The organism is Vicinamibacterales bacterium, assembly GCA_036504215.1.
Lineage (GTDB): Bacteria > Acidobacteriota > Vicinamibacteria > Vicinamibacterales > Fen-181 > FEN-299.
Window position 1 is genome coordinate 1 of sequence record DASXVO010000076.1, and the last position, 57,671, is coordinate 57,671.

At 67.8% G+C, this 57,671-nt stretch carries 44 protein-coding genes and 1 riboswitch (1 of these 45 running past the window's edge); of the genes, 22 read left to right on the top strand and 22 right to left on the bottom strand.

Going from position 1 to position 57,671, the window contains the following annotated elements:
* A partial coding sequence (locus VGK32_20360; GenBank protein HEY3384119.1) for a hypothetical protein occupies positions 1-663 on the bottom strand: 663 nt, incomplete at its 3' end.
* Positions 664-887: 224 nt separating this feature from the next.
* Between VGK32_20360 and VGK32_20365 the strand changes: the two genes are divergently transcribed.
* Positions 888-4,199 carry a PDZ domain-containing protein gene (locus VGK32_20365; protein ID HEY3384120.1) on the top strand — a complete coding sequence of 1,104 codons (3,312 nt, stop codon included), beginning with the start codon at positions 888-890 and terminating at the stop codon, positions 4,197-4,199.
* Positions 4,200-4,325: 126 nt separating this feature from the next.
* On the opposite strand, the gene VGK32_20370 is transcribed toward VGK32_20365, so the two are convergent.
* Positions 4,326-4,472 carry a hypothetical protein gene (locus VGK32_20370; protein HEY3384121.1) on the bottom strand — a complete coding sequence of 49 codons (147 nt, stop codon included), beginning with the start codon at positions 4,470-4,472 and terminating at the stop codon, positions 4,326-4,328.
* A 225-nt stretch (positions 4,473-4,697) separates the two neighbouring features.
* On the opposite strand from VGK32_20370, the gene VGK32_20375 reads away from it, so the two are divergent.
* The 3 genes from VGK32_20375 (at position 4,698) to VGK32_20385 (ending at position 10,488) form a co-directional block, all read left to right on the top strand.
* Positions 4,698-5,846 (top strand): histidinol-phosphate transaminase, encoded by a 1,149-nt coding sequence (locus VGK32_20375; protein HEY3384122.1) that lies wholly within the window; start codon positions 4,698-4,700, stop codon positions 5,844-5,846.
* A 71-nt stretch (positions 5,847-5,917) separates the two neighbouring features.
* Complete coding sequence (locus tag VGK32_20380; protein ID HEY3384123.1) at positions 5,918-7,612, top strand: serine hydrolase domain-containing protein; 1,695 nt, start codon at positions 5,918-5,920, stop codon at positions 7,610-7,612.
* Positions 7,613-7,719: 107 nt separating this feature from the next.
* Complete coding sequence (locus VGK32_20385) at positions 7,720-10,488, top strand: M14 family metallopeptidase (GenBank protein ID HEY3384124.1); 2,769 nt, start codon at positions 7,720-7,722, stop codon at positions 10,486-10,488.
* A 198-nt stretch (positions 10,489-10,686) separates the two neighbouring features.
* On the opposite strand, the gene VGK32_20390 is transcribed toward VGK32_20385, so the two are convergent.
* On the bottom strand, positions 10,687-12,639 hold the full coding sequence (locus VGK32_20390) for a radical SAM protein (GenBank protein HEY3384125.1): 1,953 nt from the start codon (positions 12,637-12,639) through the stop codon (positions 10,687-10,689).
* A 166-nt stretch (positions 12,640-12,805) separates the two neighbouring features.
* Between VGK32_20390 and VGK32_20395 the strand changes: the two genes are divergently transcribed.
* From VGK32_20395 to VGK32_20405, 3 genes are read left to right on the top strand one after another with little or no spacing between them, the layout of a single operon-like run.
* Positions 12,806-14,437 carry a radical SAM protein gene (locus VGK32_20395; protein ID HEY3384126.1) on the top strand — a complete coding sequence of 544 codons (1,632 nt, stop codon included), beginning with the start codon at positions 12,806-12,808 and terminating at the stop codon, positions 14,435-14,437.
* A 38-nt stretch (positions 14,438-14,475) separates the two neighbouring features.
* The gene (locus tag VGK32_20400) at positions 14,476-15,966 is read left to right on the top strand and encodes an aromatic amino acid ammonia-lyase (GenBank protein ID HEY3384127.1); all 1,491 of its coding nucleotides are present in this window, start codon (positions 14,476-14,478) and stop codon (positions 15,964-15,966) included.
* The gene (locus VGK32_20405) at positions 15,966-17,315 is read left to right on the top strand and encodes a class I adenylate-forming enzyme family protein (GenBank protein ID HEY3384128.1); all 1,350 of its coding nucleotides are present in this window, start codon (positions 15,966-15,968) and stop codon (positions 17,313-17,315) included. The genes VGK32_20400 and VGK32_20405 overlap by 1 nt, the downstream gene beginning before the upstream one ends.
* A 15-nt stretch (positions 17,316-17,330) precedes the next feature.
* Here VGK32_20405 and VGK32_20410 read toward each other — a convergent pair whose 3' ends face one another.
* From VGK32_20410 to VGK32_20420, 3 genes are all read right to left on the bottom strand, one after another.
* Positions 17,331-18,575, bottom strand: coding sequence for an aminotransferase class I/II-fold pyridoxal phosphate-dependent enzyme (locus VGK32_20410; GenBank protein ID HEY3384129.1), 1,245 nt, complete (start codon positions 18,573-18,575; stop codon positions 17,331-17,333).
* Between the two features lie 203 nt (positions 18,576-18,778).
* The gene (locus VGK32_20415) at positions 18,779-20,077 is read right to left on the bottom strand and encodes a hypothetical protein (protein HEY3384130.1); all 1,299 of its coding nucleotides are present in this window, start codon (positions 20,075-20,077) and stop codon (positions 18,779-18,781) included.
* Positions 20,017-23,121 (bottom strand): acyl-CoA dehydratase activase, encoded by a 3,105-nt coding sequence (locus tag VGK32_20420; GenBank protein HEY3384131.1) that lies wholly within the window; start codon positions 23,119-23,121, stop codon positions 20,017-20,019. Before VGK32_20420 ends, VGK32_20415 begins: the two co-directional genes overlap by 61 nt.
* Positions 23,122-23,335: 214 nt before the next feature.
* Here VGK32_20420 and VGK32_20425 point away from each other — a divergent pair, with 214 nt between their 5' ends.
* A complete protein-coding gene (locus VGK32_20425; protein HEY3384132.1) occupies positions 23,336-24,394 on the top strand; it encodes a class I SAM-dependent methyltransferase in 1,059 nt (352 codons plus the stop codon).
* Entirely contained in the window at positions 24,391-25,575 is a 1,185-nt protein-coding gene (locus VGK32_20430) for a DUF2062 domain-containing protein (protein HEY3384133.1), read from the top strand. Before VGK32_20425 ends, VGK32_20430 begins: the two co-directional genes overlap by 4 nt.
* Here the strand turns inward: VGK32_20430 and VGK32_20435 are convergent.
* Genes VGK32_20435 through VGK32_20455 form a run of 5 tightly spaced genes read right to left on the bottom strand, consistent with a single transcriptional unit; the run spans position 25,512 to position 31,699 of the window.
* Complete coding sequence (locus tag VGK32_20435) at positions 25,512-26,471, bottom strand: hypothetical protein (GenBank protein HEY3384134.1); 960 nt, start codon at positions 26,469-26,471, stop codon at positions 25,512-25,514. The genes VGK32_20430 and VGK32_20435 overlap by 64 nt on opposite strands.
* A 46-nt stretch (positions 26,472-26,517) precedes the next feature.
* Positions 26,518-27,189 (bottom strand): glycosyltransferase family 2 protein, encoded by a 672-nt coding sequence (locus VGK32_20440; GenBank protein HEY3384135.1) that lies wholly within the window; start codon positions 27,187-27,189, stop codon positions 26,518-26,520.
* Positions 27,186-29,612 carry an MMPL family transporter gene (locus tag VGK32_20445; protein ID HEY3384136.1) on the bottom strand — a complete coding sequence of 809 codons (2,427 nt, stop codon included), beginning with the start codon at positions 29,610-29,612 and terminating at the stop codon, positions 27,186-27,188. The genes VGK32_20440 and VGK32_20445 overlap by 4 nt, the downstream gene beginning before the upstream one ends.
* Positions 29,609-31,015: a radical SAM protein gene (locus VGK32_20450; protein ID HEY3384137.1), complete on the bottom strand. Its 1,407-nt coding sequence runs from the start codon at positions 31,013-31,015 to the stop codon at positions 29,609-29,611. The genes VGK32_20445 and VGK32_20450 overlap by 4 nt, the downstream gene beginning before the upstream one ends.
* A 57-nt stretch (positions 31,016-31,072) precedes the next feature.
* The gene (locus VGK32_20455) at positions 31,073-31,699 is read right to left on the bottom strand and encodes an outer membrane lipoprotein carrier protein LolA (GenBank protein ID HEY3384138.1); all 627 of its coding nucleotides are present in this window, start codon (positions 31,697-31,699) and stop codon (positions 31,073-31,075) included.
* 77 nt (positions 31,700-31,776) lie between these two features.
* Between VGK32_20455 and VGK32_20460 the strand changes: the two genes are divergently transcribed.
* The 8 genes from VGK32_20460 (at position 31,777) to VGK32_20495 (ending at position 40,413) form a co-directional block, all read left to right on the top strand.
* On the top strand, positions 31,777-33,000 hold the full coding sequence (locus VGK32_20460; GenBank protein ID HEY3384139.1) for a beta-ketoacyl synthase N-terminal-like domain-containing protein: 1,224 nt from the start codon (positions 31,777-31,779) through the stop codon (positions 32,998-33,000).
* A gap of 11 nt (positions 33,001-33,011) precedes the next feature.
* On the top strand, positions 33,012-33,773 hold the full coding sequence (gene fabG, locus VGK32_20465; GenBank protein HEY3384140.1) for a 3-oxoacyl-ACP reductase FabG: 762 nt from the start codon (positions 33,012-33,014) through the stop codon (positions 33,771-33,773).
* 12 nt (positions 33,774-33,785) lie between these two features.
* A complete protein-coding gene (locus VGK32_20470; protein HEY3384141.1) occupies positions 33,786-34,061 on the top strand; it encodes a phosphopantetheine-binding protein in 276 nt (91 codons plus the stop codon).
* Between the two features lie 16 nt (positions 34,062-34,077).
* Positions 34,078-34,893, top strand: a complete 816-nt coding sequence (locus VGK32_20475) for a DUF3473 domain-containing protein (protein ID HEY3384142.1) — start codon at positions 34,078-34,080, stop codon at positions 34,891-34,893.
* A gap of 56 nt (positions 34,894-34,949) precedes the next feature.
* On the top strand, positions 34,950-37,955 hold the full coding sequence (locus tag VGK32_20480) for a sigma-E factor regulatory protein RseB domain-containing protein (protein HEY3384143.1): 3,006 nt from the start codon (positions 34,950-34,952) through the stop codon (positions 37,953-37,955).
* Positions 37,952-38,920, top strand: a complete 969-nt coding sequence (locus tag VGK32_20485) for a PHP-associated domain-containing protein (protein ID HEY3384144.1) — start codon at positions 37,952-37,954, stop codon at positions 38,918-38,920. The genes VGK32_20480 and VGK32_20485 overlap by 4 nt, the downstream gene beginning before the upstream one ends.
* Positions 38,917-40,137 (top strand): beta-ketoacyl-[acyl-carrier-protein] synthase family protein, encoded by a 1,221-nt coding sequence (locus tag VGK32_20490; GenBank protein HEY3384145.1) that lies wholly within the window; start codon positions 38,917-38,919, stop codon positions 40,135-40,137. The genes VGK32_20485 and VGK32_20490 overlap by 4 nt, the downstream gene beginning before the upstream one ends.
* Positions 40,138-40,200: 63 nt before the next feature.
* Positions 40,201-40,413: a hypothetical protein gene (locus VGK32_20495; protein ID HEY3384146.1), complete on the top strand. Its 213-nt coding sequence runs from the start codon at positions 40,201-40,203 to the stop codon at positions 40,411-40,413.
* A 7-nt stretch (positions 40,414-40,420) separates the two neighbouring features.
* Here the strand turns inward: VGK32_20495 and VGK32_20500 are convergent, their stop codons facing one another.
* Genes VGK32_20500 through VGK32_20510 form a run of 3 tightly spaced genes read right to left on the bottom strand, consistent with a single transcriptional unit; the run spans position 40,421 to position 43,074 of the window.
* A complete protein-coding gene (locus VGK32_20500) occupies positions 40,421-41,473 on the bottom strand; it encodes an alpha/beta hydrolase family protein (protein HEY3384147.1) in 1,053 nt (350 codons plus the stop codon).
* Positions 41,474-41,515: 42 nt separating this feature from the next.
* Entirely contained in the window at positions 41,516-42,877 is a 1,362-nt protein-coding gene (locus VGK32_20505; protein ID HEY3384148.1) for an amidase, read from the bottom strand.
* Complete coding sequence (locus VGK32_20510; GenBank protein HEY3384149.1) at positions 42,874-43,074, bottom strand: hypothetical protein; 201 nt, start codon at positions 43,072-43,074, stop codon at positions 42,874-42,876. The genes VGK32_20505 and VGK32_20510 overlap by 4 nt, the downstream gene beginning before the upstream one ends.
* A gap of 178 nt (positions 43,075-43,252) precedes the next feature.
* On the opposite strand from VGK32_20510, the gene pyk reads away from it, so the two are divergent.
* The 3 genes from pyk to VGK32_20525 are packed head-to-tail and all read left to right on the top strand — an operon-like array spanning position 43,253 to position 46,967.
* Entirely contained in the window at positions 43,253-44,716 is a 1,464-nt protein-coding gene (gene pyk / locus VGK32_20515) for a pyruvate kinase (protein ID HEY3384150.1), read from the top strand.
* Positions 44,717-44,768: 52 nt separating this feature from the next.
* Positions 44,769-46,079, top strand: coding sequence for an MFS transporter (locus VGK32_20520; protein ID HEY3384151.1), 1,311 nt, complete (start codon positions 44,769-44,771; stop codon positions 46,077-46,079).
* A gap of 24 nt (positions 46,080-46,103) precedes the next feature.
* Complete coding sequence (locus tag VGK32_20525) at positions 46,104-46,967, top strand: TIGR00730 family Rossman fold protein (protein HEY3384152.1); 864 nt, start codon at positions 46,104-46,106, stop codon at positions 46,965-46,967.
* On the opposite strand, the gene VGK32_20530 is transcribed toward VGK32_20525, so the two are convergent.
* The 3 genes from VGK32_20530 to VGK32_20540 form a co-directional block, all read right to left on the bottom strand.
* Positions 46,968-47,495, bottom strand: coding sequence for an SRPBCC domain-containing protein (locus VGK32_20530; protein ID HEY3384153.1), 528 nt, complete (start codon positions 47,493-47,495; stop codon positions 46,968-46,970).
* A 4-nt stretch (positions 47,496-47,499) separates the two neighbouring features.
* Entirely contained in the window at positions 47,500-48,663 is a 1,164-nt protein-coding gene (locus tag VGK32_20535; protein HEY3384154.1) for a DUF1343 domain-containing protein, read from the bottom strand.
* A gap of 171 nt (positions 48,664-48,834) precedes the next feature.
* On the bottom strand, positions 48,835-51,198 hold the full coding sequence (locus tag VGK32_20540) for an APC family permease (protein HEY3384155.1): 2,364 nt from the start codon (positions 51,196-51,198) through the stop codon (positions 48,835-48,837).
* Between the two features lies 1 nt (position 51,199).
* Positions 51,200-51,389, bottom strand: a riboswitch (cyclic di-AMP (ydaO/yuaA leader).
* A 208-nt stretch (positions 51,390-51,597) separates the two neighbouring features.
* Between VGK32_20540 and VGK32_20545 the strand changes: the two genes are divergently transcribed.
* Positions 51,598-51,840 (top strand): GlsB/YeaQ/YmgE family stress response membrane protein, encoded by a 243-nt coding sequence (locus VGK32_20545; GenBank protein ID HEY3384156.1) that lies wholly within the window; start codon positions 51,598-51,600, stop codon positions 51,838-51,840.
* Between the two features lie 13 nt (positions 51,841-51,853).
* On the opposite strand, the gene VGK32_20550 is transcribed toward VGK32_20545, so the two are convergent.
* From VGK32_20550 to VGK32_20565, 4 genes are all read right to left on the bottom strand, one after another.
* Positions 51,854-52,918: a hypothetical protein gene (locus VGK32_20550; protein ID HEY3384157.1), complete on the bottom strand. Its 1,065-nt coding sequence runs from the start codon at positions 52,916-52,918 to the stop codon at positions 51,854-51,856.
* 44 nt (positions 52,919-52,962) lie between these two features.
* On the bottom strand, positions 52,963-53,295 hold the full coding sequence (locus VGK32_20555) for a DNA adenine methylase (protein ID HEY3384158.1): 333 nt from the start codon (positions 53,293-53,295) through the stop codon (positions 52,963-52,965).
* The gene (locus VGK32_20560) at positions 53,265-54,761 is read right to left on the bottom strand and encodes a hypothetical protein (GenBank protein ID HEY3384159.1); all 1,497 of its coding nucleotides are present in this window, start codon (positions 54,759-54,761) and stop codon (positions 53,265-53,267) included. Before VGK32_20560 ends, VGK32_20555 begins: the two co-directional genes overlap by 31 nt.
* A 151-nt stretch (positions 54,762-54,912) precedes the next feature.
* Complete coding sequence (locus VGK32_20565) at positions 54,913-55,632, bottom strand: GntR family transcriptional regulator (GenBank protein ID HEY3384160.1); 720 nt, start codon at positions 55,630-55,632, stop codon at positions 54,913-54,915.
* A gap of 220 nt (positions 55,633-55,852) precedes the next feature.
* Here VGK32_20565 and VGK32_20570 point away from each other — a divergent pair, with 220 nt between their 5' ends.
* Entirely contained in the window at positions 55,853-57,472 is a 1,620-nt protein-coding gene (locus VGK32_20570; protein ID HEY3384161.1) for a M28 family peptidase, read from the top strand.
* A gap of 15 nt (positions 57,473-57,487) precedes the next feature.
* Here the strand turns inward: VGK32_20570 and VGK32_20575 are convergent, their stop codons facing one another.
* On the bottom strand, positions 57,488-57,671 hold the final stretch of the coding sequence (locus VGK32_20575) for a hypothetical protein (protein HEY3384162.1). Its footprint extends 536 nt past the window's final position; only the last 184 of its 720 coding nucleotides appear in the window; its start codon lies beyond the right edge, outside the window — the gene reads right to left on this strand; its stop codon occupies positions 57,488-57,490.

Genomic DNA, 57,671 nt, shown 5'->3' on the forward strand with positions numbered 1-57,671 from the left:
CACGAAGAACACGTTGCGCCGCCAGCCCCGGTCGTAGATGACCTGCAGTTCTTCCAAGATGCGCGACGGAGGCTTGGTCCGGACGACGTGCCCCAGCATCGTCGTCACGTCGCAGAACTCGCACTGGAAGGGACACCCGCGGGAGAACTGGATGTCGATTCCGAGGTACAGGTCGAAATCCAGCAGGTCGAATCGCGGCACGGGCGACGTGGCGAGGTCGGGCTTCTCGCGGGCCTCGATGACCACGCCTGACGCGTGGCGCTCGATGGCGCTCACCAGTTCGCCGGCCACAGCCTCGAGTTCGCCCTTGACCACGATGTTCGCGCCGGCGCGCAGGAACTCCTCGGGGACGTGGAAGGCCAGCGAGCCGCCCACGACGACGAGTTTGCCGTGCGCGCGCCCTTCCGCCACCGCCGCCATCATGCTGCTCGTGTGCGCCGCCATCCCCGAGACCATCACCACGTCGAACGTGTTCCACTCGTCCGGGGAGACGTCTCGGACGGCCAGTTCGACCAGGCGGTATTCCCATGTCTGCGGCAGGATGGCGGCCACCGTGGTCAAGGCGAGGGGCGAGTCCGCCAACCGCCGGCCGACCATCCGCAGCACGCGTTCCTTGGTCCAGTAGGTCTGGGTGCAGCGCGGGTTCAGGAGGAGGATTCTCATCGGGCTACGCTGAGGTCCGGTGCGAGGACATGCCTCATCATACTAGAGGCCGAGGGCGATCTGGCCGCTCGCGCACGCTGGTCCCCCAGTTCCCCAGTTGAGGTGGACGGCACCCCCGGCGTCCGTTGATTCCCGAAATCTCGCCGAACCAACATGCCGCCACCGACGTCTGATACGCTGATAGACTCTCCGTGTCTTCGGTTCCTCCAACGCCCATGCTGCCCATGAATACCAGACGATTTGCCGCCATCACCACGCTCGTGCTCACCCTGGGCCTCAGCGCCCCCCGCGGGCAGGCGCCCGAGTCGCGCCTGTTGCGGTTCCCGGCCATCCACGGAAATCAGATTGTCTTCACGTACGCCGGCGATCTCTACACGGTGCCGGCCGCCGGTGGCGTCGCGCGTCGCCTCACCAGTGACGTCGGGTTCGAGATGTTCGCCCGTTTCTCGCCGGACGGGAAGTCGCTGGCGTTCACGGCCCAGTACGACGGCAACACCGAGGTCTACCTGATGCCCGCGCAGGGAGGCGTGCCGAAGCGGCTCACCTGGACCGCCACGCTCTCGCGCGACGACGTCTCCGATCGCATGGGCCCGAACAACCTGGTCATCGGCTGGAAGGACAACCAGCACATCCTCTTCCGCTCGCGGCGGGCCGACTGGAACGACTTCCTCGGCAAGCTGTATCTCGCGAACGTGGCCGGCGGCCCGATCGAGGAACTGCCGCTGCCCCGTGGCGGCTTCGCCTCCTTCTCGCCTGACGGGTCGCAGTTGGCCTACAACCGGATCTTCCGCGAGTTCCGCACCTGGAAACGCTATCGCGGCGGCATGGCCGACGACGTGTGGCTCTACGACTTCAAGACGAAGACGACCACGAACCTGACCAACAATCCGGCGCTCGACATCGTTCCGATGTGGAAGGGAAACAAGATCTTCTTCGCGTCCGATCGCGATCAGAACTCGCGGCTCAATCTCTACAGCTACGACCTCACGTCGAAGCAGACCAAGAAGCTCACCGACTTCGCCGAGTTCGACGTGAAATTCCCGTCCCTCGGCGACGATGCCATCGTGTTCGAGAATGGCGGGTTCATCTACCGCTTCGACCTTGCGACCGAGAAGACCGCGAAGGTGCCGATTACGATTGCCGAGGACTTCGACGGCGGCCGGCCGAAGGTGGTCGATGTCAGCCGCAGCGTCACCAATTTCGAGCTTGCGCCAGACGGAAGCCGCGCGCTCTTCGGCGCGCGGGGTGATGTATTCACCGTGCCGGCGAAGAACGGGCCGACGCGCAATATCACGCGGACGTCCGGCATCCACGAGCGCAACTCGAAATGGTCGCCGGACGGAAAGTGGATCAGCTACATCTCGGACGCCTCCGGCGAGGACGAGATCTGGATGACACCGCAGGACGGACAGGGGGCGGCCATCCAGGTCACGAAGAACGGCGACGGGTACAAGTTCGACGCCATCTGGTCGCCCGACAGCAAGAAGCTGCTCTGGTCCGATCGCCAGCAGCGGCTGCTGTTCGTCGATCTCGACACCAAGGCCGTCACCACGGTGGCCCAGGCCCAGCCGGACATCGTTCGGAGCTATGCCTGGTCGCCCGACAGCCGGTGGATTGCCTACGTGAAGCCGGAGGACCAGACCGCCGGCCCGCTGCTCCTCTACTCGCTCGACACCAAGCAGGCGATCGCGGCCACCGACGGCTGGTACCCCGCGAGCCAGCCGGCCTTCAGCCCCGACGGGAAGCTGCTCTTCTTCGTGTCGGCGCGCACGTTCAACCCGACTTACGGCCAGACCGAGTTCGAGCACATCTACGCCGACATGACGCGGATCTACTTCGTGACGCTGACCAAGGACACGAAGAGCCCGCTCGCGCCGCGCAGCGACGAGGTGAAGATCAAGGACGAGGCGAAACCGGGGGCAATGGAGGCGAAGCCCACCGACGCGAAGAAGGACGAGCCGAAGAAGGACGTTCCTCCAGTCGTCAAGGTGGACGCCGACGGCCTCCTTGCGCGCATCGCGGTCGTGCCGGCGCCGGCGGCGAATTACCGCGGCCTGACGGCGGTCGGGAATCGCCTCTACTACGGGCGCGGTGGCCTTCGCGAACAGGCGGCGCTCTACGTCTACGATCTCGACAAACAGGCGGAAACGCAAATCGTCTCCGGCCCAGGCGGCTTCGAGATCTCGGCCGACGGGAAGAAGATGCTGTTCGGCACGGCGGGGCGCTTCGCGATCGTCGACGCGCCGACCGGCAAGGTGGAGGCGCGCGACTACCTCGACCTGTCCGACATGAAGGTCACGGTCGACCTCCACGCGGAGTGGCGGCAGATGTTCAACGAGTCGTGGCGGCAGATGCGCGACTTCTTCTTCGCGCCGAACATGCACGGCGTGGACTGGCCGTCCGTACGAACGAAGTATGCGCCGCTCGTCGAACACGTCAATCATCGGGCCGACCTGACCTACGTCATCGGTGAGATGATCGGCGAGCTGAACGCCGGCCACACCTACGTCGGCGGCGGCGACCTTCCGCTGGCGCCGCGGGTCTCGATGGGGCTGCTCGGCGCGCGTCTCGAGCGCGACCCGCAGTCGAAGTTCTTCCGGATCACGAAGATCCTCAAGGGCCAGAACTGGGCCCCGGCGCTTCGCTCGCCGCTCACCGACATCGGCGTGGACGTGAAGGAAGGCGACTTCGTCGTCGCCGTGGACGGCCGCTCCACCGCGGAACTGGCGGACATCTGGGAGGCGCTCGTCGGCAAGGCCGGCAAGCAGGTCGCGCTCAAGGTGAACGCGGCGCCATCCGCGCAGGGCGCACGGACGACAATGGTGGTGCCGACCGAAGACGAGCGGCCGCTGTACTACTTCAACTGGGTCGAAGACAATCTCGCGAAGGTGACGAAAGCCACCAGCGGGCGGGTCGGGTACGTGCACATTCCCGACATGGGCCCCGCCGGACTGAACGAGTTCTCCAAGTACTACTACGCCCAGACCGCCAAGGAAGCGCTCATCGTCGACGTGCGGAGCAACGGCGGCGGGAACGTGTCGCCGATGATCATCGAGCGGTTGCGCCGGGAGATGGTCCTGGTGGACATCGCGCGCAACGGCACGCCGCAGACGAACCCCGGCGCGATGATCGTCGGGCCGAAGGTGCTGCTGGCCGACGAGTTCTCGGCGTCGGACGGCGACCTCGTGACCTGGCGCTTCAAGACGCACAAGATCGGGCCGGTCATCGGCAAGCGCACGTGGGGCGGCGTCGTGGGGATCAGCGGGTCGTTGCCGTTCCTCGACGGCGGTGTCCTCAACAAGCCCGAGTTCTCGCGATACGACGTCGCTGGCAAGGCGTGGGTGATAGAGGGCGTCGGCGTGGAGCCCGACATCTACGTGGACAACGATCCGGCCAAGGAGTACGCGGGTGAGGACCAGCAGCTGGACAAGGCGATCACGGTGATCCTCGACCTGCTGAAGAAGCAGCCGGGTACGCTGGCGCCGCCGCCTCCGTTCCCGGTGAAGCGTCACGGGAGTTCGGAGCCGGGAAAGTAACCGGTGAGCAGGGGTCAGGGGCCAGGGACACTCTCCTGGCTCCTGACACGGCGGCTGTAGACCTGTCGCTGTGACGCCGGAGACGGGCACGGGGCTCCGGGCCAGACCGAGAAGCCGGCGATCGGCTCACGGCCGACCGAGGACGTCGATATTGTCCGTGACCGCGATGGAGGTCATCTTCAGCCGATTCGCCTGCCTGGCCACGCCCAGGACCGTTTCGTCCTTCGTCAACGACGCCTCGAGGGTCACGTCGCTCTCGGTCTTCTGGGGCATTTCGTGGGTCCTTTTCCCCCGCGTTCGACCCTCGCAGCACTCGGGCCACGGCGGCTGAGTGCCACCGGGAACGGGACACGACGAGCGCAGACTTCGGCTCCTGGTCACATAGACACTCGCAGCACCTCGCCGGCGCGGCCGATCCTACAATCCGGAATCAACAAGCCCAGGCGGTCGAACCCGTCGGTCTCCGCGATATACTCGGCAGGCTCAAAGGAGGTGGTGATGGCTTTGTCGAGGCGTGCTTTTGTCAGGACCCTTGGTGCCGGTAGCGCGTTCACGGCGGCGATGATGGCAGGTCGCGGCCACGAAGCGCTGGGTGCATTCTTCCCTGCCGGCTTCGTGCCCACCCTGCACGCTGACGCCGGCCCCATTCGTCTCGACAGCAACGAGAACCCGAACGGGCCGTGCCAGGCGTCGATCGACGCTATCCGCGGCGCATTCGGCGAAGCCTGCCGCTACCCGGACATCGGGCCGGCCGAGTTGCTGCAGGCGATCGCGAAGCACCACCAGGTCGCACCCGAGAACGTGCTGCTCGGCTCGGGCTCGGGCGAGATCCTGCGGATGGCGGCGTTCGCCTTCACCACGGCCGGTCGCCCGCTCGTCCAGGCCACGCCCACCTTCGAATCGCCGGCACGCGACGCCGAGCTGATCGGCACGCCGATCGTGTCGATCCCGGTCGACGCGTCGCTCAGGCTCGACCTGACCGCGATGGCGGCCAGGTCGGGTGGCGCAGGGCTCGTGTTCCTGTGCAACCCCAACAACCCCACGAGCACGGTCCACGGCGCGGCCGCCGTGAGCCAGTTCATCTTCCAGGTGTTGAAGGTGTCGCCCGCCACCTGCATCCTGGTGGACGAGGCGTACCACGAGTTCGTGGATGACCCCGGGTACAGGACGGCGCTGCCGCTGGCGCTCGAGAACCCGCAGATCATCGTGTCCCGCACCTTCTCGAAGGTGTATGGCATGGCCGGACTCCGCGTCGGCTACGCGATCGCCCACGCCGACACCATCAAGTCCATGTCTCGGTTCCGCATCGCCAACAACGTCAACGTGCTCGGCGCCGCGGCAGCCATCGCGGCACTGCCGCAAAAGGAACACGTCGCGCGCCAGGTGACGCTCAACCGCGAGGCGAGGGAGTTCACGCGCCGCGCCTTCACCGACGCCGGCTACAAGGTTGCCGCGTCGGAGGCGAACTTCGTGATGGTGGAGATCAGGCGCGACGCCAAGGCCTTCCAGGAGGCGTGCAAGCTGAGAGGGGTGCTGGTGGGCCGTCCGTTCGCGCCGCTGACCACGCATGCCCGCATTTCGATCGGGACGATGGACGAGATGCGGCAGGCGCTCGACATTGTCCGCACCGTGCTGGCGCGGGCCTAGCACGGACAGGCTGCAGCATGATCGGGGCGCGCGACATGGCGCCCCCGCCATTCACGTGAAGGGGTAACGCGATGCGCGGACGCACGGTACTTGTCGTCACCTTCATCGTCGCAGCCGCGGTGGGGGTCGTCACCGCGGCCCGCCCACCAGCCCCCGAGTCTGAACGGAATTTGTCGCGCCTCGATCTCCTGCCGCGCAGCCGCGGCTGCACTCAGGCGGCCACGCCAACTGGCCTGCCAGGCGGTTCGCAGGGATTCAGGGCCGAACCGCCGCGGTTCGCCGATCCCGCCAGGCGGCAGACGCTCGCCGGCGCCTTCGTCGAGATCGACCGCGTCGTGCGCGACTACGCCGTTCGCGCGCACATCCCCGGCGCCGCCTGGGGACTCGTGATTGACGGAGAGCTTGCGCACCTCGGCGTCGCGGGCACCCGGGAGGTTGGCAAGGAGGCCCCGGTGGACGGCGACACGGTGTTCCGCATCGCGTCGATGACCAAGAGCTTCACCGCGATGGCGATCCTCAGCCTGAGGGACGAGGGCCGGCTCTCGCTCGACGATCCTGCCGAACGATACGTCCCGGAACTGCGCGGGCTGGCGTACCCGACCGAAGACGCGCCTCGACTCACCGTGCGTCACCTCCTGTCGCACGCGGCCGGGCTCCCCGAGGACAACCCGTGGGGCGACCAGCAACTATCGGCCACTGAGGAGCAGTTGTCAGCGCTGCTGCGCGGCGGCATTCCGTTCTCCAATTCCCCGGGCGTGGCCTACGAGTACTCGAACCTCGGCTTCGCAATCCTCGGCCGCATCGTCGTGCGCGTGTCCGGCGTGTCGTACCGCGAGTTCGTGACGGCCCGGATCCTCCGTCCACTCGGCATGGCGTCTTCGACGCTGGAGCCGTCCGAGGTGCCGAAAGGCCGGCTGGCCCACGGCTACCGATGGGAAGACGAGACGTGGAAGGAGGAGCCGCCGCTACCCGATGGGGCCTTCGGCTCGATGGGTGGCATGCTCACGTCGGTGCGCGATCTTTCTCGCTACGTGGGCGCGTTCCTCGACGCGTGGCCTCCAAGAAATGGTGCCGAGAAGTCGCCGGTTCGGCGGTCGTCCCTTCGCGAGATGCAGCAGGCGTGGAGGTGGCGCCCGGCCACCGTCGGTCTGGAGGGTGCGAGTGGCGCGCCGCGCCTGAACGCAGGCGGGTACGGCTTCGGGCTTGGGATGTCCCAAACCTGCCAGTTCGATCACGTCGTCGCGCACAGCGGCGGTCTGCCTGGATTCGGTTCGTTGATGCGGTGGCTGCCCGAGTACGGCGTCGGGTTCATCGCCTTCGGCAACCGCACCTACACGGGATGGGGTGGAGTGGCCGACCAGGTCTTCGCGATGCTGGCGAAGACCGGGGGACTGCAGCCCCGTGAGGTTCAGCCCTCGCCGGCGCTGGCGGCGGCACACGACGCGGTCTCGCGCCTGGTCGTCGCGTGGGACGCCGGACTCATCCGACAGATCGCCGCCGTGAACCTGTTTCTCGACCGTTCGGAGGAGCGACGCCGAGCCGATTTCGAACACCTGCGCGCCGAGGTTGGAACCTGCCGTGCCGACGGCCGCTTCGAGGTCGTCGAGAATCCGTTGCGCGGGAGCTGGCTGTTGCAGTGCGAGCGCGGTCGCGTCCGGGCGTCGGTCACGTTGGCGCCCACGATGCCGCCGACGGTCCAGTACCTCGAGGTGCACGCTGTGCCGGCGTCCGGCGAACCACCGCGACGACCGACGTGCGGGCAATGAGGACCGAAGGCGCAGGGCTGAAAGGCAATGGCGCGCCGCCCCCACCACGATGACCAATGTCGCCCCGTCGAGCCGTATCACGAGTTGGGAGATCCAGGGAGCATCGGATGCGCATGATGACAACCGCGTTTCTTGGTGGCGCGCTCGTCGTCGCCAGCCTGGCGCCGGCGGCTGGCGTGTCGGCCGCCTCCGTCGATCAGGTGGCCGTGACCAGCCCGAAGGCCGCGCTCGGATTCAGCCTCGGCGACGACTACCAGCTCGCCAACTACACGCAGCTGTCGGGCTATTGGCGGACCCTCGATCGGGAATCCGATCGGGTCTCGGTTGTCGAGTACGGGACGACGTCCGAGGGACGCCCGATGCTCATGGCGATCGTCACGTCCCCGGACAACCACCGCAATCTCGCCCGGTACAAGGAGATCGCGCGCCGGCTGGCGCTGGCCGAGTCGTTGACCGTCGATGAGGCCAGGGATCTCGCCGCCGAAGGAAAGGCGGTGGTGTGGATCGACGCCGGGCTGCACGCGACCGAGGTGGCCAACGCGCAGGCGCTGACCGAGATGGTGTACGAGATGGCGAGCCGCAACGACGCCGAGACGCTGCGGATCCTGAACGACGTCATCTTCCTCGCGGCGTTCTCGAACCCGGACGGGCTCGAGTTGGTGGCGAACTGGTACATGCGCGAGCGGGAGCCGGCGAAGCGGTCGATGGCCGGCCTTCCGGTGCTCTACCAGAAGTACATCGGGCACGACAACAACCGCGAGTCGCTCCTGATGAACATGCCGGAATCCGAATCAATCGGCCGCGCGCTCTACCGCGAGTGGTTCCCGCAGATCATGTTCAACCAGCACCAGAGCGGTCCGGCCGGAACGGTCCTGTTCGTCGGACAGATGCGCGATCCGTCGAACCCGTTCCTCGATCCGCTGATGGCGCCCAGCATGGAACTGGTGAGCGCCGCGATTCACGGCCGCTTCGTGGCGGAGGGCAAACCCGGCGCCACCAACCGTTCGTTCGCCAGCTACCAGAACTGGTGGAACGGCGGCGTCCGGAGCACGGCGTGCTTCCACAACCAGATCGGCATTCTGTCCGAGATCTCCGGGAGCCCGACGCCGATCGACATCGCCTTCGTTCCGAAGAACCTCGTGGCCACCAACGACAACCCGTTCCCGGTCCAGCCGCAGACGTGGCACTTCCGTCAGACGATCGAGTATCTGTTGACCGCCGACCGTGCGATTCTCGACATCGCGTCCGAGCACCGCGAGCACTTCCTGCTCAATGTCTACCGCATGGGCCGGAACGCGATCGACAAGGGGAATCGCGACACGTGGACCTTCACGTCCAGGCGGCTGGCCGAGGTGCAGGCGGCGATGGCGCGGGACAACGTGCAGCCGGGCCGCTCCGGCGCGCCGGCGAAGTACGCCGCGGGCCTGCGGGACCCGGTGCTGCGCGATGCCAGGGGCTACGTCCTTCCGTCGGATCAGCCCGATTTCCTCACCGCGACCAAGTTCGTCAACGCGCTCATCAAGAATGGCGTGACGGTGCACCTGGCCACGACGGCCTTCCGAATCGGCGACAAGAGCTATCCCGCCGGGTCGTACGTCGTGAAGACCGCCCAGGCATTCCGGCCGCACGTGCTCGACAACTTCGAGCCTCAGGACTATCCGGACGACTTCGCCTATCCGGGCGGCCCCCCCGTGCGCCCGTACGACGTGACCGGATACACGCTCGCTTTTCAGATGGGGGTGCAGTTCGATCGCATCGTCGAGGGGTTCGACGGCCCGTTCGAGAAGATCGAGGGGATGGCGCGCTCGCCCCGCGGCAGGCTCGTCGGTGCCGCCCGGCCTGCCGGGTACCTCTTGAGTCACCGCCCCAACGATGCCGCCACTGCCGTCAACCGTCTCCTCGCCCAGGGGGAGAGCGTGTACTGGCTCGATGCACCGCTGCAGGTCGGTTCGACCTCGTACCCGGCTGGAACAATCTACGTTCCGGCCAGGGCTTCGACCTCAGCCGCTGTAGCCGGGCTCGCCTCCGATGTGGGCCTCAATTTCGTGGGGCTGGCATCCGCGCCCGCGGGCGCCGCCCTTCGGCTGAAACCTCCACGCATCGGCGTGGTGGACGTCTACGGCGGGTCGATGCCCTCCGGATGGACGCAGTGGCTGCTCACGCAGTACCGCTTCCCTTTCCAGGTGATCTACCCCGCGACGCTCGACGCCGGCGATCTCGCCGCCAGGTTCGACGTGATCGTGCTCGAGGACGGTATCATGCGCGAGCCGGCGCGCGGCGAGGGCGGGCAGCCGAGGCTCGACGCCGCGGGCGTCCCCGCCGAGTTCCGTGATCGCCTCGGTGTTGTCACCGACACTCGGACGATTCCTCAACTGCGCCGCTTCCTCGAAGGCGGCGGCACCGTCATCGCAATCGGCACATCCACGTCGATCGCGGGCAAGCTGGGCCTGCAGGTCGCGAGCGCGCTCGTCGAACCGGGCACCGCCAGGAGCCTTCCGCCCGAGAAGTTCTACGCGCCCGGCAGCATCCTCCAGGTCCGTGTAGACACGGCCCAGCCGCTCGCCTACGGCCTGCCCGAGACACTCGACATCTTCTACGACAACAACCCGTTGTTCCGGATCCCGCCGGATTCCCCCGTCCGCCCGGTCGCGTGGTTCGACGCCGAACGCCCCGTGCGCAGCGGGTGGGCGTGGGGTGTGACGTACCTGAAACAGGCGGTGGCCGTGGCGGACGCCCCGGTGGGGAAGGGCCGGCTCCTTCTCTTCGGGCCGGAGGTGGCGTTCCGGGCCCATCCGCACGGGAGCTTCAAGTTCCTGTTCAACGGCTTGTTCGTCGGCGGCGCGGAGCGCGTGACGCTTCCGGCCCGGCGGAAGTGAGGCCGTGTCGCGCTCTCGACTGGCATGCGACAGGTTGGATGCGGCCTGCCTGGGCCTGGGCGTGGCGGCTCTTCCGAACGGCGCCGACGGTGTCCGACAATGCTCATGACGTCAAGCGCCGCCGGAGACCGTTGATGCGTCCTGTCGTCACCGACCGACGCTCGTGGCGATCCTGGTGCGCTTAGTGGTCTCGACGGTTCAGCGGTGCGGGGCCGGGGGCTGGCACGGGGCAGGAGGCCAGACGCCGTGGCCGAGTTCCGTGCCCGGTGCGGCTTGGGGCCGATCGGCCGGGCAGGCGCCGGGGCCGAGCGTCGAGTCCTCCGGCACGCTCAGCGCGGCCGGCCGGCTGGCGACGGGCAGCGGGACCTTCTTGTTGGGACTTGCGTAGACCTCGTGCCGCCCGTGCTGGCGGTGCCAGTCCGCCACGCTCGGGTTGCAGCGCATGCCTTCGACGATCTGGCGCCAGCCGATGCCCGTGTTGTAGGCGCAGAAGGCGATCTCGCCGATCGGCGTCGCATACGGAATCAGGCACATCTCCGTTCGCTGGAAGTCGTACGTCCACAGGTCCTGGAACCACATTCCGGCGACGAAGAGGATCAGCCAGTCATCGCCCTTGCGATTCTGGTTGTCGGTGGCCCCCATCTTGCCCCCCAGGGCCCCCCCGCTCTGCTTGTCGAACTTCTTGATCAGGTCGCGCAGTTGGAAACCGGCCGGCGCGTGGGCGGGGCGGTAGTTGCGGAGCAGCGCCAGCGCGCTCTGGATCTTCGTCAGCGCCGGTCCGCGTTTCGAGCGCGCGATCACCGCGGCGTCGGCGAAGAACCGCTCGACGTCCAGCATGCGGGGCAGCGGCGCCCACGCCTTCGTCCGCTTGTTCACCATGAGCGCGGTGGCGACGCCGCAATCCGGGTGGCAGGCGCACTTCAGGGTGCCGAACTCCGCGGCCGGACCCTTGATCAGATCCGTCAGGTCCGCCGCCACCGCCACGGCCGACAGCGGGAACCAGTCGCGCATCGGCTCGAGCACCCCGGTCTGGTTGTGCACGTCCTCGACCAACTGCGACAGCGTGTAGCGCTGGCGCGCCTTCCGTGCCTCGTCGATGTTCTCGTCGCGCCCGGTGAACGACACGGGCTGGAACGCCACGAAGCTGACCTTGTCGGCATTCTCGACGGCGAACTTGATGATGTGGCCGACCTGCCGGTCGTTGACGGTCCTGACCACCGTGACGACCAGAACGACGTCGATGCCGGCGTTGTAGAGATGCTCGATCGCGCGGAGCTTCACCTCGAACAGGTTCGGCACCTTGCGGTGCGCATTCGCGTCCTCGCCGACGCCGTCGAACTGCAGATACGCGATGCGCAGGCCTGCCTCGGCGGCCCGCTTCGCGAACTCCGGATCCTGCGCGAAGCGGATGCCGTTGGTGGCGGCCTGGACGCTGAAGTAGCCGACCTTTCTCGCGTAGGCAATCGCGTCGAGGAACACCGGCGACAGCGTCGGCTCGCCGCCCGAGAACTGAATCGAGATCTGCCGCTTCGGCCGGATGGTCAGCGCGTTGTCGATGAGCTGCTTGACCTCGTCGAACGAGGGTTCGTGCACGTACCCCACCTGGTTGGCGTCCATGAAGCACGGGTCGCACATCATGTCGCAGCGGTTGGTGAGGTCGATGGTCAGGACGCCTCCGCGGCCGTAGCGGATCGAGGACGCCCCGTGATTGTGGAGCCGGTCGCACGACGAGTCGAAGTCCCGGCCCAGGAACAGGCCTTCGATGCGCCGGGTGAAGGCGGCGTCGGTCGACAGCGTCTCTTCGAACGTGCCGTGGATCGCGCAGTGCTTCTCCAGCACGATGTGGCCGTCGCGGTCGACAATGCGCGCGGGCACCTGGCCGGCATCCGAGGTCCGCAGGTCTTCCAGGCCGACCTCGCCCGCCGCGATGCGCGTCCGGAGATCCCGGACGCAATCGGGACACAGCGACCGGGTGTCCCGGGGCAGGGAGAACGGCGCCGACGCCGAGCGGGCGGCGTTGGACGCGCCAGGTGGCGCCCATGGGGGGGGCTGCCTCATCGCCGGAATCAGGCGGTTTCCCGCCTGAAACAGGCGCCACATGCCGCTTGCCGCGCGCGTCAGCAGGTTTTCCCAGAACTTGGAACCGGACATCGTGATCGCCTCGCCGCCGTCGAGATCGGACCGCGTATTATATCGTCAGCAAGGCCCAGACCCAAACCGTTCGCGATCCTGCCCGCCAGATTTCCGATCGCGGCCGGCCTTTCGGCATCCGCCGAACTGGTCTAGAATCAAACGCCCGCTTCCTTCTGGGGACCCGATGAAGGTGTTGCTCATCTCGATGCCGGACCGGCATCCGTACATCGCCAAGCGCGAGTACGAGGCGCCGTCGCTCGGCATCTCATCGATTTCCGCCAACCTGGACCGCCGCCACCAGGTGTGGATTGCCGACCTGTCGGTATGCAAGTGGAGCGTCCGTTCCTCCGTGCGGCGCTCGGTGCGCAAGTTCCGGCCGGACATCGTCGGCCTGTCGGCGATGATCTTCCAATATTTCACGGCCCGGCGCATCGCGAGACTCATCAAGGAAGAGTTCCCGGGCACGCTGGTCGCCCTGGGCGGGTACCACGCCACCACGATGGGCCGAGAACTGGCGGAGAGCCCTGAGGCAGAGGCGCTCGATTTCATCTGGCGGGGCGAGGCGGACCACGGATTCGGCGAGCTGCTCGACGCGCTCGAGGGGCGTCGCGACATCGAGTCGGTCGCCGGGCTGTCGTACAAGCGCGGGGGTGTGTTCCACCACAATCCGCCGCGGCCGCTCGAAGACCTGTCGACGATCGCGCTGCCCGACCGCGACCGCCGAGTCTACGGGCACTACCACTACTACTTCAACAAGACCGACGTCATGGAGACCTCGCGGGGTTGCCTGCAGCAGTGCAACTTCTGCTCGATGACCCAGATGTACGGGCCGACGTTCCGCAAGTACACGGTCGATCGCGTGCTCCAGGACGTGCTCGACATCGCGAAGCCGCGCGGTGTGCGGCGCGTGGGCCACGCGCTGATCCTCGACGACAACATCACGCTCGACGTGCCGCGGTTCATGGACATCTGCGACGGCATCGCATCGCTCAAGACCGGCATGCAGTTCCTCGTCCAGGCCAGCTGCGCGGGCATTGCCAAGGACCCGGCGCTCCCGCGGAAGATGGCCGACGCGGGCGTGACCATGGTCTTCCTCGGCATCGAGAACGCCTCCGAGGAGAACCTGCGGCAGATGAACAAGGGCCGGATCATCGACGTCACCAGGATTGCGGTGACCCGGCTGGCCGATGCGGGCATCATCGTCACCGGAGGGCTCATCACCGGGTTCCCGGACGACGATGTGACTGCGATCCGTCGCAACTACGAGTACTTCGCCGGCCTCGGGATCCGGACGGTGCTCGACCAGATCATCACGCCGTACCCCGGCACCGAGATGCGGCGTCAGTTGCTCGACGCCGGCCTCATCACCAATTTGTACGACTACAAGTGGTACACGGGGTACTGGCCGCAGGTACGGACGCGGCACCTGACGTCGAAGCAACTGCTCTTCGAGAAATGGAAGGCACACCGGGAGATCATCGACGACTGGCTCGCCGACGATCAGTTCAAGAAGAACTACCCGTACTGGTCGCTCATCTGGAACCGCCTCCTGCGCCCGGTCATCCGGATGAACGAACGCCGCATGTGCTGGATGTACGGCGAGAAGGGGCGCTTCAAGCGACAGATGGTGCAGTGGGCGCAACTCAACGACTACTTCGGCGACATGGTCATCGACGAGGGGTTCTTCGACCCCGACGTCGAGGCGCCCGCAGGCATCGGCGACCCGGATGCCGTGCTCGACTTCGGCCGGGCGCCGTACAAGGACGCGAACGACGAGCCGGCGATCGTTCGCACGGCGACGACAGGACACGCGTGACGACTATGGGAACTCAAGCAGCGACTGACAAGGCTATCGTGCTCGACGACCGCCAGGTCTCGTTCGATTCGGTCGTGCAGGCGGCGGTGGACGGACGGAGCGTCGAGTTGGCGCGCAACCGAGCGTGGCGCCGGCGGCTCGCCGCGAGCCGCGAGGTTCTGGAACACGCCCTCGACGCCGGTCAGACGGTCTACGGCGTCTCCACGGGCGTCGGCAACAACTCGTCGCGGGCCGTCGACCGGCAGAACCAGATCGACTTCGCCATCTCGGTGATGGAGCAGCACGGCTGTGGGGTCGGCGACCCGTTGTCCGAGGCCGAGGGGCGCGCGGTCACGTTCGCACGTCTGGTGAGCCTGACGAAGGGGCTGTCCGCGGTTCGGCCGCCGTTGCTCGACGCGCTCTGCGCCCTCCTCAACCACCGCATCACCCCGGTGATCCCGCGGTGGGGCTCGGTCGGCGCGTCCGGAGACCTGACGCCGCTGTCGTACGTGGCCGCGGTCCTTGCCGGGCAGCGCAAGGCGTACTACCGGGGCCGTATCGTGGACGCCTCGCGCGCCCTGGCCGCCGAAGGCCTCGAACCCTGGGCCTTCGGTCCCAAGGAGACGCTGGCGATCATGAACGGCACGTCGGTCATGACCGCGGTGGGGATTCTGGCGGTGGCGCGGTTCGAACGGCTGATCGAGCAACTCGAAGGCGCGTCGGCGCTCGCCACCGAAGTGCTGCTCGGACGGTCGCAGGCGTTCGACCCGCTCGTGCACGCCGCCAAGCCGCATCCGGGGCAGATCGAGACGGCCAGACGCGTCCGCCAGGCGCTGCGCGGCAGCCGGCTGCTGGATCCGCCGCACAAGAACGGCCGTCCCGTGCAGGACCGCTACTCGATTCGCTGCGTGCCGCAGGCCGCCGGGGTCGCCCGCGATGTCATCTCGTGGGCGCGCCAGGTCCTCCAGATTGAACTCAACAGCGTCAACGACAACCCGTTGGTAGACCCGGAATCGAAGCAGATCCTGTTCGGCGGCAACTTCTTCGGCGGCCATCCGGCGGTCGTGATGGATACGGTCAAGATCGCGGCGGCCTCGATGGCCGACCTGATCGACCGGCAGTTCGCGTTGCTGGTGGACGAAGGCCACAACATGGGCATGCCCGAAACGCTCGTGCCGTACGGCGGCTGCGGCGTCAAGGGGCTGCAGATGACCTGCAGTGCGCTCACTGAGTTGGCCGTGCAGCGGTCGTTCCCGGACGCGGTTCTCTCGCGGTCCACCGAGTGCGCCAACCAGGACAAGGTCAGCATGGGCCTGCAGGCGGCGCTGCACGCGAGCGAGATCATCGGCCTGGTGGGCCGCTCCCTCGCCACGGAGATGATTGCGCTGTCGAACGCCGCGGCGCTGCGCGAGGAATCGAGGCTGTCGCCGGCCGGCCGCGCCCTGCTGGTGGGTGTCCGGAGGCGGTCGGCGGTGCTCGTCCGCGACCGTCCGCTCGACGTCGATATCGAGCGGGTCGCGCGCTGGCTGGAGGCGGGCGGGGCGAGGTGATGACGACCGAGCCACGGGCGCTACGGCTTGGGGCAGAGCGTCTGGCAACGACCTTCGCAGGTGACCCCGACCGCCCCTTCCTGCGCGAGGGCGGCGAGGTGTGGACGGTTGGCCGTCTGCTGGCGTACGCCGCGGACGTCGACCACCGGCTCCCTCGAGATGCCGGACCCGCGGTGGGCGTGCGGAGCCATTCAGCCGCGTTCGTCGTGGCATCGCTGCTCGGTCTCTGGAAGTCGAACCGCCTGCCGCTGCTGATCGATCCGTCGCTGGCGGCCGAGCCGTCCGGCCTTCGAAGCTCATCCCCCCGGATGCCCGTGCTCGCGCCGGCGGGTGTGACCGACCCCTGGGCCGACGTCCTCGTGGCGGAAACAGGGGGCGGGCTCCTCGATCCACACCTGCCGTTGGCCGACGAGGCCGAAGTCGGGTTCTTCACATCCGGCTCCACCGGCGAGCCGAAGATCGTTCGCAAGAGGGCGTATCAGCTCGGGGAACAACACGCGATGGAAGCGCCCTGGCTCGGCCTGAGCGGACCGATCTCGGTGCTGTGCCTCGTGCCGGCGTTCCACATCCTTGGCTACATCTACGGTTTCTCGACGCCGGCAGCCGGCGGTGGCGTCACGACGTTCTCGCGCGGCGCGTCGCCTCAGGCGTGGGTCGAGCACATCGCGGCCGAGCAGCCAACGCTCATCATCGGCGTGCCTTCACACTATCGGCTCATGGCGCAGGTGTCGGGCCCGTCGCTTCCGCGGGCGATCTATCTCTGTTCCGGCGGACCCCTCGACCCTGCCGTCGCCGCGGAGTTCGAACGTCGGGCGGGGACGCCGGTCCTGCAGGTCTATGGATCCACCGAGACGGGCGGCATCGCCACGCGCCTTGGCGCCGGGCCCTGGCGCACGATGCCCGGCCTGGCCTGGGAGCGCCGCAAGCTGGATGGACGGCTGCTGATCACGTCCGCGTGGCAGGATCGGCCGCAGGAGTGGTACTGCACCGACGACGTCATCGCGTCAGATGGAGAGACGTTCCGCCTGTTGGGGCGCGCGGACTCGATCGTGAAGATCGGCGGCCGGCGCTTCTCGACCGGCGAACTGGTGCAGGCGGCGCTCACCGCGCCCCACGTCGAGCAGGCGCACGCCGTCGTCTACGACCGTTTCGGCGAGTTGGCCGTGGCGCTCTTCGTCGTGTCGCCACGGGACGCCGTCGTGACGCCGGCCGACGTCCGGACGTTCCTCGCCGGCCGGCTCGCGCCGTTCAAACTGCCGCGGACGATCCAGGTCGTGAACGAGTTGCCGACGCGCAGCATCGGCAAGATCGACGACGAAGCCCTGCGCGAGAGCCTTTCCCGGGGATGAGGGCCTCCGAACCGTTTACGCCTTTTTCAGCAACTCCGTTCTGACCCTCCGGCCGATCCGCTCGATTTCATGGTCCGCCAGCGACTCGTACACGGGGACTTGAACAGCGGTCGCCGCCTTCTCGGCGCCCACGGCCTGCAGACCCTGCCAGCCGAACAGATCCATGTGCGTGCACACGTCCACGTGCATCGGCGCCACGTCGACGCCCCGCCGGATGCAGCGCCGAACGAGCTGTTGATAGTTCGGGACGTAGGGGCAGTACTGGTAGTAGACGTGCGTCTGCCCCTCGGGTATGCGCGGGACGCTCACCCCGGGGAGATCCCCGAGCATCTCGTCGAACACCTTCGCGTGCCGCCTGGTGCGCTCGATGAATTCGGGCAGCCGCTCCAGTCCGGCGAGTCCGAGCGCCGCCTGCACGTTCGAGAACTTGCCGCCGTAGTGGGCCGGCAACGGGTCGAGGCGCTCCACTTTCTCCCAGAGGAAACGGTCAGGCTTCGCGTCGAGCCAGGACGTGACCCACCAGATCGGGAACCCGGAATACGTGAACACGGTCGGCCGGATAAAGGTCCGCTGCCACCAGCCGACACGCAAGACGCTCTCCACGCGCTCTGCCGTGGGCCAGGGTTCCGCCTCGGCGTACTCGCCAACGCGCCGCGCCAGCTCGGCGTCCCGCATCCAGGCCAGACCGCCACCGAAGGTGTTCAGCGGCTTGAAGGCCTGGAAGCTGAAGAAGCTGGCATCGCCGAACGTGCCCACCATCTGGCCGCGATAGGTGGCCCCCAGCGAATGCGCACAATCTTCGATCACCTTCAGATCGTGACGGCGGGCGAGCGCGAGGATCGGATCGAGATCGCAGGAGAGCCCGTAGAGGTGCGTGGGCAGCACCGCGCGCGTGTTGGGAGTGATCGCGCGCTCCATCGCCGCCGGGCTCAGGGTGAACGTCGTCGGGTCGATGTCGGCGAACACGGGTTTCAGGCCCGCCACCCTGGTGATCTCCGGGACCACCCAGAACGTGAGCGCGGGCACGATGATCTCCGAGCCCGGCGGGAACTGCATCGACTTCAGGATGTCGAGAAGCGCCATGCGTCCATATTCCAGGGAGACCGCACGCACGTGCCCCTGGCCCAGGAAGCGGGCAAACGCCTCTTCGAAGGCCGCGATGTGCGGTCCCTGAACGAGTTGCCCGCGTTGGCGGCAGTCCCGGATGATTTGCGCCGAGTCCGGTACCATCCGCATGCCATATCGCGCGATCGCCGCCATGCTGTCGCCTTCCTTCCCGTTGTGAACTGCCAGTACTCCCGTGTCCAACCAGCCCGCCACGGTCCCGAGGGCGGACCGGTCGAGACCCGTTTGGGGACACTGACGGCTTGGGCGCCAGCCGGAACTGGCCGGATCCCCCGATCGACACTCGCGGCCCTGTCCGGGCCCGCGCTCGGTTCAGTATCCACGCGCTGAGAAGCGTGTCAAGCCAGCGGCCGACGGATGCTCTTTCGCTGCTGGTAGCTGCGGGCGAGGTCCATGTAGACGCCGAGGTCCGCTTCGAGGTCCTGCGGCGTGCCGTCGAAGTAGAGCGTGCGGATCGGCAGGCCGTTCAGGTCTCGTGAGACGCGAGGATACACGGCCTCGCAGACGATTCCGTTCATGCAGGTGAAGGGGCTGATGTCGATGATGCCGTCAACGCCCTTTTCGGCCAACTTGATGGCGCGACCGACGCTCAACACCATCTCGCCGAGCGCGCCGTCCACGGGGAGGTATGGCTGGGCGGCCTGGACGACCTCCTGCACGTCAGGTTCTTCGTAGCCTCGAAACTCCTCCTCGAACGGCTCGAGCAGCACCTGCTCGTCGTGATGCTGGACCCGTTCGCGGACCCAGGTCGTGGCACCTTCGGTCGAGATGAGCCGCCCGTGCAGGCGAAGCTTCCGGTAGGTCTCCGCGACCGTGTACCAGATCCACTCCGTGATACCCGACAGCCAGACCTCCGCGCCGGCTTGCTCGAGGCGACGCACGGCATCTTCGTTCGAGAACGTGTTCAGCCTGCAGAAGATCTCGCCGACGACGCCGATGAGCGGGCGCGGCGTGGTCCTGCGGGTGTCGAGTCCGGCGAAGCGAAGGCGACAGCGCACGAGAGACGCCCGGAGCGACAGCAACTGGCCGCGCGGCGATGAAGGACCGTGCTCGACGGCGTTGCAGATGTCGTCGAGGCATTCCTCGAACGTCGCATCGGCCGTGCCGAGTCGTCGTTCGTACGGACGGTGCCGCAGCAGCAGCTTCTGCAGGATGTCGGCGGCGACGAGCATCCGCCACGCGGTGCGGACGAACGGTCTGGCGAGTGTGCCGAGCCCGTTGTACGCGTTCTTGCTCGTGGGCGACAGCACCTCGACCTGCGGAAAGCCGTTGGCGTCGAGTAGCTGCCGCATGTACGACGAGTACTGACCGAAGCGGCACGGGCCGTCGGCGGTCGGCAGGAAGAAGACCGTGCGCGCGGGGTCGGCGTCCTCGCGCTCGAGGACCCGCATGAAGTCGCCAACCGTCACCTTGGCGGGGAAGCACTCGTCGCCCGAGGTGTAGCGTGCGCCCAGTTCGCGCGTCCGCGCGTCCGAGGGCGGCGTCAACGCCGCCTCGACGCCGAGCGAGCGGAAGCCCGCCGCGAACGCCCGCGCGCTGCCGTACGCCATCGGGGGGATGTAGACCTTCTTGCCCGTCAGCGGGTGGGCGCCGTTTCGGCTGCTGACGCGCCGCCCTGGGTCGGCTCCGGATAACATCGCAGGATGCCCTTGCTGTCGAGGTAGGCCTCGCAGCGTGTCAGGTAACCGGCGTCGTTGCCGTGGCCGTCGAACTGCAACACGAGCAGCGGCGTGCCGGCGGCCTGCCGGGTGAAGTACTTGATGTAGGAATCCGGCCCGCACTTGAAGTTCGAGATGTAGATGATGTGCAGGTTCGGGCGAGACGCGACGAGGCGAGCCGACTCGAGTATCCGCTGGCCCGACGTCCAGTACATGTTCGCGTGCAAATCGTCGATCGACTCGCGGCCCGTCACGAGGAAGTCGAGCGGAATGACGTTGGCCCCGTAGTGCCGACGCAGCTTTCGCGGGATGTCGCAGTTGATGTTCCGGTCGTAGATGTTGTACGGGCGTCCGACGAGCACGAGGCCCGGCGCGTGCGCCCGGTCGAGCGCGTCGAGCGCCCGCCGGCCGGCGTCGAGCAGGCGTTCCTGGAACTGCCGCTGCGCGGCGTAGGCGGCATCCACGGCGCGATCGCTCACGCGGCGGTCGATGCCAAGGTGCTGCGCCATCTCCGCCACCGACCGCTTGATCGATTCGCGCCCAAGCTGGAAGTGCAGGCTCGGCGCCAGGATGCGGCTTCCGACGGCCTCGAGGCGGGGGGCCGACCGCAGCACGTAGGGCAGCGTCTGCGTCCACGGACAGAAGTGCGCCACGCACGTGGACTCCTCGTGCGCCTCGTTGTCGAGCATGTTGGGGACGAGCACGTAGTCCACGCCCAGCTCGAAGAGCGACAGGACGTGCCCGTGGGCCACCTGCACCGGAAAACACGGCTGGGCGAGCGCCAGTTCGATTCCCTGGCCGGCAATCGCCCGGTCGGTCGGGCGCGAGAGGACCGGTCTCAGGCCGACGGCTGAAAAGTAGGCGTGCCAGAACGGGTACCGCTCGAGCGTGGCCATCGTCCGCGGGATGCCGATCGTCAGCGGGCCGGGCGAGATCGAGTCGGGCGTCTTGAGCGACTGGCCCGTAATCTCCTCGAGCACCTGGTCGCGATACTCGAGCAGATCGTCGATGACCGGCAGGCGCGCCGCCGCGGCGGGCCGCCGGTAGCGATCGGAGCACTTGTCGCCCCAGTAGCTCTTCTGGCCGTCGATCGTGAATTCCTTGATGTCGCACTCGTTGGAGCACGCGCGGCAGACGAAGTCGCGCGTCGTCCGGTCGAGCAGCGTCAGGTCGTAGCCGCGGAAGCGGGTGGATCCCTGTCCGGCGCGGTGCCAGCCGCGCGCGATGAGCGCCATGCCGATGGCCCCCATCACGCCGTTGTAGGGGGGCACGGTGATCGGCTTGCCGAGGATCGCCGCGAACGCAGCCGCGACCGCGTCGTTGTAGGCCGTGCCTCCCTGGAAGTAGATGACGTCGCCAATCCGGCGCCCGCGCACGACGCGGTTGAGGTAGTTGAGCGCGATCGAGTAGGCGAGCCCCGCCACGAGATCCGGAATCGGCTCCGCCTTGTGGAGCCACCCGGTCACGTCGCGCTCCATGAACACCGTGCACCGCTCGCCGAGCTTGGTGGGGGACGGCGAGGACAGCGCCAGCCGTGCGAATTCGTCCTTGATGTCGATACCCAGCTTCTCGGCCTGCTCCTCGAGGAACGAACCGGTGCCCGCGGCGCACGCCTCGTTCATCGTGAAGTCGACGACGACGCCGCCCTCGATGGCGATGAACTTCGAGTCCTGCCCCCCGATCTCGAAGATCGTGTCCACCGGCGGGCCGCCTTGCGTCGTACTGACGTGCACCGCGCCGGTCTTGTGGGCGGTGATCTCGTCGTTGACGACGTCCGCGCCGACGAACTCGGCCACCAGTTCCCGCCCGGACCCGGTCGTGCCAACGCCGGCGATGGCCAGGCGGGGTCCCCAGGCCCGTTCGAGTTCGGTCAGGCCCTGCTGTACGGCTTCGACCGGCCGTCCTGACGTGCGCAGGTAGCTGTCGAACACGACCTCGCCCGTCTCGTCCACGACCACGAGGTTGGTGGAGACCGAGCCGACATCGATACCCAGGTAGCCCCGAATCGGTTGGCCGCCTGGCGCCGGCGCATACCGTCGGACGCGGTCGCGCAGCAGCACCACGTTGTCGAGCGTGAGCGGCGTGCCGTCGAAGGGCCGCTGCTGGCCGGCGTGCTGGTGCAAGCGGTGAATCTCGCCGAACGAGCGCTTGTCGGTTTCCTCCGCCTCGAGCATCGCCGCGCCGATGGCGCCACACCACGCGTAGAGCGGCGGCACGACGAGTTGCGAGGCGTCGAGGTCGAATGCCTCGCGCAGGGCCTCGACCACCCCGTCGTTGCAGGCCACGGCGCCGATGAACAGGACCGGTGTCTGGACCGACCGCCCCTTCACCACGCTGCTCTTGAAGTTCTGCGCGACCGCGCGGCACAGACCGCGGAGAATCTCCGCCGGCGAGCAGCCTTGCTGCTGCGCGTGAACCATGTCCGACTTGGCGAAGACCGAGCAGCGCCCCGCGATGCGGGCCGCCGTGGTTGCGGTCCTCACGACCGCGCTCATCTCCTCGACGGAATAGCCGAGCCGGGAGGTCTGCTGATCCAGGAACGAACCCGTGCCCGCCGCGCACTCGCCGCCCCGGTCGTAGTCCGCGATCAGGGCCGGCCCTCCGGAAGCCCCGCGTTCGAGGCGGAGATAGCGCGAACTCTCGCCGCCAATCTCGAAGACCGTGCGGGTATCCGGGTAGAAGCGGGCGACCATGTGCGCGGCCGCCTTGAACTCGTTCTCGAAGTAGATGCCGAGAAGACGCGCAATCGTGCGGCTGCCGGAGCCGGTCACGCGAATGCCCTCGATGCGCGTCTCTGGCACCGTCTCGTAGAACGCCTGGAGCAGGTCGTAGGTCGCCTGGATGGGGCTGCCCGCAATGCGAACGTAGTGCGACACGACGAGCGGCCTGGCGCCGGCGCCCACCCACCGGAATTCGGCGTGCGCCGCGCACAACGATTCGAGCAGAGGGCGATCGCCCGGTGCGCCGAGCGCAGCGAGTTTCAGGCCGATCGCGCCGATGTCGAGCCCGATGTTGATGGCCAAACCGTCGCCCTTCCGCTCGAGGGTGCTGGATAGACAGACGCCCGCCAGACATCCGGCCGGGAAGAAGGGGGGGTGGCCGGTAGCCGTCGAGTGCTCGGTGGTGCCCGAGCATTCTATCGCACCCGCCCTCCCCGTGCTATTATGCGGCGTTTCAGCCGGTTGACCGCCGTGCGCGGGGCCGGAAGCCCCGCCGGAACTGACATCAGCAACAGCGATGCTCACGACGTCCGGCCTGCCTGGCTTTGCCGTGCAGCGCCTTTTGACCGATCGACTCCTGGCGTTCGTCGAGTGCAGCGGCATTGCGCGCCTGCTGGCGGGGCGTCGTCGCTTCACGCAGGATGACGCGATGGCGATGCTCGCCGACGAACTGGGCTTTGCGGTCCGCGATTCGATCCGCGCGCGGATGGTGCATGTCCTCCTCGATTTCCTGGACGACTGCGAATACGTCCGCACGGAACCGGACGGCACTCGGCGCTGGAACCTGTCGGCGGTGCCTCCCTGGCACCCCAGTGAACACGAGGAACACGAGATCTGCCGCACGTTCGACGGTCAGATGGAGTTCTTCGGCCAGTGCCTCGCCTACGTGGGGCGCTTCCTGGAAGGTGCGCCCCCCCTGTTCGACTTCGCCGGCACCTCCACGAACGCATGGGAGCGGCTCCTCGGCAACGGCGAAATCGCCTACGCCCGCTCGGTGCTGTCCCGCCTGCTGCTGCCGCGCGCGGTCGAGGGGGCCCGGATCCTGGTGCTCTGTTACGGCCCGGGGTTCGACCTGGTCGAGATCGAGCGGCGCCGGCCCGACGCCCGAATCACGGCGCTCGACTTCACGAACGCGTTCTTCGACGTGGCCTCGCGGCGCCTGACCAGGCCCGAAGCCGTTCGATGGGTGGACGGATCGTCGTGGAAGGGCTTCGGCTCGCCGCTTCCGTTCGACGACGGCTGGTTCGACGTGGTGTTGTTCGCGTGCGCCGATCCCTACATTCCGCCGGCCGTGCGCGTCTTGGCGTACGAGGACATCCACCGTGTCATGCGGGCGGGGGCCGTGCTCGGCGTGCTGACGCACAGCTATCCCGACAAGGCGAGGCTCGCGGTCGCGGAGTCGTGGATTCGCCGCGGGACGTACTGCCACGACTTCCTCGAGAGCGTCTGCCAGGGATGGCAGGGCTTCTACGACGCGGCGGCAACGCGTGCGCTGTTCACCCAGGTCGGATTCGGCCTCGACGTCGTCACACTCAACGCGTCGGTGTGGCGGCTCCAGAAGCCAGGGACCCGGTGACCCGCGACGAGCGCCTTCCTGGCCGCGCTCCGTTCGGGGCGGGCCTGTTCACGCGCTATCTCTACAGACTGCGAACGGAGGGCCGCGGCCGCGGCCGCCAGGCTGCCGCGATCGGCCTCGGCGTGTTCATCGGCTGCCTTCCCGTGTTCGGTCTGCATTTCTGGATGTGCCTCGCGGTCGGATCCGTGCTTCGGCTCAACAGGTTGAAGCTGTACTTCGCGGCGAACGTCTCGAATCCGTTGATGGCGCCTCTCATCGTCTTTTCCGAGATCCAGGCGGGATGCCTGGCCCGGCACGGCACGGTGTACCCCATTACGCTGGCGGCGCTGCGTGCGGTCGACCCATGGTGCTTCGTCGCGGATCTCGCCGTCGGCAGCCTCATCGTCGGCGGGGTGCTCGGTGGGCTGGCCGCAGGGGCCACGTGGATGCTGACCGGTCGAGCGTTGGCCGGTCACGAAGACGAGCTCATCACGGAGGCCGCCGCGGCGTATCTCGGATCCGGCATCCTGGCATGGGAGTTCGCGAACGGCAAGCTGCGAATGGACCCCGTCTATCTCGACGTGATCCGCAACGTGCCGCTGCCGGATCGAGGGCGGATTCTCGATCTCGGCTGCGGACGGGGCCTGATGCTCGCGCTGCTGGCCGCGCATTACCGCCAACGGGCGGAGGGCGCCGGATCCGTGCCTCTCCACGGCATGGAGTACCGTCCGCGCATGGTGCGTCAGGCCCGCGGCGCGCTCGCCGATCGGGCGACGATCGACCAGGCCGACCTCACGACGTGCGATGTGCCCGCGTGCCGCACGGTGCTGCTTCTCGACGTCCTCCACTGTCTGCCGGAGGCCGAACAGGAGGCGCTGCTGTGCCGCGCGCGCGACGCCGTGGAGGCGGGCGGCCTCCTGATCGTCCGGGAGGCGGACGCCGGGGCCGGCTGGCGCTTCACGCTGGGGCAGGTGACGAACCGTGCCGTCGCGATCCTGCAGGGGCGATGGGGCCGGCGGTTCTACTTTCGGAACGCGGACGATTGGGCGCGGCTGTTCGAACGATGCGGGTTCGTTCCGGAGATCGCCCCCCTGGGGCAGGCCACCCCGTATGCCAACGTCCTCGTCTGGGCTCGCCGCTACGCCCCGGACACGGACCGCGCGCTCGGGAGCGCCGCGTCCTCGGTCGAGTCCCGCCAATAAGGGTAGAACTGGTACCAGAGGTGCGGGTACTTGCGGACCTGGACCTCGAGCGCCGAGGCAAACGCCTGCATGGCCACGCGGACGTTCACGTCTCGATCACCGGTCCGCGGCACGTAGATGGGGTCGGACGAGAATGCCGTGTAGCGGCCGTCGGCTTGCCGCAGCACGAATGCAGGCAGCAGCGGCGCGCCGGTCATGTAGGCCATGAGCGCCGGGGTCCGCAGGAAGCCGACCTTTCGGTCGAAGAAGTCCACGTCCACGCGGTCGCGGCCGAGCGCGCGGTCCGGCAGCATGGCGACGATCCGGTTCTCCGACAGCAAGCGGCGGATTCGCAACGCCGTGTCCGCAGCCTGTCGAACCTCGAGGCTCTCCACGCCAATCGACGCGCGCAGGGCCCTGCGCATGTCGTTCACGGCCGGGTCGGTCTCCGGGAGGCCGATGACGGTGAGCGGGTAGTCGTAGAAGACCCGCAGCATCACCCCGCCGAGTTCCCAGTTGCCGAGGTGGCCCGCCAGCAGGAGCACGCCTCGGCCCTCGGCCAGGACGCGGTCGAACCCGCTGTCGTCGATCATCCAGCGCGACAACTGGCCCTTGGAGAGGCGCAGCCCACGGAGGAAGTCGATCTCGTCGCGGGCGTAGCTGCGGTAGGTGCGCAGCGCGAGCGCGCGCAGCTCGCGTTCGTCGTAGTCTGGCCTCACCACGCGCAGGTTCTCGACGAGCGCGGCGGTCGTGTCGTGGAGCAGGCGATAGGCGAGCCAGGTGGCGACGTGCCCGATGGCCATGCTCAGGTGGCGGGGCATGCGAGCCACGCCCCAGCAGGTCAACCCGTACACGGTCCTCGTGTTGAGGCCGTGCAACTGCCACTGCACCCGCTCCTGTTCCCGCGCACGCTGCATCGTGGTCCCCGCTCCGCTCCGGCATCGAGGCGCAGGGTGACCTGCGTCAGTCGCCGCTCAGATACCGATACCAGACTGCCAGCATACACGTCCTGAACGTGTCGCGGAACGATCGAAGCTTGCTGCTGGCGCCGTGGTACCGGGCCGGGATGGCCAGCCGTGCAATCGACGCGCGCCGCCGGGCGAGCTTGATGAGCATCTCGGTCTCCAGCTCGTAGCGCGTCGCCCGGAGCGGCACGCCTCGGACCGCGTCGGTCCGCACGAGCCGGAAGCCCGACTGCGAATCGGCCAGATCCATCCCGATGAAGGCCGACAGGATGCGGCTGCCGATCCGGTTGCTGTAGAACCTGGCCGTCGGCATCTCGGCTTTCTTGAACGCGCGCTCGGTGATCACGACGTCACAGGCATCACGCTCGGCGATCTCGAGCAGGCGCGGGATGTCATCCGGATCGTGCTGGCCGTCGCCGTCGATGAGCAGCACGTGCGTCCAGTCCCCGGCCAGCACGTGCGCCAGGCCCGTACGGACGGCGCAACCCTTGCCGAGATTCAGGTCGTGGCGCAGCACCACGGCGCCCGCATCCCGCGCCCAGGCACCGGTTCCGTCCGTCGAGCCGTCGTCCACGACGACGACATCCGAAAGATGGCGCTGGACGCGGCCCACCACATCGGCGATGTGAGTCGCCTCGTTGAACGCGGCGATCAGCGCGCAGACCTTCACGGTCGTCGCCGCTCCTGCAGCAGCGCCGGCAGCACCAGCACGGCCGCGACGAGGCAGCTGGCAATCGTGGTGACCGAGGTGATGCCGAACGAGTGGAGCGGGGCGTAGCTGGAATTGACGAGGGACCCGAATCCGATGAGCGTCGTCCCGCAGGCCACGAGGATGCCGGCGCCGGTGCGTGTCAGCACTTCCCGCACCTGCCACGTGTGCTCGACGCTGTGGCGGTAGATGACGTAGATCCCGTAGTCGGTGGCGATGCCGATGAACGTCATCGCCGCAAAGAGCGAGAACAGGTCGAGCTCCACGCGCAGGAGGGCGAGGAGTCCCGCGCTCCACACGAAGCCGAGCGCCGTCGGCAGGAACGCGAGGAGCGTATCGCGGACGCTGCGAAACACGAAGTAGATCAGCAGTGCGACCCCGAGCGTGCCGACGATCACCCCTTTCAGGAACTGGGGAAGGAAGCGCTGAGCCAGCTCGCGGTTCACCTGCGGGACGCCGGTCAGGCGGAACGATGGGGCGGCACGATTGACCAGGCGCGAGACGCGTTCGACATCGGCTGCGGCCCGGGGATAGAGATACACGACCACGAGGTAGCCGGTCTCGGTGCGGGCGACGTACCGGGACACGAGCGACGAGAGACCGTGCTGCTGCAGGCCCTCGTACGTGATGCGCTCGGTGGAGTCGAGCATGCGGGGAAGCCGCCCAGCAAACCCGTCGAACGTGCCTGGCCGGAAACCGGCCGCTTTTGCCGCCCGGCTGAGTTCTGCGACGACCGCCGCCGGCTGGAGGCCGGACTGTCGAACGAGCAGCGCCACCTCACCCTGCGCCGTTGCGGGGGGCAGCAGCGTATCGGGCGAACTGAACGCCACGGATGGCAGTTCGTGCTCGACGGCGCCAGCGATGCGGCGGGTGTCCTGGAGCAGCGGTTCGAGGTCGCGCCCTTCGCCAACGGCGAGCAAGACGTCGCGCGGAAGCGAAAAACGGGTTGCCATCTGCTGCTCGAGCGCCGCGCCCTCCGTATTCGCCTGGAGCTTCTCGAGGCGCGTGTCGAGGCGCAGCGAAGTGGCGGCAATTCCGAGCACGAGGGTGAGGACGGCCGCGGTCCAGAGGATCGGGCGGCCGAACCGTTCGACGAACACCCCGAGCCAGGCCGATGTGACCGGCCGCCGGTGCACTTCGGGGCGAGTGAACCCGACGAGCGCGGGGACCAGCGTGAGGAGCAGCAGACAGCACGCGATGATGCCGAGGCCGACGAGACGACCGAGTTCCTCGAGGCTCGGGAAGTCGACGAGCATGAGCGCCAGGAACGTCGTGCCAGTCGTGGCGTACGCGAGCAGAATGCTCGAGGCCGTGCCCGAGCACCTCGCGACGGCCTCAACCTCGGAATAGCCCCGGCCGCGCTCCTCCATGTATCGCAGATACAGCAATGCGATGCCGTCGATGCCCAGGCCGAACAGCATCGCCGACGCGCCGCTCGTGGCCGGCGTGAGCTTGCCGGCGAGACCGTTCACACCGAGCGTGAAGACAGCGGCAATGACCAGCGGCACCGTCGCGTAGAGCAGTATCCACGGCGTCCGGAAGACGATGAAGACGAGGGCGAGGAGGCCGGCCAGCGAGGTCAGGGAATTGACGATCGACTCCACGCGGATGACCCGTTCGGCCTCGAGCGCGATCCGGTACCCCCCCGCGATCTGGATCCGCAGGTTCGCGGTGCGATCCACGTCCCTGCGGGCAGCAGCCTCGACCTCCCCGAGCCGCGCGAACAGCCGCTTGCAGAAGTCGGTGTCGAACGGCGGCCGCACGGGTTTCGCAATGACCAGGCGGCTACGGCCGTCGCGAGAGACATAGCCTTTCTGCGTCGGATCGAAGCTGACGAGCGCCTCACCACGCGAGAGCCGATCGCGCAGCAACCGCAGAAGACCGAGTGGGTCCTGCTGAACGTAGGCCTTGACCTCGGGCGACGACATCGCGAGCATCCCGCGCGATCGCTCGAGCTCGCCCGTCATGCCGGCCGGAGCCAGCCGCGCGAGCGCCGCGGCCGACTGGTCCTTCCCGAGGAGCAGCAGTTCGCGGTCGAACAGGTAGTTCCAATCCTTCACCGAGTCGAACAGTTCGGCGTCGACCGACGCGATCTCCGGCGCACGACGCAGCCGCTCGACGTAGGCGTCGATTAGATCCTCCTGATCCGAGATCCTTCCGTCCGGCACCTCGAACAGCACGTAGATGTGGTCGAGCGTGCCGAAGTGCTCGAGGTAGGTGTTGAAGCTGCGGACCGCCAGGCCCTTCTGGGGCAGGAGGTTGAGGATGTTGGCGTCGAACGACAGGCGGGACAGGAGCGCCACGGACAGGAGAAACACCGCGGCGGCGGCGGCGAGGACCGTGCCTCGACGTGTGAAGGCGAAGCGCAGGAGTCGCTCGATCATTGCCCGCTCAACCGGTGCTCGGCGAGGTAGTACTGAGGATCCATCATCCGCTGCGTGCGGTAGAGCATTCGCATGAGGTACGGAAGATGCCCCGGCTTCACCTCCGTGAGCCACCGCCACCAGGGCTTGCTGCCGCCCAGGTTGAGCACCGACCGGCGCCAGGTCTCGCAGTAGAGCTCGAAGAAGCGCCGCGCCCCGAGCTTCGGTTCCCACAGCAGGTGGCTCATGTCGAACTGCGACCACAGATCCGCACGAATCTTCGTGCGCACCGCTTCGTAGTAGGGCGTGCCCGGTAGCGGCGTGAGGATCGTGTAGCCGGTCCGATGCAGCCGATGCTCGTCGACGAAGGCCCAGAGGCGCTCGAAATCGGCTTCGTCCCACTCCGGGTCGATGACGAAGTTCCCGGTCACGCCGTACCCGTGCTCGCGCGCCACGCGAATGCCGTCGATCGTCCGCTGGAGCGTCGTGTCCTTCGACAGACCATCGAGCGAAGCGTCGGAGGCGGCCTCGAGCCCGAAGAAGATATCGATCTTCGTCGAGAACGGCCGCCACGCCTCGAGCAGTTCAGGGTGCGCCGCCACCAGGTCGGTCCGCGTCTGCACCAGGATCCACTCCTTGTGAATCCCCCTCTTGATCAACTCGCGCGCCAGTTCCTCGCTGCGATCGCCCCGATGCCAGAACAGGTCGTCGGCGACGAAGACGTAAGGTCCGACGGACGCGAAGTCGCGGCACACCGCGTCCACCGACCGCAGCCGGTACGAACGGCTGTAGACCGGCCACACCGAGCAGAACGAACAGCGGAAGGGGCAGCCTCGCGCGGTCTCGACCAGCCAGGTCGGCCGGTAGTTGAGGCACGCGTAGTCGCAAAACCCGGTCACCACCGCGTGACGCGCAGGCAGCGGCACCTCGTCCAGGCTGACGGGCTCGGCCTCAGGCGTGGCGACGAACCGGCCATCGCCGACGTTCAGCAGCAGCCCGGCCACTTCGTCAATCGACCGGCCCCGGCTCAGCGCCTCGACCAATTCGGGAACGACACGCTCGCCGTCCCCCACGCAGATCGCGTTCACCTCGGGGCATTGGAGTGGTTCAGGGAAGGCCGCCGCCGAGTGGCCGCCGAGCAGCAGGAACACGTCGGGCGCGGCGCGTCGCACCTGCCGCGCCACCGTCAGCGCGTCGTCCATCTCGAGGGAGTGCATGCAGGCCACGCCGACGACCGACGGACGGTGCCGCGCCAGGATCCGCTCCACCGAACCCGCAAACCGCAGGTCCAAGACGACGGCGCGGTGACCGCCGGCTTCGAGCGCGGCCGCGACGTACTCGAGGCCGAGCGGCTCGGTCCTGAAGAACGGGCCGAGGCCGAAGCGCTCGTTGCACGGAACCGGTCGGATCAGGAGAACATCCATCCCGCCCGGAGGGTACCATCTGGTGGAGGAGTGGATCAAGGAAGGGGAGCAGTGCGACTACTTCGCGACCTCGAAGGCGTTCGGGGCCAGTGGCGTGTTCAGCGTGATGTCGTCGATCCGGATGGTGTCGCTGTCGCCGCCGGGAAAGGACATCTTCATCTGGCGCAGCAGCAGGCTGTCGCGGTCGATCCAGATCTGCAGCCGCTGGAGTCCCTGCTTGATCTGCTTGCGCCTGGGCACCATGTCGAGCTGGTAGGCATTGCTGAACTCGGTGTCGGGGAAGGCCCGCACATCGAACGCGCGCCGCACCTGGCTGGCGTCGGCGTTGGTGAAGTACTGGTTCACGCGCTTCATGATCTCCGTGATATCCAGCTTCTCGGTCTCTCCTCGGTCGTGCCAGAACACCACGAGCCGGTTGCCATCCATCAGGAGCGTCTTGCGCTCGGGCGACATGTACTTCAGCAGGAGCCGAGGCGGCTTGGCCGCGATCAGCGTTCCCTTCGCGACCAAGGGCTTGGCCAGCAGCGACGAGACGGTCGTCTCCGTGAAGCGCGCGCTGATCGTCTGGATCTTCGCCTCCATGATTCGCCCGCGGGCGTGCAGATCATCGAAGAGGTCCTGCCCACCTGACGCCAGGCAGACCGAGAGCGCGACGGTGATCAAGCTGATGGCGAGGATGCGCATGGCGGCGGTCGGCGGCAGCGCGCAGGACGCGTGGGCGCTTGTATGGATCCGACGGCCAATGATAGCGTACTCCCCTCATGCGCGACCGCGTGGTCATCACCGGATTCGGATGTGTGTCGAGCCTGGGCGTCGGCACCGCGGCCTTCGTTGACGGTCTGTTGGCCGGGCGGAGCGGCATCGCTCCAATCACCTCCTTCAGCACCGAAGGTTGCCGCTCGCACACCGCCGCGTTGCTCCGCGACTTCGACCCCTCACGCTTTCTGGAACCCCTGAAGCTCAGGCGCGTGGACGAGGTCGGTCGCCTGGCCCTGGCCGCCTGCCGCCTGGCGATCGACGATGCGCGGCTGCCGACGAAAACGGACGGCGTCGGCGTCGTGATGGGGACGGCGACCTCGGGCCTTCACAGCACGCTCTCCCATCTGCGCAGCCTCACAGAGGGCGGACCGGCCGCCGTGCCGGCGCTGGGGTTCAGCAACACCGTGGGCAATGCCGCCGCCAGCCTCTGTGCCATCGAGTTCGGCCTGCGCGGCCCCAACATCACGTTCGCCCAGAAGCAGGCGTCGTCGCTCGCGGCCATTGCGTACGCGGCGCGCGCGCTAGAGGACGGGCGAATCTCCGCCTTCCTCACGGGCGGCTTCGACGACTTCGAGGAGCAGTTCTTCCGGGTGCACGACCGGCTTCGGGTGCTGGCGCGCGCCTCCACCGACGGCGGCGAAGAGGCGAGCCGACCCTTCGACCGCCGGCGCAACGGCTTCGTGCTCGGCGCGGGCGGCCACGTCGTGGTCCTCGAGACAGCCACGTCGGCCGGCGCCCGTGGCGCGACGGTGTACGGCGAGGTCCTCGGCCTCGGGACGGGCGCGTCGGAGAGCGCGCTCAACGGCTGGCCGGCCGATGGCGCCGGCATCGCGAGGACGATGCGCGCCGCGCTGGACGAGGCAGGGCTGGAACCGGCGCACGTGGACGTCGTCTTCGCGTCCGCCAACTCGTCGCGCGGTCTGGACCACGCCGAGGCCAGCGCCCTCGAGGCCGTCTTCGGTCCCTCGGCTGTTCCGGTCGTGTCGCTCAAGGGTGCCATCGGTGAACACGGCGCGGCGGGCGCGGCGGCACTGACGGCAGCGCTGCTTTGTCCTCGACGTGGTCAGGTGCCCCCGACCCTCGGGTCGTCGGAACCGGATCCTGCATGCCGGGTCGACATCAGCGTGGCGGCCCGTCCGGCGCGCGGACCGGTGGCGTTGATCAACGCCACGGCTGCCGGCGGGTCCCACTACACCCTCGCGGTCAAGGCACTGCCACAGGATTGAAGGTGACCAACGTGTCGGAGAGTGCACGCCGTCGCTCGCTCGAAGGCCGCGTGGCGGCCGTCACCGGCGGATCGCGGGGGATCGGCCGTGCCGTCGCGGCGAAGCTGGCTGAGCAGGGGGCCGCAATCGCCGTGTCGTTCGTGACGCAGGAAGCCGCCGCGCGCGAGTTCGAAGCCATGCTCCGCGCCAGCGGCTCACGAGCGCTGGCCGCCAGGTGCGACGTCAGCCGGCCGGACGAGGTCGCCTCGTTCTTCGACCTCGTTCACGCCGATCTCGGGCCGGTGGACATCCTCGTCAACAACGCCGGCATCGTCCGCGATGCGATGTTCGCGCTGATGGACGGCGAGCGGTGGGACCAGGTGCTGGCCGTGAACCTCGACGGTCCGTTCCACTGCATCCGTGCCGTCCTGCGAGGCATGCTCGTTCGGCGCTGGGGGCGTATCATCAACATGGTATCGCCCAGCGCGCAACATGGCGTGGTCGGTCAGGCCAACTACGCGGCCTCGAAAGGCGGACTGCTGGCCTTGACGCGCACGCTGTCACGCGAGGTGGCCCGAAACGGTGTGCTCGTCAACGCGGTCTCGCCCGGGCTGATTGACACGGACATGCTGGCGGGGTTGCCGGCGAAGGCCCGCGACGGCCTCATGGCCAACGTGGCGATGGGTCGCGCGGGACGTCCCGACGAGGTCGCGGCGCTCGTCGCATTTCTCGCCTCGGACGAGGCGAGCTACGTCACTGGACAGGTAATCGGGGTCGATGGCGGCCTCTTCTAACCGAACAATCCGATGGATCAACCACTCTCGCTGCAGGTCAAGGAGGCCATCATTCGGAGCCTCCGTCTCCCGATGACACCCCAGGACATCGCCGACAGCGTGCCGCTGTTCGGTGAGGGCCTGGGCCTCGATTCAATCGACGCGCTCGAGCTGGTGCTCGAGCTCGAACGCTCCTTCGGCGTCGTCGTCGGCGACGACCAGTTGGGCGGTCGTGTGTTGCGCAGCGTCGACACGATCGTCGAGTTCATCGAACAGAAGCGCGGCCAGGGCCCGGCGCCCACGTCGTAGGCGGGACGCCCGAACGGTGCGCAACTACCTGACCGTCGACGTCGAAGAATGGTTTCACATCTGTGGCGTCGGCGGCCCCCTGGCGCCCGATCGGTGGACCACGCTGCCCAGTCGCGTCGAACGGACCACCGATCTCGTGCTCGACCTGCTCGAGCGGTGCCGCGTCACCGCGACCTTCTTCGTGCTCGGCTGGGTCGCCGAGCGGCATCCCCCCCTCATCGGCCGGATTCTGAGCGGCGGCCACGAGGTCGCGTCGCACGGCTGGTCGCACAGCCGGCTCTACGAGATGGCCCCAGACGCGGTCGAGACCGAGGTGGCACGCACCACGGCGGCGCTCCAGGCGGCCGGCGCACCGGCGCCCCTGGGGTTCCGCGCTCCCGAGTGGTCCATCAACGACCGCTCGCTCTGGGCACTCGACATCCTCGCGCGGCAGGGTCTTCGGTACGATTCGAGCATGGCGCCGCTACGCCTGATCGGGAATCCACGCTATCCTGAGATCCCGCACGTGCGGGAGACGGCGCACGGGCCGTTGCTCGAGGTGCCGCCGGCAGTCCGCCAGAAGTTCGGCTGCAACATTCCGTTCGGCGGCGGCTGGGGCCTCCGCATGTGCCGCCCCGCGATGGTGCTGCGCGAGATCGAGCGGCGCAACCGATTGGGTGTACCGGTGACCCTGTTCGTGCATCCCTGGGAGATCGATCCGGATCCCCCGCGCGTCAGCCTGCCGTGGACGCTGGCGTTCAGCCACTACTTCCGGCTGGATGGCTTCGACGGTCGTCTGAATGACATCCTCGCCGACGCGTCGTTCGGCCCGATCGGCGGTGGCATCAACTGACGGCGCGCTGCGGGCGTTCCGCGGCTGGCGATGTACCCGGGAGCGATCACTTGACGATGAAGGTCCTTCTTGCGTGGGTGACGGGTGTCTGGCTGTTTGGCGCCGCGCCCGTCTCGGCCGCCCCGCCGGCTCTGCGCGGTCTCGGCGTGGACGAAACACTGGAGGGGGCGCCCGTCCTCGCGCCGGCGCTCGATCTTGCTGGCGCGACGACCGCCGGTCTACCAGTGTTCGTCCGGTTGCTCGTCCGAGCGGACCGGCTGGGAGTAGATCCGGCGATGCTTCAACGCCTGGATGCACGGCTCGAGGTCTACGCTCGTCGCAGGATCCCGGTCGTGCTGACGCTCGTCGACCCGCCTCTCGACGCGGCGGCCATCGAGGCATGGCGCCCGCGCTTGCGCGCGCTGGCCGAGCGGTGTCGCGGCAGGGTCGTGGGCTGGCAACTGGGGGACCGACTGGATGCGGCAGATGCCACACGCCCTCAGCCGTATGCCTACCTCGTGAAATTCGCGGCGGTGCAGATTCGATCGATCGACAGCGCGGCCCTGATCCTCCAGGGAAGCGTCGTGGACGAGGGCACCGGCGGACAGGCCGCTGCGGCGTGGCAGGCGCACCTCTACAGTGAGGACGTCGCTGCGTACCTCGATGCGTTGCCGGTGGGATACCCGTCAGGCGGTCGCGATGCCGCGTCCCGCACAGCCGACGACACGTCCGCGGCGGTCCTCTCCGCCCTCGAGACGGTTTCAGCCAAGGACGATCCCAGCGCAGTCCTTGGAATCACGGGGATGACGCTCGGCCCCGACGCGGCCGCAGGCGCCCGGCTTCTCCTGCGATCGCACCTCTCGCGCCTGGGGACCCGCGCCACGTTCACGACCTGCACGGCACCGGTTGAGGTCGTGGCCGCGGCGCTGAAGACGGCAGCCGCGGTGAAAGACGTGCTCGCGGACGACGTTGTCACGCTCGACGACCGTGCATCCTCGCTGCGGCTCAGCGCGGGTGGGCAGGACGTGACCGAGACCGCGCCGCATCGACTCCTCTACAACATGACCACGTTCGCGACCTATCTGCTGTGCTGGACGTCGGGCCAGCCGACCGGGCCGCTCGAGGTCAGCCTGCACCTGCCGACCGCCGCGCCGATCGCGATTCGCGATGCTGCCGCCGGGACCGTGACGAAGGTGACGGACGCGCGCCGTGACGAGGCCGCGAAGACGACGACCACGCGCATCACGCCCACCGACCGGCCGTTGCTCCTCGATTTCAACTACGGCGCGGAGGACGCCTACGCGCTGCGGACCGACGCGCACGAGCGGGCGCTCCCGACGGTGGACGAAATCATCTTCCGGCACCAGCAGGCCCAGGCGGCCCAGTCCGCGCTCGTCACCAACTACACCGCGCATGCCCGCATCGACATGCACTTCCGGCCGTCGGCCACCGACTCCGGGTACGACGTGGTGACCGAGAACAGGTTCTTCGTCGACGCGACGAGCTTCGAGTGGGCCGAGCAGAGCTTCTCGCTGAACGGGACCCGCTGGGGCCGCAACCGCCCGCCGTTCCCGCTCCTGCAGCCCGAGAAGGTTCTGGCGGTGCCGTTGACGCTCCGGTTGAACCGCGACTACGTCTACCACCTGGAAGGTACGGAGGCGGTGAACGGGCGTCGATGCTACGTTGTGAAGTTCGACCCGATCGACGACGCGCAGTCGCGTTACCGGGGGAAGGTGTGGATCGACACCGAGTCGTTCGTGCGCCTGAAGGTGCAGGCCGTGCAGACGCGGCTCGGCGCTCCGGTCGTGTCGAACGAGGAAGTGCAGTACTACGAGCCGGTCGCCCAGGCTGGCGGGCAGACGCTCTACCTGTTCAACCGCCTGGTGGCCCGCCAGATCTTCCTGATTGCGGGGCGCAACCTATTGGTCGAGAAACAGGTAGCCTTCTCCGACTTCCGCGTGAACGATCCTGCCTTCGTCGATGAGCGTCTCCGCGCGCGGGCCGGCGACGAGGTGATGTACCGCGACACCGACCGCGGCATACGCTTCCTGGTCAAGCGCGGCACGGATCGCGTCGTGTCCGACGAGATGACCACTGGCGCCAGGGCGTTCGCGGCGGGCGCCGTCTTCGATCCGACGTTCGACTTCCCGCTCCCGATCGTCGGCATCAACTATCTCAACTTCAACCTGCTCGATCGCGACATCCAGTTCGCGCTCGTGTTTGGCGGCGTGCTCGCCATCGGCAACGTCCAAAAGGCGAAGATAGGAGGGACGAAGTTCGACGTGAGCCTCGACTTCTTCGGCCTCGCCGTCTCCGGCAACGACCAGGTGTTCGATGGTCAGGGCGAGCGGAAGGACGAGCGCGTGCGCAGCCGGCCTGCGTCGGTCGGCGTGAACCTCGGATATCAGGCGACCGATTTCCAGAAACTCACGCTGAGCAGCCACGCGCAGTACGACAAGTATCTCGACGCGCCAGGGAAGACGTCTGCCGACTTCGTTCTGCCTGTGACGACGGTGACGCTCAATCTCGGGGCCAACTACGAGTACCGGCGCAACGGGTATTCGCTGCTGGCCGGCTGGTCGTACTCACGCCGCGGAGACTGGCAGCGGTGGGGATACGGTGACGAGTACGATCCGGCGGCGCGCACCTACACCAAGTACTCGCTCGGACTCAGCAAGGACTTCTTCGTCAACGCGTTCAGCAAGCTGCACCTGAACGGCGCGTACTACGGCGGGCAGCGGCAGGATCGGTTCTCGATGTACCGCTTCGGCATCTACGACGAGACGAAGATGCGGGGCGTGCCGTCGGCTGGCGTCCGGTTCGCCGACCTGGCCATGGCCCGAGCCCAGTTCTCATTCAACCTGTTCAACCAGTATCGCCTCGATCTGTTCCTCGACCAGGCGTGGGGCCGGACCACGTCGCGCCACGCGTGGGATCCGGTGACAGGGATCGGAACGGAGCTGAGCCTGCGGGCGCCGATGGGGACGCTGCTGAAGCTGGGGGTAGGGAAAGGGTTCCTCCCGCAGATCTACCGTGGGTCGGGGTCAATGGTCGCGGAGGTCACGGTGCTGAAGCCGCTATGACCGACGAGCCGCGCCTCCTGACCGTCTCGCGCCCACTCAAGGCCGATCTGCACGTGCACTCGTTCCACTCCGGGTTCACGTCCACGCTACGCATGTTCCGCAGCCTCGACTGCTACTCGACGCCGGAGGAGGTCTATCGGCGCGCGAAGGCTCGTGGCATGGACGTGGTGACGATCACGGACCACGACAGCATCAACGGCTGTCTCGAGCTGCTCGACCGCCATCCCGACGCGCCGGACATTCTCGTGGGCGAGGAGATCGAGTGTCGCCTGCCCGACACGGGGATCCGCGTCCACCTTGGCGCTTTCGGTCTCTCGGAGCGCATCCATCGCGACGTGCAGCCCCTTTGCGGCGACGTCCGGGAGGCGGCGGCATTCCTGCGCGCGCACAGCGTCGGCCTCGTGCTCCACCATCCGTTCCACTTCTTCCGCGGCGAGATGCCGGTCGGCCGGTACCTCGAGGACCTGCTCCCGCTCGTCCACGCGGTCGAAGCGCGAAACGGTACGATGTTGCCGGGGCACAACGAGACGGTCGCCCGCCTCGTTGCCGCCCGCGCGCAACTCGGGCTGGGCCAGACTGGCGGCAGCGACGCGCACGTGCTGTCGCACGTCGGTGACAGCTACACGAACGCCAGTGGAATGAAGCCCGAGCCCATGGCCGGCATGGCGCTGACCCCGGCCGCGGCGTTCCTCGACAGCTTGAAGCGCGGAGAGACCAGGGCGGCCGGGCGGCATGGCACGCCTGGCCGGTTCGCCTTCGAGATCTACGGTGTAGTATTCAACTACTGGGGCGGCTTGCTCGGCCTCCGCCGGAGCGGCCTGTCCGCCGGGGAGAGGCTCAGCGGTCTCGGGTGTTCACTGGTGTCCCTGCCTTTCCAGTTCACTCCGCTCCTCGTCAGCATCGCGCAAAAAATTGGTGAGCGCCGACGCGTGGCGAGGTGGAACCGGGAGCTGGAGACGACATGACGAAACGACGCGTCGCCATCACCGGTATCGGGCTGCTCTGCGCCCTGGGACTCGATCGTGAATCGGCGTGGGAACGCCTCTGCGATGGCCGCTGTGGCATCAGCGATCTGACGCTCTTCGACGGCGCCGGCTACCGAAGCCGGAAGGTGGCCGAGGTCCCCGCCTGGGACGCTCCCGCGCATTTCTCGCCCAACGAGCGCCGCCGCTACTCGCGCTCGGACCAACTGGCCGTCCTGGCTGCGCAGGAGGCCCTGGCCGATTCCGGCCTGCTCGAACGCGGAACGGATCGCGCCGCGATCGGCGTCGTCTTCGGGGCTGGAACGAACGACCTTCTCCGGCACGAAACCTACTACAAAGACGTGCGGGCGCTCGGACACCGCCGGGCGCGTCCGTCGAACGTCTTCAACTATTTCAACGATGCGCAGGTTGACACCGTGGCCCGCCGGTTTGGTCTCGGCGGTCTCCGGGCGTGCCCGTTGTCTGCCTGCTCGTCGAGCGCCGTGGCGGTCGGCTACGCCGCGGACCTGGTGGCAGCCGGCCACCTCGACGCGGCGCTCTGCGGCGGCAGCGATGCACTGTGCCGGCTGACGCTCGGCGGCTTCAACGCGCTTCGGCTCGTGGACGTCGAACCGTGCCGCCCATTCGACACGAGCCGCAACGGCATGAACATCGGCGAGGCCGGCGCGGTCCTGGTGCTCGAGGAATTCGAACGCGCCCGGGCTCGTGGCACCCACGTCTATGCCGAACTCGCCGGGTATGCCGCCTGCTGCGAGGCTCATCACCCGACGGCGCCCGAGCCCGAGGGACTGGCCGTCGCGGCGCTGCTTCGGGCGGCGCTCGCGGCTGCGGGCGTGGCGGCAGCCGACATCGACCACGTCAACACGCACGGCACGGCGACGCCCCAGAACGACAGGGCGGAATCGCGCGGACTGCGGGCGGTCTTTGGGGAGCGAACCGGGGCGATTCCGGTCACCTCGACGAAGTCGATGGTCGGACATTGCCTGGGCGCCGCCGGGGCTGTGGAGGCCGCCATCCTCGCCATGACCATCGATCGGGGTCTCATTCCGCCAACCGTCAACCACCGGCAGACGGACCCCGAGTGCCCGGTGAGCGTCGTCGCCAACCAGGCTCGGGCCGTGGAGGTGACCTGCGGCATCTCGACATCGCTGGCCTTCGGGGGCAACGACGTCGCCCTCGTTGTGAAGCGTGCGAGCTAGAGAACAAACCGAACCGCCGCGCCTTCTGGAACGTCTTACAGAGCAGCCTGCGGTGCTACACTGATGACCATGATCGGCTTCGGCCGGATGAGCCTCAGCCTGTTCGGGATGATTGCCGTCGTATCGGCCGTCCTGGCCTCGGCGACGATCTGGCTCGTCCTGACCGATCCGGTCACGGTGGCCAACTCGGTCAACCAGGGCGATGTCTCGCCGCTCGTCCGCGAGCTGGCCTCGGTGGTCTACGAGGCGCTCAAGGGACTGCTCAAATACCTCTGAATCCGCCCTACAGGTTCCTCACGAGGAATTTCGTGAGCACGTAGCCGTCCAGGTACTTGAACGGTGCCAGGCCGGTCGTGTAGTGGCCGCACGGCAGGACCGCCAGCTCGTAGGGTATCCGCAGCCGATCGAACTCGCGGATGAGTTCGATCGAGAGGTGGACGGGGAACGTCGTGTCGTACTTCGCGTAGACGAGCAACGTTCTCTTGTCGCCCACGCGGTCGACGTACGCGTGCGGGCTGATCGGCATCCACAGCTCGCGCAGCCGATCGAGAGTGATCCGCCCCTCGAGACCGGCGCGGACGTGTTCGGTCGACAGGCCTTCCCACACGACGTCCGCGAAGTACCGTGATACGTGGTTGAGCGCTTCCGCACGGATGAGCGGCTCGTGCGCCGACGTCAGCATCGCGAGGCACGACCCGAGGCTGGTGCCCAGAATGCCGATCCGCTCGTAGCCTTCCCGCGCGAGCCATGCGACGGTCCGCCTCGCGTCGACCACCGCCTGCCGGCAGACCTGCACGGTCCGCGCGACGTTCGCGCTGACGATGAAGTCGGCGCGGTGGAGGCTGGGCGGCATCCGGCGATCGTGGTACGGAAGGCTGAGTCGGACCGCGTTGATGCCGAACCGCGCCAGCAGCCTGCACAGGCCCACATGGCCACCCGCATCGGCGTTCCATTGCGGGAGCACGACGACGGCCCGCCGCCGATCCGCGCGACCGCCCTTCAGCCTCGGCGCCGGGAACAGCCGGCCGTAGACGATGTTGTTCTCGGCATGCGGCGTGGTGATGACGCTGGGAAACATGACCGTGCCCGGGCAGCCGTCGGCCTGGGTCGGATCCGGCTCCCAGTGGTATTCCTCTGTGGGCGGCGCCGCGAAGAAGGCCTGCGAGTCGGCCAGCGCGGCCGCGGCCCATTCGGCAAGGACCACGTCTTCCGGCGTGCCCGGCGCATGGCCGTTCGCGGACACCCAGTCGAGGCCCCATTCGAAGGGGCGGACAACGCGGTCTGGCGTGCGGGAATGAAGCCGGCGTTCCCAAGCGTAGAAGAAGCGGGCGAACATCAACTGGATATCTTACCGCACGGGCGGGTCCGAGACCCGCCCCTACTCCCGCTGCGCCATGACCGCCTCGCACGAGGCCGCGATCTTCAACAGCTCCGTGGTCTGGTGGCGGCGGCCCACGAGTTGGAGGCCGATCGGCAGGTTCAGGTGGGACCGCCCGCAGGGCAGCGAGATGGCCGGGTGCCCGGTGATGTCGAACAGCTGCGTCAGCCGGAGCATCAGCGCCCGCACGGGCTGCACCTGTCCGCCAATCGTGAGCGTGGTGCTGCCGATCGGAGCCGCAGCGAGCGGGACGGTCGGGAGCACGAGCGCGTCGCAGCCGTCGAGCGCGGCGTCGACCTCGTGACAGAGGACGACCGCACCGGTTCTGGCGCGGACGTAGTCCTCGGCCATCACGTAGCGGCCCAACTCGAGGCGCTGGCGGACCGGCGGGGTGTACGCGCGTGGCCGCCGTTCGAGCGCCGGCGCGTGATACGCCGATGCCTCTGGCAGCTGGATGTGCAGGTAGACCGTGGCGGTGTCGGCGGCGTGTGGGATCTGGCGGGGGCTCATCGCCACGCCGGCTCTCACGAGGCGCGCCGTCTCGAGCTCGAACTGCTCGCGCACCTCGTCGCTCACGATGTCCATGAAGTAGGGGTCGAGCCGGCCAAGGCGCAGTGTCCGTGACGGTCGCCGGCTGGCTGGCTGAAGCGGAACTGGATTCTGCGTGCCGGCCATGGCGTGGTAGAGGAGCCAGGCATCGCCGACGGATCGGGCGATCGGTCCGACGTGATCGAGCGAGCGACTGAGCGGGATGATCCCGTCGCAGGGCAGTTCGCCGAACGTCGGCTTGAGACCGACGCAGCCGCAGACCGCCGACGGGATCCGAATCGAACCGCCTGTGTCGGTACCGACGGAGGCGTATCCCATTCCGGCGACGACCGCTGCCGCCGACCCGCCACTCGATCCGCCGGCCGACCGGGTGGGATCGAACGGGTTGCGGACCGGGCCGTACGCCGAGTCCTCACTGGTCGTGCCGAACGCGAACTCGTGCAGGTTGCACTTGCCGAGGAACACCGCGCCGGCCGCCCTGAGCCTGGCCGCGACCAGCGCATCCGCCGTGGCCACGTGACGCTCGAGAAGCCTCGACCCCGCCGTCGTCGGCACGCCGGACAGATCGATCAGGTCCTTGAGGGACAGGGGCACGCCGTGAAGCGGGCCGCGCCAGACACCGGCCGCGAGTTCCTCGTCGGCGCGGGCGGCCTGTTCCCGAGCCTGGTCCGCGAGGACCGTGACGAAGGCGTTGAGTCGGCCGTTGTCCCGCGCCACGCGTTCCAGGCACGCGTCGGTCGCACCCACGCACGACACCTCGCGGGTGGCGATCTTCGAGGCCAACTCGCCGATCGTCAGATCGCAGATGCTCATACCTGTCTCGCCCGAAGGGCCGAGCCGATGTCAGCCGGCACGTGGTCGTTCCAATCCGCAGAGCGCAGCGCGATCGTCGACCGCGCGAGTCCCTCGAGCAGGGGCCGCAGTTCGGGCAAGCCGCGCCGCTCGGCGTCCTCGACGGCCGAGCGCAGCCAGGCATCCACCGCCGATCGAATCGATTCCTCTCGGGTCATACGATCTGCCTGCTGCTGACCTCCACTGGGCACGGCCTGGGTCGCCGAAGCCGTTCGGCGAAGGCGCAGGGCCCGCTGCCACGATGGAGGTCCGCCGTGGCGGTCGGTACCGAGGCCGCCATGCGTCGGTCGAAGCATGGCTTCAGCCACGCCATGTGTAACGTAAGATAATACCTTCATGCGCCATACGAAGATCATCGCGACGCTCGGTCCGGCATCAGACAGCGACGCGGCCCTCGACGAACTGGTGGCGGCTGGTGTCGATGTCGTGCGGTTGAACTTCTCGCACGGAACCCATGAATCCCACGCAGCGGTGTTCAATCGGGTGCGCGCAGCCGCCAGCCGCGCGGTTCTGCGGGGTTCACCACGCGAGGGGGTCGGCGCACGGCACCGGCCGGCCATCGGCATCCTCCAGGACCTCAGCGGGCCGAAGATCCGCACCGGCCTGCTCGCCGATCACCGTCCGATTGCCCTCCGGCCCGGGGACGGACTGGCTATCCGAACCGGAGACGGGGCAGGCGGAGTGGGGCGGGTCTTCACCACCTACGCGGGCCTCGCCAGGAACGTCCACCCGGGCGACCGCCTGCTGCTCGACGACGGCCGCATCGAATTGCACGTCGAGCGGAGCGACGGCACCGAGATCTCGACGACCGTTGTGTTCGGCGGGGAATTGGCGGAGCACAAGGGAATCAACGCGCCGGGCGTGGAGTTGCCGGCCTCGGCGATGACGCCGAAAGACGAGGACGATCTGCGGTTCGGCCTCTCGCTCGGCGTGGACATGGTGGCGCTCAGTTTCGTGCAATCGGCCGACGACATGCGTCGGGCGCGGTCGATCGTCACCGCGTGCGGCGCCGACGTCCCCCTCATCGCGAAGATCGAGCGGCCGCGGGCCGTCGAGAACCTCGACGCGGTTCTCGACGCGTCGGACGGGATCATGGTGGCCCGAGGCGACTTGGGGTTGGAGTTGCCGCTGGAGCAGGTGCCGCGCGTGCAGAAGCAGGTCACCGAACGCGCACGGGCGCTCGGCCTGCCGGTGATCGTCGCCACGCAGGTCCTCGACTCGATGCGGACCGAACCGCGGCCCACGCGCGCCGAGGTCAGCGACGCGGCGCACGCGGTGGACGACGGCGTCGATGCCATCATGCTGGCCGGGGAAACCGCGGTCGGCGTGTCGCCGGCGCGCGTGGTCCGGACGCTCGACGCGATCATCCTGGACGCCGAGTCGGCGCTGCCTGGCGGCGGGACCGGGCCGGGGCGACGTTCGGCGAACGGCGGGTGCTCCACGGTTCAGGCGATTTGCGAGGCGGCCGTGACGATGGCCGGCCTGGGGCACGCGCAGGCGATCCTCGCGGTGACGCGGACCGGGCGGACGGCGCGGATCCTGTCCACTCTGCGCGGCGGCACGCCAGTCTACGCACTGACCGGGCGTCCCGAAGTGGCGGCGCGGTTGTCCCTCTTCTGGGGCGTCGTGCCGATCGTCAGCGAGATCGGCGACGGGTTCGTGCCCTTCGTCCCGCTCGTGCGGCAGCTCCGAGAGTCGGGTGTACTGGCAGGAGTGACGGAGGCCGTCCTGGTCAGCGTCGATCCCGACCTGGCCCGGGAGGACACGAACTTCCTGAAGCTCATCAGGCTCCAGGATTAGCCGCGATAGTTCCTCGACCGATCCCGGTTCCCATCGCGGATGAGGGTATGCCATGAGCGCGAACAACGTCGAATCGCAGGAATCGCACTGGCCGCTCCGGGTTGTCGTCCTGATCTTCGTTGGACTCCTGACCTACGGCAGCTACTTCGCCTACGACAGCGTCGGGGCGCTCGCGCCGACGCTCATCCAGGCCTGGAACACGAGCCAGAGCGGCATCGGATGGCTCTATACCATCTACAGCATCGCCGCGATCCTGTCGGTGTTCGTCGGTGGCGTGCTCACCGACCGCATCGGCACCCGCTGGGCGAGCCTGGTCTTCTCCCTCCTCATCGTCATCGGCGCGGGGATGGTGGCGCTGTCCTCGTCGGTGCCGGTGGCGTGCCTCGGACGCTTCGTCTTCGGCGCGGGGTCCGAGTCGCTCGTCGTCGCGCAGAATGCGATTTTGGCGCGCTGGTTCACCGGGCGGATGCTGGCGATGTCGTTCGGCGTGACGCTGGCGCTCGCACGGCTCGGGACGCTATTCAGCTTCAACACGATGTCGCTGACGGCGAACCGGTACGGGTGGCGCGGCGCGCTGTGGGTGGCCGCCGGCCTGTGCGTGGCCAGCCTGGGCGCGAACATCGTCTATTACCTGCTGGACAAGACGAACGAGAGGCGGCTCGGTCTCGCGGAGACGGAAGCGGGCGACAAGATCGTGCTGGCGGACATCAAGAAGTTCGGCGCGTCCTACTGGTACGTCGTCGCGCTGTGCGTGACGTTCTACTCGGCGATTTTCCCGTTTACCGCGCTGTCCACGGACTTCTTCCACGAGAAGTGGCAGTTGCCCCTGAGCGTGGACTCGGGCACGCAGAGCTTCATCGCCGCGGCGTTCCAGGACTTCCTGCACATGTTCTCGACGGCGCCCGGCACCTCGTCCATCATCATCTTCGCCTCCATGTGCTTCGCCCCGTTCGCGGGCGGCGTCGTGGACAAGATCGGCAGGCGCACGAGCCTGATGATCGTCGGCGCCCTGCTGATGATTCCATGCTACCTGCTGCTGGCGTTCACCGCCATCGCGCCGGCGCTGCCGATGATCCTGCTCGGCGCAGCCTTCGTCCTCGTGCCCGCCGCCATGTGGCCGGCCGTGCCGCTCATCGTCGAGAAGAACAGGGTGGGCACCGCATTCGGGCTGATGACGATGGTTCAGAACATCGGCCTGGCGGCGTTTCCGCTGCTGAACGGCTGGTTGCGTGAATGGACCAAGGACTACCGGGCGAGCATGGTGATGTTCGCGCTGCTCGGATGCGCCGGCCTGGTGTTCGCATTCCTGCTGAAGCGCGCGGACACGGCCGCCGGCGGAGTGTTGGAGCAATCCCAGTCGTAAACCCCGTCTGGTATCGTAGGTGGTATGGATCACCAGCCGCTGGCGTATCTCGACAAGGAGTTCCTGCAGAGCGACGAGGGGCGTCCGATGCGCATCCTCGCGGAGTACCTCGAGCCGCTCCGCCGCTTCGAACAGGAACGCATCCAGGATACCGTCGTGTTCTTCGGGTCGGCCCGAATCGTGAGCCGGGAACGCGCGGATCGCGCGTTGCAGATGCTGTCGCGGCAGGATGCGACCCCGGCGGCTTCCCAATCGGAGAGCCCGATCTCACAAGCGCGCCACGCGCTCGACTTGTCCCGGTACTACGAGGACGCCCGAACGCTCGCGCACCTGCTGACCGCGTGGGCGCGCACGCTGGAGTCGCCGTTCCACCGGTTCGTCGTCTGCTCGGGCGGCGGGCCGGGGATCATGGAGGCGGCCAACCGGGGCGCGCACGAGGCGGGCGGCAAGACGATTGGCCTCAACGTCCGGCTGCCGTTCGAGCAGGGAGCCAATCCGTACATCTCGAAGGGACTGCACTTCGAGTTCCACTACTTCTTCATGCGGAAGTTCTGGTTCGCCAGCCTGGCGAAGGCGCTCGTGGTGTTTCCCGGCGGCTTCGGCACGATGGACGAGTTGTTCGAGGTCCTGACGCTGGCGCAAACGGAGAAGCTGTCGAAGAAGATTGGCGTTCTGCTCTACGGGCGGGAGTACTGGGAGCGCGTTGTGCACTTCGCGCCGATGATCGAGGCGGGGACGATCTCGCCGAACGACATGAACCTGTTTCGCTTCGCAGACACACCGCAGGAAGCGTTCGACCATTTGCGGGCGCATCTGGTGGAGAACTGCCTGGAGCCCGAGACGTCCGAGGCGCCCCGCGCTCCCGGCATCGCCCACACGCGCGCCTGACTACTCGTACGCCCGCAAGTCCCACACGCCGCGCCCGTGCTCGAGGTACGCCTTCATCGTCTCGAGCGCGCGGGGCCAGCCGGCGCCGATCAGCTCGTAGTAGCGCTCCCACCGCGGGCTGTCGTCGAGGCCGCGCTCGACGACGCGAAGCATGGTCGCCTGAGGAATCGAGCGATGGTCGGGCTGGGAAGCCACGGGCGTACACGTCACTTCCATCGCCATCGGGCCCACCGGATCGCCGTCGGGTGGCAGCCAGTAGGCGTCGGCCACGAAGAAGCCGCGGCCGGGCTGGAAATCGATGACCGTGCCGTGGAAGACGCCGCCCAGCCGGCCGAGGAGATCGTCCTCCTCATCGGAGTCACGCCACTGGAGCGCGTAGGCGCCGAGCGGCCGCGGGGATGCGACGACGGCCGCCACGTCCCACCAGGCCGCGAGCGCCGTGGGCTCGAAGAACGCCGCGAGGATCCTCGTGGGCGTCGATTCGATTCGCAGCGAGTAGTCGAAGCCGATCGTGTTTCGTGTGGGCATGGTCTCAGTAGATGAGGAAGTCCTCGCGAACGGCGCCAAACCTCTTCGTCGGGGCGTCCCACTCCGCCGCGATTTCTCGAAACGGGACATCCGCCTCGATCGCGAGGCGCAGGCGATCCGATCCCGCCAGAATGTCGATCGGCATCTTGTCGTGTTCGTACTCGTAGGGAGGCTGCCGCCAGGCGAAGCGACCGGGGGCCGCGCGATGGAAGGCGCCCATCACCGCGACGCCCGCGAGGACGGGCCTGAACGCGGCCCGGTTCGTCACGTGAATCTGGCACCCGCCGCACGCCTGCCGCGCGTGCTTCTGGAAGTTCGGCTCGAAGATGACCGGCCGGAAGTGCGCGCCGTCGATCGCCGACGCATTCAGGACCGCCGCGAACGACTCCGCCTCAATCCACGGCGCACCGAGCATCTCGAACGGCCTGGTCGTCCCCCGGCCCTCCGACAGCATCGTCCCCTCGAAGAGGACGGCGCCCGGGTAGACGATCGCCGTGTCGATCGTCGGCATGTTGGGCGACGGCAGCACCCACGGCAGGCCGGTGTCGTCCCAGTACATTCCGCGTTGCCAGCCTGTCATCGGCACGACCTCGAGCGCGGCGCCGATCCCGAAGTGGTCGTTGAACAGGCGCGCCAGCTCGCCGATCGTGAGGCCGTGGCGCATCGGGATTTGGAATTGCCCGACGAACGACTCGTAGCCGGCGGCGAGCATCGGCCCTTCGACCGCCACGCCGGCAATCGGGTTCGGCCGATCGCACACGATCACCGGCACGCCGTGGCGCGCGCCGGCCCTCAGGCAGTTGGCCATCGTGTAGACGAAGGTGTAGATGCGCGCGCCGATGTCCTGCAGATCGACGACCAGCACGTCGACGTCTTTCAGCATCTCCGCCGTGGGCTCGCGCGTCTCGCTGTAGAGCGAGTGGACCGGCACACGGCGCCGCGCATCGCGCACGTGCGGCGATTCGATCATGTTGTCCTGGAGGTCGGCGCGAAATCCGTGCTGCGGGCCGAACACGGCGGCCAGGGTGACACCAGGCGCGGACGCCACGCGATCGACGATGTGCCGGAACGCGCCGTCGATCGACGCCGGATTGGCCACGACGCCCACGCGCCGCCCGGTGAGTGCGCCGGATGCCAGGAGACGCTCGGAGCCGAGGAGAGTGGACATGTCGCCAATCTTACATCGGCGCCGCCACGTGGCACCGGCAAGAGCCCGCCGGCCTCCGCGAGCCAGGTCGAAGGGCGCCCCCGCTGCGACGGCGCTGCCGCAGGACTGCCCGTGTGTGGAATGGCTTGGCGCGCGCCAAGCGACTCGGTTCCGGCCTCCGCCCGCCCCGTCTCAGACGGCGCCTGGATCGGACCCCGGTGGTTCCACCGCCGGTCGGGGAGGCGTCCCTTTCGCCAGTTGCCGCTGGATGCGGCGGCGCAGACGGCTCACCGCGTCGGCGCGCCGCGGGCCGTTCAGATCCTCGCCCAGTTCCTCCAGGGCCACTCGAACGATGTCGCGGTGGTGCACTTCGAGACCGACGCTGCCGACGGCCTGCAGCCAGAGCTTGTGGATCAGATCGAGGTCATCGATCGTCAGGGTCGGCGCATGAGGGCCGAGCTGGTAACTCTGCACTTCGCCCGACAGCTTGTACGCCAGCAGCCGCGTGCGCAGCCTGTCGCTGTTCGGCACCCGCTCCCAGGCTTCACCGAGCAGCCGCGCCTGCTCGACGGCCGAGTACTTCGCCGAGTCACCCAGGACGATCTCGTTCAACGACAGCCGCACCGCGGTCTGCGCAATCGCGTCGAAGACGTTCGCCGATGGCACGACCAGCAATTTGACGGGCCGCCCCTGTCGCTCAGCCACCGCAACCACCTTCGTGAACAACAGTTGCTCGTAGTCGCTGAACACCTCGGTCTGGTGAAAACCGGCATCGGGGCCCTGCAGCAAACGGACGGTCATGGCCACGACATCGTGGCGCTCGGTGTCCACGTGGGACAGCGCCCAATTCAGGTGCGCCAGGGTGTTGTAGTCGCGCACGGGCACGAGGACGCTTCCGGGTCGCGCCGCGACCTCGCCCAAGCCGAGGTCGGCCGCAGGCAGCAACTGGAACTGGTCGAGCGCGTCGGTGCGCTGTGCCAAGGCGGCCTTCCGCCGCACGTTGTGCCGTTCTGAAAACACGAATACGACGTACAGCAAGACGGTGAAGGTGACGCCCCAGATGGTGGCGAGCTGTTTGGTGAACAGGTTGATGATCGCGAACGAGAACAGTGTGACGGTGAAGAGCCCGAGGCCGATGGGCAGCTCGAGGCCCCCGATCGTGATGTTGAGCGGCACCCGCCACTCGCGCGGTCCGGGCTCGCGGTAGCGAAGGACGAGCACCGCGAGGCTCTTCAGCGCGAAGCTCCACACGACGCCGAACGCATAGGCCTCACCAAGGAGGTACACGTCGCCGCCGCTCATGGCCAGCGTGAACAGCTGCAGCCCGACGATGGTGTTCAACACTCGTGATGTCGTGCCGTACTTCCGGTGCGGCTTCCGGAACCAGTCGGGCACGACGCCGTCCTCCGAGATCCGATTGACGACGGCGTTCGAGCCGACGAGCGCCGTGTTCACGCCACCAGCCAGGATCAGGAATCCGACCACGACGACCAACCCCTGGAACAGCAGCCTCAGACCGAGCGGTCCGACCAGGTGCATCGCGATGCCCGAGATCAGGTTGTCGCTGAAGTGCCCGCGCACATCGTCGGGGATGAAGGCTACCGCGAGGAAGCTCACCGAGCCGGTGAACACCACGCTGTAGATCAGGACGGCCAGACCCGCGCGCCGCAGGTTCAGGACCTTCGGATGTTCGATCTCGCGATAGACCTGCGCGAGGGTCTCCCACCCGCTCAGCGCCAGGAACGAGTGTCCGAGGCCGACCAGGATGGCGATGGCGGTGAACGTGGGCCAGATCGTTCCGTTCAGCCAGCCGAGCGACTCCTTGGAGAAGTGGAGGTTCGGGAGCGTCGGCGCCGGGGGCAGTTGCCCGCCGTGCAGCAGCAGCGTGAGGCCCGACCACCCGAGCAGCACGACGACCATGACCGTGGTGATCTGCACGATGCGCAGCGCATCGGAACTCGACTCGCGCAGTCCCTGCGTGTTCCGCCACCAGAAGTAGATGATCACGGCCGCCGCAATCACCGCCGACGTCGCGTTGCGTGGTAGCGCCAGTGGCATGCCCGCCCGGTGCGAGACGTCGTTCAGCAGGCCGACGATATACTGCCCGGCCGACACCGCGCTGATCGGGCCGGTCAGCACGTAGTCGAAGAGCAGCGCCGACACCGAGATCTTGGCCAGCGTCCCGCCCATCGCCTCCTTGACGACCCGGTAGACGCCGCCACGCACGAACATCACCGAACTCTCGGTGTAGATCGCACGCACCGCGTACGAGAAGAGCATCACGCCGAGGATGAACCACGGGGCAGCCTTCCCGACGGCGTGCTCGGCGATGCCGCCGGCGTAGAACGCCGACGACCCGAGGTCTCCGAGGACGATGGCGGCCGCGCGCCACAGGGAGATGAACGAGAGAAAGACCGTCGTGGCCACCACCACGCGAACCGGTCCGCGTGAGGGAGCCGACGGGATGGCCGAGGCCGGCGCCGATGCCCCGGCGCCGGGCGGTGTCGCAGGCGGCGTCGGCGACGTCTGCGCGGATTGAGACAAGTGTGGCTTCATGCGTGGCTTCCGTTGGGCCGGCGAGGTGAGCTGACGGGCTCGGACCGGAAGTGTCCTATGGCGCGACGACGGTCGCCAATACGCCCCGGGGATCGAGTGGACGAGTCGGGCATCGGCCGTCCTCCAATTCCACGATCCCGGTGGTTCCCCCGCATCCTGCGAATGGCGCAGAATTTTGACCGTCTTCCAACCTACGCCGTTGGGTGCGCGCGGTCAAGGCTGGCGACTGCGGCTCATCCCGCAGCGTCCGGCCACGGAGGGTGGGTTGGACGAAGAGGGAGGCGTGGTAGACTCCGGTACCCAGACTCACCAGTTCAGCGAGTCGCCGCACGGGCACGGCGGGTGCGACATGAACCAGGCGCGTTCAAGGACGCGCCCCATCACAGGTGGAGGTCAGCGATGTTCCATCTCATCGGCCAGGTGGTCTTCGGCCTCGTCGTTGGCGTGATCGCGAAGCTCCTGGTGCCCGGCCGCGATCCGGGCGGCTTCCTCGTCACCATCCTCATCGGCATCGCCGGTTCGCTACTCGGCACGTTCGTGGGACGCGCCATCAAGCGCGACCCGAACTACTCCGCGCACTGGGTGACGTCGATTCTGGGTGCGATCGTGCTGCTGGTGGTGTACCGCTTCGTGGTGAGATAGCGCGACAGCCTGGCTACTGGAGCCGGCTGAGGGTGACGTCGATGAGGCGCGACTGGCGTGGCGCGCGGTGCCACTGCACGAGGATGGTGCTCTGGTACGTGCCTTCCACGACCGAGCCCTTGCCCCGCCCCTCGTCGGAGACGAGCAGGTTGACCGAGCGTTTCATGCGAAGGAAGCGGTTGGCCGGAACGGCCACGGTGCGGGCGAGCAGCCGTTCGACGAGCGACTCGCTCAGACCGAGGCGATCGACCACCCGGTTGATGATCTGCACGAGGTCGTACTTCGCGTAGCCCAGCGTCTTGGCGGGCACTGCCCGCGGATCCGCAATCGCGTGGCGACCCTTCTCGATCGCGAACCGCAGCGGATCGCGGAGCACTTCGAGCAGGTCGTGTCGCATCAGCAGCGTCTCGTACTCATTGACCGTCAGACCGGCGTGGCGTTCTCCGGCGTGGAGCGACAGGCGGAGCCGGCCCTTCTCCACGCCGTGCTGCGCCACGAACTCAGCCAGTTGTTCCGAGACGCCAAGCCGGGGGTCCTTGAGGTTGATCGAGTCGACCGGGTGCGACGAAACCGGCACCTCGATTTGACACCGCGCCACCAACTCCTCGCGATGGAACCCGATGACTCGCGTGCGGCGGTGTCGCGGGCGTCCTTTGTTGACGCCGTCCAGGTCCACGAAGCACACGGGTTCGTCGGCCCTGTTCGCATAGGTGACACAGGTGCGCAGGCCGGCGGCGATGAACGCGAGGTGCGAGTCGGCGTTCTTCGGTTCGACCTCGCGCTGCTCCGGCGCCAGTTCGACCCGGCGATCCAGGTTGTCGTGCTCGTAGGCGGCGCCTTCGGGGAAGATCGCGCGGAAGGCGTCGATGTAGCCGGCAACGCCCGGCCTGGAGAGCAGGCGGAGCGCCACGCTCCGGTCGAGGAACCCTGCGGTGGTGTGCGATGACCAGTACAGGCAGAACGGAAACGCCGCCAGGGCGGAGCCATGCTCCTCGGACGCGAGCGCGCGAAGATCGACCATGTCGAACCGGGAACGCGGTACGACCTCGAGCGTCACATCGAGAGGGTCGAACGGCATGCACGCCTCGCGAGAGGGCTGTTGGTGATCAGCTCACTAGCCTATCACAGAACCTGCACGTTTCGCGTCGCCACCGTGACGCGACGGTACTTGCCAAAGGGGACGTTGAACGCGCCACGTCGGTTGAATCGACAGAGGCCGTTGTAGCCGGTGCGGTTGAGATAGTAGAAGAGCGCGACCGCCAGGCCGCCGCAGAACGGCTCGACGAGGCGGCCATACGCGGCTCGCAGTATGGCGGTTGCCAGCCTGAAGACGCCAGGCGCTGACCCGGGCGCGGAGCAACGGATGCCAGACAGACGACGCAGACGACGGCCGGATGCTCCGTTCTCCGTCCGACGTTCTTCGCTCAGGACGGCCCAAGCTGCCCGGTCTGCCACGGCTGTTCGAGCGGTCGCCCGTCGGGCCCGAGCTCGGGGAACTCCACGGACTGGGCGGGCGGCTTGACGTCGGCGGCTGGCGTCGGAGCTTCGGGCCGACCTGTGTCGGTTGGTGAAGCGGCGGTTTCGGGTGAAGCGGCGGTTTCGCCCTCGGTCGTGCCTTCCGGTGCGGCTTCGTCGGCTGTCGCCGCCGGGGTGCCGAGCACCAGCGATCGCGAGCACTGCGGGCAGATCTCCGCGTTGGCCGGGACGGCGGCGGCACAGTAGGGACACGCTTCCTCGGCCGGCGGTGGGGTGTCGGGTACGCCTTCCGGGAACTCCTCTGCCAGAATCTGTGCCCACTGCTCTTCCTCGGCCTGGGCCAACTCCTCCTTCACCTGCGGCAACCGCGTCGGCAACAGGCGCTTGATTTCGGTTTCGCGTCCGTAGACGAAGCCGGCACCACCGCAGCCGACGGCCAGGATCAGACCGATGAAGAGCACAATCGCGTTGCCGCCGGTGACGAGCGCGAGGACGACGGCCGCCACCACACCGCCGATCAGGAACCGGACCGCTTGGGAAATCGCCGGGCCGCCCGCCTTGGCGGAGAGATCGCTGGTCGCTTTCTCCCTCGCTGCAGCCTCGATCAATCGGGCGACATCCGGTACCCAGCGTTCGTAGCGTCCGCGAATGGCGGTGCGAACCTGCGCAATCGTGGACCCGCGGCAGATACCGGCGTTTGCGAGTTCCTTGTACTCCGCGAGCACCTGCAGCCGCCGGTTTGCCGGGACCCTTTCGAGATAGGCCTGCAGATCGGGGTCGGTGTGGCTGAACGGACGGGCGGTGACCTGCATGCTGTAGGCGCAGGTGATGAGCGATCGCTCCGACGCCGGGAGCTCGTCGAGCACGAGGAGCGCATCGGCTGTCGATCCCCGGGCGACCATTGCCCGCACCATGGGCAGGGCGTCGCGCGCCGACCACTTCTTGGCGGCGACAAACGCGCGCGCCACATGGTTCACTATCGTCTCGTCGCGGGCGTACTTCAGAACCTCGTGGTACCAGTGCGGCGTCGTTCCGTATTCCGGCGTCCGGAGGAGCTTGATCGCGTCGTCGAGGAGTTCGCGCTCATGGGTCGTGTCGCGGAGAATTCGGCAGGCGCGCGCGCCCACGAGGTGTGCGTGCAGGTTGCGCGGGTCCATCTCGATCGCCGACTCGCACAGGTCGAGCGACTCCCGTGCGGAACCCGACAAGAGCATCGCCTCCGCCTGGTCGCTCTTGGTCTTCGATTCGGCGCGGGAGGGTACATGGTAATTCCCGCCTGCACCGGCCGCGTCTCCTGGTTGCGAACCGGGTCGCAACTGGGAGGCCCCCGGACGCTGCGCCTTGCCCGAGGCCCGCTCTTCCTCCTCCTGCACACAGAAGGGGCACTGCCACCCTTCGTACATCTTTGCGTGCCGGAAGCAGTAGTCGCGGTTCTTCTTCTCCATGGTCCTTCACCGGTGGCCGGCGTGCGTCGACGATCGGTACGGCTTGCGACACGTATTCACCGCCCCTTCGCCTGGGACTCAATAGAGTTATCGGTTGTTGCCGGCAAATGATGAATCGGCGGTGCAGGAACGATAACTGGACTGGGTCGGTCTAGAACCAGCCACCCCGCTCACCGCGCGCGTGCAGCGCCAGCTCGAACCGCCGCAGGGCCTGACGGTAGTTGTCCGCCGCCCGCCGTTCGGCCGCGTCGGGATCGCCGCTCGCCAGGGCCTCGATGATGGCGTCGTGCTCCGCCACCGATTCCCGCAGATTATGGGCTTGAAGAAGCGCCTCGGTGTAGACGCGGGTGTACCGTGTGCGCCGTGCGCCGAGCCAGTCGAGCTCGACCACGAGCTGCGGGGCCCCGGCGACCGCCTCGTAGGCGCGGTGGAAGCGTCCGTCGAGATCCTCGGCCTGCCGGACATCCGCGGCGTCGCGCTGTCCGAACTGGCGCAGGCCGTCGTTGATGGCCCGCATCTGCTCGACCAGCCGCCGGCGCGCGCCCTCGTCGAGCTGCGCGGCCAGGCGGGCGGCCACGCCGTTGAGCGCGCCCACCATGAGGAAGAGCTGCTTCATGTCGGAGGCCGTCAACGGCGCGACAATCAGCCGCAGCTTCGTGCCGAACTGCGACGGACAGAGGAGCCCCTCGCGCTCCAGGCGCGACAGCGCGGCCCGCGCGGGGGTCCGGCTGCCGCCAAACCGCCGACACACGTCTCCCTCGGAGATGGGGGCTCCGGGCGGAATCCGGAGGCTGGTGATGGCCTCCCGTAAGTCGTGGTACAGGCGCGATTCGATGGTGGGCGCGGGCGTGTCGGGTTCGGTATCGACCACGGGCGGCCTGGCATCGACGTGGGGGCTGCGGGTGGAGGGAGGACGGGTGCTCTGCATTGCGACCGTAGTCTACACCGACCGTTCGTCTATGACGAAGGTCCGGCCCACGATCGCCACGACTCGGCGGCATGGTTCCAGCCCACCGTCTGCCAGGCGGCCTGTCGTCTGGTATACTCCGCGCGCCCCCGCCGGCCATCCGTCCTTCACTTGAAAGGGCTCCATGCGTTTCCATATCCGCACAATCGTCTGCTTGGTGGTTGCGGCGTTGCTCGTCGCGGCCGTGCCTGCATCCGCGCAGCTCAAAGGCGTGCAGACCATCCGCGCCGAAGACATGAAGTTCCACATGCAATTCCTCGGAGCGACCGAGTTCAAAGGGCGAAACACGCCGTCGGTGGAACTCGAGATCGCCGCGCGCTACATCGCGCTCACTGCCCAGCGGATCGGCCTCAAGCCGTTGTTGCCGAACGGATCGTATTTCCAGGATCTTCCGCTCGACATCACCCGCCTGTCTGAAGCGACATCCCAGATTCGCCTGACCAGCGCAGCCAGCACCGTGACCTATCACGCACCGGCGGCCTTCGCCGTGCGCGGGCGCTGGGTCGCTCCGGCAGCCGCGTCCGGCGGCCTCGTCTTCCTCGGCCTCGGGGCGAACGCGCCGACCCTCGGCTGGGACGACTTCGCTGGCGTGGATCTGAAGGGCAAGGTGGCGATCGTGCTCGACGCGACGCTGCCGGCCACGCATCCGTTGCGACAGGCCGAGAACCGCGCCATCCTCACGCGTCGCGCCACAGTTGCGCGCGAGAAGGGAGCGGTCGCCGTCTTGACGGTCGTCACGCGCGAACGCGAGTCCACGCTGACCAACCGCGACCTGTCGTTCGACAACGTCGAGCGCGGTCGGCCGATCAACACCGAGATCAGCCTCGGGTCTGCGGCACAGCCAGCGGTGTTCCAGGTGGATCTGCGTCACGACGCGGCGGCTGGTCTGCTCGGCATCACCCGCGCCGAACTCGACCTGATGTTCGACCGCCTCGGCCGCGGCGAACGCGTCGCGCCGAAGGAACTGCCGGGCCGCAGCGTCGATGTGGCGGTCAACTTCGAGTCGCGCAAGGGCGCAACGCGGAACGTGGTCGCCGTGGTGGAAGGCTCCGACCCGACGCTCAAGCGCGAGTACGTGCTGCTCGGCGCGCACCACGACGGCATCGGCTACCGCGAGGGCGACGTGTTTCCAGGCGCCGACGACAACATCTCGGCGGTCGCCGCCCTGTTCTCACTCGGCAAGGCGCTGCTCGTCGAGCGGCCGAAGCGGTCGGTGATTCTCGTCTGGTACACGGGTGAGGAGAAGGGTCTGTACGGCGCCCACTACTTCGCCGCCAACAGCCCGGTGCCGATCGAGAAGATCAGCGCGGTCCTCAACCTGGACATGCTGTCGCGCAACGATCCCAACAGCATCTACCTCATTGGCTCGAACACGATCAGCAAGGCCCTGGATCGCACGCTCAACGATGTGAACGCGAAGGTCACGAAGATGACGCTCGACTACAAGTACCAGGAGCCGTCGCACCCCGACCGGTTCTTCTTCCGGAGCGACCACTATCCCTATCTGCGCTACGGTGTGCCGGCGGTCTGGCTCTTCTGCGGGACGACGGGCGACTACCATCAGCCGACCGACGTCGAAGAGCGTACGGACTACGTGAAGATGGAGAAGGTCACGAAGCTGGTGTACCACGTGGCGATGGAAATCGGGAACCGGCCGACACTGCTCGAACTCGACGTGGATCCCCGCATCACGTCGCGAGGCAGGCAGAACCTCCAGATCGACTGGGAGCGGGCGGGGAAGTAGGTGGAGCGCCCACCCCTAGAACCTCGGGCCGAACCGCACGCCGACGCTGCCGGTCGCGCCGCGAAGACGACTGTCGTAGCCGTGGGCTGCGCCAACCATGCGATAGCCACCCGCCAGATCCAGCCAAATCCCGCGGTGCAGCCGAACCAGCAGGGTAGCCTGCGGTTCGGCGACGAAGAAGCCCTGGTGGAAGGCGTAC

What these genes read in the sequence shown, in the direction of transcription:
- VGK32_20365 (HEY3384120.1), top strand. Translation starts at nt 888, where the DNA reads ATGAATACCAGACGATTTGCCGCCATCACCACGCTCGTGCTCACCCTG.
- VGK32_20370 (HEY3384121.1), bottom strand. Translation starts at nt 4,472, where the DNA reads ATGCCCCAGAAGACCGAGAGCGACGTGACCCTCGAGGCGTCGTTGACG.
- VGK32_20375 (HEY3384122.1), top strand. Translation starts at nt 4,698, where the DNA reads ATGGCTTTGTCGAGGCGTGCTTTTGTCAGGACCCTTGGTGCCGGTAGC.
- VGK32_20380 (HEY3384123.1), top strand. Translation starts at nt 5,918, where the DNA reads ATGCGCGGACGCACGGTACTTGTCGTCACCTTCATCGTCGCAGCCGCG.
- VGK32_20385 (HEY3384124.1), top strand. Translation starts at nt 7,720, where the DNA reads ATGCGCATGATGACAACCGCGTTTCTTGGTGGCGCGCTCGTCGTCGCC.
- VGK32_20390 (HEY3384125.1), bottom strand. Translation starts at nt 12,639, where the DNA reads ATGTCCGGTTCCAAGTTCTGGGAAAACCTGCTGACGCGCGCGGCAAGC.
- VGK32_20395 (HEY3384126.1), top strand. Translation starts at nt 12,806, where the DNA reads ATGAAGGTGTTGCTCATCTCGATGCCGGACCGGCATCCGTACATCGCC.
- VGK32_20405 (HEY3384128.1), top strand. Translation starts at nt 15,966, where the DNA reads ATGACGACCGAGCCACGGGCGCTACGGCTTGGGGCAGAGCGTCTGGCA.
- VGK32_20410 (HEY3384129.1), bottom strand. Translation starts at nt 18,575, where the DNA reads ATGGCGGCGATCGCGCGATATGGCATGCGGATGGTACCGGACTCGGCG.
- VGK32_20415 (HEY3384130.1), bottom strand. Translation starts at nt 20,077, where the DNA reads ATGTTATCCGGAGCCGACCCAGGGCGGCGCGTCAGCAGCCGAAACGGC.
- VGK32_20425 (HEY3384132.1), top strand. Translation starts at nt 23,336, where the DNA reads ATGCTCACGACGTCCGGCCTGCCTGGCTTTGCCGTGCAGCGCCTTTTG.
- VGK32_20435 (HEY3384134.1), bottom strand. Translation starts at nt 26,471, where the DNA reads ATGCAGCGTGCGCGGGAACAGGAGCGGGTGCAGTGGCAGTTGCACGGC.
- VGK32_20445 (HEY3384136.1), bottom strand. Translation starts at nt 29,612, where the DNA reads ATGATCGAGCGACTCCTGCGCTTCGCCTTCACACGTCGAGGCACGGTC.
- VGK32_20450 (HEY3384137.1), bottom strand. Translation starts at nt 31,015, where the DNA reads ATGGATGTTCTCCTGATCCGACCGGTTCCGTGCAACGAGCGCTTCGGC.
- VGK32_20455 (HEY3384138.1), bottom strand. Translation starts at nt 31,699, where the DNA reads ATGCGCATCCTCGCCATCAGCTTGATCACCGTCGCGCTCTCGGTCTGC.
- VGK32_20460 (HEY3384139.1), top strand. Translation starts at nt 31,777, where the DNA reads ATGCGCGACCGCGTGGTCATCACCGGATTCGGATGTGTGTCGAGCCTG.
- VGK32_20470 (HEY3384141.1), top strand. Translation starts at nt 33,786, where the DNA reads ATGGATCAACCACTCTCGCTGCAGGTCAAGGAGGCCATCATTCGGAGC.
- VGK32_20480 (HEY3384143.1), top strand. Translation starts at nt 34,950, where the DNA reads ATGAAGGTCCTTCTTGCGTGGGTGACGGGTGTCTGGCTGTTTGGCGCC.
- VGK32_20485 (HEY3384144.1), top strand. Translation starts at nt 37,952, where the DNA reads ATGACCGACGAGCCGCGCCTCCTGACCGTCTCGCGCCCACTCAAGGCC.
- VGK32_20490 (HEY3384145.1), top strand. Translation starts at nt 38,917, where the DNA reads ATGACGAAACGACGCGTCGCCATCACCGGTATCGGGCTGCTCTGCGCC.
- VGK32_20495 (HEY3384146.1), top strand. Translation starts at nt 40,201, where the DNA reads ATGACCATGATCGGCTTCGGCCGGATGAGCCTCAGCCTGTTCGGGATG.
- VGK32_20500 (HEY3384147.1), bottom strand. Translation starts at nt 41,473, where the DNA reads ATGTTCGCCCGCTTCTTCTACGCTTGGGAACGCCGGCTTCATTCCCGC.
- VGK32_20505 (HEY3384148.1), bottom strand. Translation starts at nt 42,877, where the DNA reads ATGAGCATCTGCGATCTGACGATCGGCGAGTTGGCCTCGAAGATCGCC.
- VGK32_20510 (HEY3384149.1), bottom strand. Translation starts at nt 43,074, where the DNA reads ATGACCCGAGAGGAATCGATTCGATCGGCGGTGGATGCCTGGCTGCGC.
- pyk (HEY3384150.1), top strand. Translation starts at nt 43,253, where the DNA reads ATGCGCCATACGAAGATCATCGCGACGCTCGGTCCGGCATCAGACAGC.
- VGK32_20520 (HEY3384151.1), top strand. Translation starts at nt 44,769, where the DNA reads ATGAGCGCGAACAACGTCGAATCGCAGGAATCGCACTGGCCGCTCCGG.
- VGK32_20525 (HEY3384152.1), top strand. Translation starts at nt 46,104, where the DNA reads ATGGATCACCAGCCGCTGGCGTATCTCGACAAGGAGTTCCTGCAGAGC.
- VGK32_20530 (HEY3384153.1), bottom strand. Translation starts at nt 47,495, where the DNA reads ATGCCCACACGAAACACGATCGGCTTCGACTACTCGCTGCGAATCGAA.
- VGK32_20535 (HEY3384154.1), bottom strand. Translation starts at nt 48,663, where the DNA reads ATGTCCACTCTCCTCGGCTCCGAGCGTCTCCTGGCATCCGGCGCACTC.
- VGK32_20540 (HEY3384155.1), bottom strand. Translation starts at nt 51,198, where the DNA reads ATGAAGCCACACTTGTCTCAATCCGCGCAGACGTCGCCGACGCCGCCT.
- VGK32_20545 (HEY3384156.1), top strand. Translation starts at nt 51,598, where the DNA reads ATGTTCCATCTCATCGGCCAGGTGGTCTTCGGCCTCGTCGTTGGCGTG.
- VGK32_20550 (HEY3384157.1), bottom strand. Translation starts at nt 52,918, where the DNA reads ATGCCGTTCGACCCTCTCGATGTGACGCTCGAGGTCGTACCGCGTTCC.
- VGK32_20560 (HEY3384159.1), bottom strand. Translation starts at nt 54,761, where the DNA reads ATGGAGAAGAAGAACCGCGACTACTGCTTCCGGCACGCAAAGATGTAC.
- VGK32_20570 (HEY3384161.1), top strand. Translation starts at nt 55,853, where the DNA reads ATGCGTTTCCATATCCGCACAATCGTCTGCTTGGTGGTTGCGGCGTTG.